General features: G+C 74.0%; 57 protein-coding genes, 1 tRNA gene and 1 pseudogene (2 of these 59 only partly in view). 21 read left to right on the plus strand and 38 right to left on the minus strand.

Going from position 1 to position 54,806, the window contains the following annotated elements:
• From TPA0908_RS23495 to TPA0908_RS23510, 4 genes are all read right to left on the minus strand, one after another.
• On the minus strand, positions 1-574 hold the 5' portion of the coding sequence (locus TPA0908_RS23495; protein WP_281941325.1) for a CDP-alcohol phosphatidyltransferase family protein. Its footprint begins 62 nt before the window's first position; the window shows 574 of its 636 coding nt (coding positions 1-574); its start codon is at positions 572-574; its stop codon lies beyond the left edge, outside the window.
• Positions 575-872: 298 nt separating this feature from the next.
• On the minus strand, positions 873-1,343 hold the full coding sequence (locus TPA0908_RS23500; protein ID WP_281941327.1) for a MarR family transcriptional regulator: 471 nt from the start codon (positions 1,341-1,343) through the stop codon (positions 873-875).
• Positions 1,344-1,391: 48 nt separating this feature from the next.
• Complete coding sequence (locus TPA0908_RS23505) at positions 1,392-2,579, minus strand: PP2C family protein-serine/threonine phosphatase (protein ID WP_281941329.1); 1,188 nt, start codon at positions 2,577-2,579, stop codon at positions 1,392-1,394.
• 87 nt (positions 2,580-2,666) lie between these two features.
• The gene (locus TPA0908_RS23510) at positions 2,667-3,413 is read right to left on the minus strand and encodes an SAM-dependent methyltransferase (protein ID WP_281941331.1); all 747 of its coding nucleotides are present in this window, start codon (positions 3,411-3,413) and stop codon (positions 2,667-2,669) included.
• A gap of 137 nt (positions 3,414-3,550) precedes the next feature.
• Here TPA0908_RS23510 and TPA0908_RS23515 point away from each other — a divergent pair, with 137 nt between their 5' ends.
• From TPA0908_RS23515 to TPA0908_RS23525, 3 genes are all read left to right on the plus strand, one after another.
• Positions 3,551-4,432 carry a universal stress protein gene (locus TPA0908_RS23515; RefSeq protein WP_281941333.1) on the plus strand — a complete coding sequence of 294 codons (882 nt, stop codon included), beginning with the start codon at positions 3,551-3,553 and terminating at the stop codon, positions 4,430-4,432.
• A gap of 102 nt (positions 4,433-4,534) precedes the next feature.
• Entirely contained in the window at positions 4,535-4,744 is a 210-nt protein-coding gene (locus TPA0908_RS23520; protein ID WP_281941336.1) for a phosphatidylethanolamine-binding protein, read from the plus strand.
• Complete coding sequence (locus tag TPA0908_RS23525; protein ID WP_281941338.1) at positions 4,741-5,214, plus strand: hypothetical protein; 474 nt, start codon at positions 4,741-4,743, stop codon at positions 5,212-5,214. Before TPA0908_RS23520 ends, TPA0908_RS23525 begins: the two co-directional genes overlap by 4 nt.
• Here TPA0908_RS23525 and TPA0908_RS23530 read toward each other — a convergent pair.
• A complete protein-coding gene (locus tag TPA0908_RS23530) occupies positions 5,211-5,417 on the minus strand; it encodes a hypothetical protein (protein ID WP_107157832.1) in 207 nt (68 codons plus the stop codon). The two genes, TPA0908_RS23525 and TPA0908_RS23530, sit on opposite strands and share 4 nt — an antisense overlap.
• A gap of 129 nt (positions 5,418-5,546) precedes the next feature.
• On the opposite strand from TPA0908_RS23530, the gene TPA0908_RS23535 reads away from it, so the two are divergent.
• Positions 5,547-6,203, plus strand: a complete 657-nt coding sequence (locus TPA0908_RS23535) for a hypothetical protein (RefSeq protein ID WP_281941341.1) — start codon at positions 5,547-5,549, stop codon at positions 6,201-6,203.
• 9 nt (positions 6,204-6,212) lie between these two features.
• Here the strand turns inward: TPA0908_RS23535 and TPA0908_RS23540 are convergent, their stop codons facing one another.
• The 9 genes from TPA0908_RS23540 to fdh form a co-directional block, all read right to left on the minus strand.
• A complete protein-coding gene (locus tag TPA0908_RS23540; RefSeq protein WP_107157906.1) occupies positions 6,213-6,398 on the minus strand; it encodes a hypothetical protein in 186 nt (61 codons plus the stop codon).
• Between the two features lie 66 nt (positions 6,399-6,464).
• Positions 6,465-6,662 (minus strand): hypothetical protein, encoded by a 198-nt coding sequence (locus TPA0908_RS23545; protein WP_107157830.1) that lies wholly within the window; start codon positions 6,660-6,662, stop codon positions 6,465-6,467.
• A 44-nt stretch (positions 6,663-6,706) separates the two neighbouring features.
• Positions 6,707-7,555, minus strand: a complete 849-nt coding sequence (locus TPA0908_RS23550) for a serine/threonine-protein kinase (protein ID WP_281941343.1) — start codon at positions 7,553-7,555, stop codon at positions 6,707-6,709.
• A gap of 30 nt (positions 7,556-7,585) precedes the next feature.
• Positions 7,586-9,349, minus strand: coding sequence for a selenocysteine-specific translation elongation factor (selB, locus tag TPA0908_RS23555; RefSeq protein ID WP_281941346.1), 1,764 nt, complete (start codon positions 9,347-9,349; stop codon positions 7,586-7,588).
• A gap of 3 nt (positions 9,350-9,352) precedes the next feature.
• The gene (selA, locus tag TPA0908_RS23560; RefSeq protein ID WP_281941349.1) at positions 9,353-10,645 is read right to left on the minus strand and encodes an L-seryl-tRNA(Sec) selenium transferase; all 1,293 of its coding nucleotides are present in this window, start codon (positions 10,643-10,645) and stop codon (positions 9,353-9,355) included.
• Positions 10,646-10,668: 23 nt separating this feature from the next.
• Positions 10,669-10,764 (minus strand) — tRNA-Sec (locus TPA0908_RS23565).
• Between the two features lie 44 nt (positions 10,765-10,808).
• A complete protein-coding gene (gene nrfD, locus TPA0908_RS23570; RefSeq protein WP_281941351.1) occupies positions 10,809-12,062 on the minus strand; it encodes an NrfD/PsrC family molybdoenzyme membrane anchor subunit in 1,254 nt (417 codons plus the stop codon).
• A complete protein-coding gene (locus TPA0908_RS23575; protein ID WP_281941353.1) occupies positions 12,059-13,105 on the minus strand; it encodes a 4Fe-4S dicluster domain-containing protein in 1,047 nt (348 codons plus the stop codon). Before TPA0908_RS23575 ends, nrfD begins: the two co-directional genes overlap by 4 nt.
• Positions 13,098-16,424 carry a formate dehydrogenase gene (fdh, locus tag TPA0908_RS23580; protein ID WP_281941355.1) on the minus strand — a complete coding sequence of 1,109 codons (3,327 nt, stop codon included), beginning with the start codon at positions 16,422-16,424 and terminating at the stop codon, positions 13,098-13,100. The genes TPA0908_RS23575 and fdh overlap by 8 nt, the downstream gene beginning before the upstream one ends.
• Positions 16,425-16,756: 332 nt before the next feature.
• Between fdh and TPA0908_RS23585 the strand changes: the two genes are divergently transcribed.
• From TPA0908_RS23585 to TPA0908_RS23595, 3 genes are all read left to right on the plus strand, one after another.
• Entirely contained in the window at positions 16,757-17,083 is a 327-nt protein-coding gene (locus TPA0908_RS23585; protein WP_281941358.1) for a hypothetical protein, read from the plus strand.
• A complete protein-coding gene (locus tag TPA0908_RS23590) occupies positions 17,080-17,730 on the plus strand; it encodes a nucleotidyl transferase AbiEii/AbiGii toxin family protein (protein ID WP_281941360.1) in 651 nt (216 codons plus the stop codon). Before TPA0908_RS23585 ends, TPA0908_RS23590 begins: the two co-directional genes overlap by 4 nt.
• A gap of 227 nt (positions 17,731-17,957) precedes the next feature.
• On the plus strand, positions 17,958-19,748 hold the full coding sequence (locus TPA0908_RS23595; protein ID WP_281941361.1) for a bifunctional metallophosphatase/5'-nucleotidase: 1,791 nt from the start codon (positions 17,958-17,960) through the stop codon (positions 19,746-19,748).
• Positions 19,749-19,805: 57 nt separating this feature from the next.
• On the opposite strand, the gene TPA0908_RS23600 is transcribed toward TPA0908_RS23595, so the two are convergent.
• A complete protein-coding gene (locus TPA0908_RS23600; RefSeq protein ID WP_281941364.1) occupies positions 19,806-20,042 on the minus strand; it encodes a hypothetical protein in 237 nt (78 codons plus the stop codon).
• A gap of 248 nt (positions 20,043-20,290) precedes the next feature.
• On the opposite strand from TPA0908_RS23600, the gene TPA0908_RS23605 reads away from it, so the two are divergent.
• Positions 20,291-20,506, plus strand: coding sequence for a GntR family transcriptional regulator (locus TPA0908_RS23605; RefSeq protein WP_281941365.1), 216 nt, complete (start codon positions 20,291-20,293; stop codon positions 20,504-20,506).
• Between the two features lie 3 nt (positions 20,507-20,509).
• On the opposite strand, the gene TPA0908_RS23610 is transcribed toward TPA0908_RS23605, so the two are convergent.
• On the minus strand, positions 20,510-20,695 hold the full coding sequence (locus TPA0908_RS23610) for a hypothetical protein (protein ID WP_281941366.1): 186 nt from the start codon (positions 20,693-20,695) through the stop codon (positions 20,510-20,512).
• 276 nt (positions 20,696-20,971) lie between these two features.
• On the opposite strand from TPA0908_RS23610, the gene TPA0908_RS23615 reads away from it, so the two are divergent.
• The gene (locus TPA0908_RS23615; protein WP_281941367.1) at positions 20,972-22,006 is read left to right on the plus strand and encodes an NAD(P)-dependent alcohol dehydrogenase; all 1,035 of its coding nucleotides are present in this window, start codon (positions 20,972-20,974) and stop codon (positions 22,004-22,006) included.
• Here the strand turns inward: TPA0908_RS23615 and TPA0908_RS23620 are convergent.
• Positions 21,993-23,129: a geranylgeranyl reductase family protein gene (locus TPA0908_RS23620; protein ID WP_281941368.1), complete on the minus strand. Its 1,137-nt coding sequence runs from the start codon at positions 23,127-23,129 to the stop codon at positions 21,993-21,995. The genes TPA0908_RS23615 and TPA0908_RS23620 overlap by 14 nt on opposite strands.
• A 137-nt stretch (positions 23,130-23,266) precedes the next feature.
• On the opposite strand from TPA0908_RS23620, the gene TPA0908_RS23625 reads away from it, so the two are divergent.
• Both TPA0908_RS23625 and TPA0908_RS23630 read left to right on the plus strand, forming a co-directional pair.
• Positions 23,267-23,503, plus strand: coding sequence for a hypothetical protein (locus TPA0908_RS23625; protein ID WP_281941369.1), 237 nt, complete (start codon positions 23,267-23,269; stop codon positions 23,501-23,503).
• 71 nt (positions 23,504-23,574) lie between these two features.
• Positions 23,575-25,032 carry an MFS transporter gene (locus TPA0908_RS23630; RefSeq protein ID WP_374709243.1) on the plus strand — a complete coding sequence of 486 codons (1,458 nt, stop codon included), beginning with the start codon at positions 23,575-23,577 and terminating at the stop codon, positions 25,030-25,032.
• A 90-nt stretch (positions 25,033-25,122) separates the two neighbouring features.
• Here the strand turns inward: TPA0908_RS23630 and TPA0908_RS23635 are convergent, their stop codons facing one another.
• The 4 genes and pseudogenes from TPA0908_RS23635 to rho form a co-directional block, all read right to left on the minus strand.
• Positions 25,123-25,677 (minus strand): hypothetical protein, encoded by a 555-nt coding sequence (locus TPA0908_RS23635; protein ID WP_281941372.1) that lies wholly within the window; start codon positions 25,675-25,677, stop codon positions 25,123-25,125.
• Positions 25,678-26,131: 454 nt separating this feature from the next.
• Entirely contained in the window at positions 26,132-26,845 is a 714-nt protein-coding gene (locus TPA0908_RS23640; RefSeq protein WP_281941374.1) for a hypothetical protein, read from the minus strand.
• 183 nt (positions 26,846-27,028) lie between these two features.
• Positions 27,029-28,114 carry a DUF3626 domain-containing protein gene (locus TPA0908_RS23645; protein WP_281941376.1) on the minus strand — a complete coding sequence of 362 codons (1,086 nt, stop codon included), beginning with the start codon at positions 28,112-28,114 and terminating at the stop codon, positions 27,029-27,031.
• Positions 28,115-28,190: 76 nt separating this feature from the next.
• Positions 28,191-29,291 (minus strand): annotated as a pseudogene (rho, locus tag TPA0908_RS23650) (transcription termination factor Rho); the annotation flags it as partial.
• 362 nt (positions 29,292-29,653) lie between these two features.
• Between rho and TPA0908_RS23655 the strand changes: the two are divergent.
• Positions 29,654-30,493 (plus strand): MEDS domain-containing protein, encoded by an 840-nt coding sequence (locus TPA0908_RS23655; RefSeq protein ID WP_281941378.1) that lies wholly within the window; start codon positions 29,654-29,656, stop codon positions 30,491-30,493.
• A gap of 96 nt (positions 30,494-30,589) precedes the next feature.
• Here the strand turns inward: TPA0908_RS23655 and TPA0908_RS23660 are convergent, their stop codons facing one another.
• From TPA0908_RS23660 to TPA0908_RS23690, 7 genes are all read right to left on the minus strand, one after another.
• Positions 30,590-31,219: an MBL fold metallo-hydrolase gene (locus TPA0908_RS23660; RefSeq protein ID WP_281941380.1), complete on the minus strand. Its 630-nt coding sequence runs from the start codon at positions 31,217-31,219 to the stop codon at positions 30,590-30,592.
• Positions 31,216-32,304, minus strand: coding sequence for an S-(hydroxymethyl)mycothiol dehydrogenase (locus tag TPA0908_RS23665; protein ID WP_281941382.1), 1,089 nt, complete (start codon positions 32,302-32,304; stop codon positions 31,216-31,218). Before TPA0908_RS23665 ends, TPA0908_RS23660 begins: the two co-directional genes overlap by 4 nt.
• Positions 32,305-32,429: 125 nt before the next feature.
• Complete coding sequence (locus tag TPA0908_RS23670) at positions 32,430-33,707, minus strand: MFS transporter (RefSeq protein ID WP_281941383.1); 1,278 nt, start codon at positions 33,705-33,707, stop codon at positions 32,430-32,432.
• Positions 33,704-34,357, minus strand: coding sequence for a GntR family transcriptional regulator (locus TPA0908_RS23675; protein ID WP_281941385.1), 654 nt, complete (start codon positions 34,355-34,357; stop codon positions 33,704-33,706). The genes TPA0908_RS23670 and TPA0908_RS23675 overlap by 4 nt, the downstream gene beginning before the upstream one ends.
• A 78-nt stretch (positions 34,358-34,435) precedes the next feature.
• Positions 34,436-35,287, minus strand: coding sequence for an alpha/beta fold hydrolase (locus TPA0908_RS23680; RefSeq protein ID WP_281941388.1), 852 nt, complete (start codon positions 35,285-35,287; stop codon positions 34,436-34,438).
• Positions 35,284-36,252 (minus strand): SDR family NAD(P)-dependent oxidoreductase, encoded by a 969-nt coding sequence (locus tag TPA0908_RS23685; protein WP_281941390.1) that lies wholly within the window; start codon positions 36,250-36,252, stop codon positions 35,284-35,286. Before TPA0908_RS23685 ends, TPA0908_RS23680 begins: the two co-directional genes overlap by 4 nt.
• Positions 36,245-37,744, minus strand: a complete 1,500-nt coding sequence (locus TPA0908_RS23690) for a flavin-containing monooxygenase (RefSeq protein ID WP_281941392.1) — start codon at positions 37,742-37,744, stop codon at positions 36,245-36,247. Before TPA0908_RS23690 ends, TPA0908_RS23685 begins: the two co-directional genes overlap by 8 nt.
• Positions 37,745-37,856: 112 nt before the next feature.
• Between TPA0908_RS23690 and TPA0908_RS23695 the strand changes: the two genes are divergently transcribed.
• Positions 37,857-38,525, plus strand: a complete 669-nt coding sequence (locus TPA0908_RS23695; RefSeq protein WP_281941394.1) for a TetR/AcrR family transcriptional regulator — start codon at positions 37,857-37,859, stop codon at positions 38,523-38,525.
• Positions 38,526-38,540: 15 nt separating this feature from the next.
• Here TPA0908_RS23695 and TPA0908_RS23700 read toward each other — a convergent pair whose 3' ends face one another.
• Positions 38,541-38,996 carry a hypothetical protein gene (locus TPA0908_RS23700; protein WP_281941396.1) on the minus strand — a complete coding sequence of 152 codons (456 nt, stop codon included), beginning with the start codon at positions 38,994-38,996 and terminating at the stop codon, positions 38,541-38,543.
• The gene (locus TPA0908_RS23705) at positions 38,996-39,472 is read right to left on the minus strand and encodes a hypothetical protein (protein WP_281941398.1); all 477 of its coding nucleotides are present in this window, start codon (positions 39,470-39,472) and stop codon (positions 38,996-38,998) included. Before TPA0908_RS23705 ends, TPA0908_RS23700 begins: the two co-directional genes overlap by 1 nt.
• 44 nt (positions 39,473-39,516) lie before the next feature.
• Between TPA0908_RS23705 and TPA0908_RS23710 the strand changes: the two genes are divergently transcribed.
• Positions 39,517-40,512, plus strand: coding sequence for a helix-turn-helix transcriptional regulator (locus TPA0908_RS23710; protein ID WP_281941399.1), 996 nt, complete (start codon positions 39,517-39,519; stop codon positions 40,510-40,512).
• Between the two features lie 87 nt (positions 40,513-40,599).
• On the opposite strand, the gene TPA0908_RS23715 is transcribed toward TPA0908_RS23710, so the two are convergent.
• From TPA0908_RS23715 to TPA0908_RS23740, 6 genes are read right to left on the minus strand one after another with little or no spacing between them, the layout of a single operon-like run.
• On the minus strand, positions 40,600-41,184 hold the full coding sequence (locus TPA0908_RS23715; protein WP_281941401.1) for an AAA family ATPase: 585 nt from the start codon (positions 41,182-41,184) through the stop codon (positions 40,600-40,602).
• A gap of 47 nt (positions 41,185-41,231) precedes the next feature.
• Complete coding sequence (locus tag TPA0908_RS23720; protein WP_281941402.1) at positions 41,232-42,242, minus strand: ABC transporter ATP-binding protein; 1,011 nt, start codon at positions 42,240-42,242, stop codon at positions 41,232-41,234.
• Entirely contained in the window at positions 42,239-43,279 is a 1,041-nt protein-coding gene (locus TPA0908_RS23725; RefSeq protein WP_281941403.1) for an ABC transporter ATP-binding protein, read from the minus strand. Before TPA0908_RS23725 ends, TPA0908_RS23720 begins: the two co-directional genes overlap by 4 nt.
• 15 nt (positions 43,280-43,294) lie before the next feature.
• Complete coding sequence (locus TPA0908_RS23730; protein WP_281941404.1) at positions 43,295-44,284, minus strand: ABC transporter permease; 990 nt, start codon at positions 44,282-44,284, stop codon at positions 43,295-43,297.
• 57 nt (positions 44,285-44,341) lie between these two features.
• Positions 44,342-46,087, minus strand: a complete 1,746-nt coding sequence (locus tag TPA0908_RS23735) for an ABC transporter substrate-binding protein (RefSeq protein ID WP_281941406.1) — start codon at positions 46,085-46,087, stop codon at positions 44,342-44,344.
• Positions 46,088-46,147: 60 nt separating this feature from the next.
• Entirely contained in the window at positions 46,148-47,167 is a 1,020-nt protein-coding gene (locus TPA0908_RS23740) for an ABC transporter permease (protein ID WP_281941408.1), read from the minus strand.
• Positions 47,168-47,578: 411 nt separating this feature from the next.
• Here TPA0908_RS23740 and TPA0908_RS23745 point away from each other — a divergent pair, with 411 nt between their 5' ends.
• From TPA0908_RS23745 to TPA0908_RS23755, 3 genes are all read left to right on the plus strand, one after another.
• Positions 47,579-48,448 carry a pentapeptide repeat-containing protein gene (locus tag TPA0908_RS23745; RefSeq protein WP_281941410.1) on the plus strand — a complete coding sequence of 290 codons (870 nt, stop codon included), beginning with the start codon at positions 47,579-47,581 and terminating at the stop codon, positions 48,446-48,448.
• A gap of 253 nt (positions 48,449-48,701) precedes the next feature.
• Positions 48,702-48,938 (plus strand): preprotein translocase YidC, encoded by a 237-nt coding sequence (locus TPA0908_RS23750; RefSeq protein ID WP_281941412.1) that lies wholly within the window; start codon positions 48,702-48,704, stop codon positions 48,936-48,938.
• A 36-nt stretch (positions 48,939-48,974) separates the two neighbouring features.
• On the plus strand, positions 48,975-49,235 hold the full coding sequence (locus TPA0908_RS23755; RefSeq protein ID WP_281941414.1) for a hypothetical protein: 261 nt from the start codon (positions 48,975-48,977) through the stop codon (positions 49,233-49,235).
• Here the strand turns inward: TPA0908_RS23755 and rnhA are convergent.
• Positions 49,154-49,720: a ribonuclease HI gene (gene rnhA / locus TPA0908_RS23760; RefSeq protein ID WP_281941416.1), complete on the minus strand. Its 567-nt coding sequence runs from the start codon at positions 49,718-49,720 to the stop codon at positions 49,154-49,156. The two genes, TPA0908_RS23755 and rnhA, sit on opposite strands and share 82 nt — an antisense overlap.
• 106 nt (positions 49,721-49,826) lie before the next feature.
• Between rnhA and TPA0908_RS23765 the strand changes: the two genes are divergently transcribed.
• Both TPA0908_RS23765 and TPA0908_RS23770 read left to right on the plus strand, forming a co-directional pair.
• Positions 49,827-50,600, plus strand: a complete 774-nt coding sequence (locus TPA0908_RS23765) for a tyrosine-protein phosphatase (protein ID WP_281941418.1) — start codon at positions 49,827-49,829, stop codon at positions 50,598-50,600.
• A 2-nt stretch (positions 50,601-50,602) separates the two neighbouring features.
• The gene (locus tag TPA0908_RS23770; protein ID WP_281941420.1) at positions 50,603-51,730 is read left to right on the plus strand and encodes a serine hydrolase domain-containing protein; all 1,128 of its coding nucleotides are present in this window, start codon (positions 50,603-50,605) and stop codon (positions 51,728-51,730) included.
• Here TPA0908_RS23770 and TPA0908_RS23775 read toward each other — a convergent pair.
• A complete protein-coding gene (locus tag TPA0908_RS23775) occupies positions 51,668-52,891 on the minus strand; it encodes a lycopene cyclase family protein (RefSeq protein WP_281941421.1) in 1,224 nt (407 codons plus the stop codon). The genes TPA0908_RS23770 and TPA0908_RS23775 overlap by 63 nt on opposite strands.
• A gap of 81 nt (positions 52,892-52,972) precedes the next feature.
• Here TPA0908_RS23775 and TPA0908_RS23780 point away from each other — a divergent pair, with 81 nt between their 5' ends.
• Entirely contained in the window at positions 52,973-54,031 is a 1,059-nt protein-coding gene (locus TPA0908_RS23780; RefSeq protein ID WP_281941423.1) for a Gfo/Idh/MocA family oxidoreductase, read from the plus strand.
• Positions 54,032-54,214: 183 nt separating this feature from the next.
• Positions 54,215-54,806: the 5' portion of an FUSC family protein gene (locus TPA0908_RS23785; protein WP_281941425.1), read on the plus strand. It continues 572 nt past the right edge of the window; only the first 592 of its 1,164 coding nucleotides appear in the window; it begins with the start codon at positions 54,215-54,217; its stop codon lies off the right edge, out of view.

Consider the following 54,806-nt stretch of genomic DNA (forward strand, 5'->3'; position numbering starts at 1 on the left):
CGTACATCGCCCCGGCGGCCCAGTAGAGGACCAGCCCCCACCAGGCCAGCCCCCAGCCGATCGCCCCGGCGACGGTGGCCGCGCCCGGCGCGGCGTCGGCCAGCAGCAGGATCGGGAACGCCGCCAGCAGCAGGAACGTCGCGGTCTTGCCCACGTAGTGCACCGGCGGCGGGCCGTAGCCGTGCCGGCGCAGCACCCCCAGTGAGCCGAGCAGCAGCAGCTCCCGGGCCAACAGCGCCGCGGTGAACTGCCAGGGGACCACCTCGCGGGCCGTGAAGGCGAGCAGCGTGGCGAGAATGTAGAGCCGGTCGGCAAGCGGGTCCAGCAGCTCACCCAACCGGCTGACCTGCTGCAGGCGCCGGGCGATCCAGCCGTCCACCCAGTCGCTGGTGCCGCCCACCGCCAGCACCACGATGGCGACCACGTCGGCGCGGACCACGAGGAAGAGATAGAGGAACAGCGGCACGCCCAGCAGCCGGACGAAGCTGATCAGGTTCGGCAACGTGAGGACGCGGTCCGCCGCGACCGTAGCCGTGTCCCCCGGGTGCTCCGCTGGAGCCGGCCGACGCGACACCCCTCACCCTCCCTCCGCAGCACGGTCCGGCGGCCGTCGAACGGCCGCCGGAGGAACGTGCGCGTTGTCGGCCGGTCAGACGCCGGCAGCCTCTGCGATCCCGGGCTGGGACCTCCCCGATGCGGCCCGCGGTCACAGCGACCCGGGCCGGCCAGTTGCGCTGCCACTATATCGGGCTTCGCGCGTTCTTCCGGCTGTCGTGCTGCGTGGCTGCTCAGCGTGGCGGCGGTGGGCAGCGTCACATCGCGTAGGGCGTCCTAGGACACTAGTGGAGCGGCTGCGGCTCGGGCACCCGAGGTCACGCCGAGCGGGCGGTGGAGTCGGAACCCGACTGCGGCGCGGTCATGGTGGCCGCCTGACCGAACGCCAGCAACGCCAGCAACAACTCGTGCTGCACCCGGTTGGGCATCCGGTCGAGCACCGCCTGCACCGCCCGGTGCCGCCGCTCCTGCAACTCGCGCAGCAGCGACTCCGCCGCGTTCGTGGGCAGCAGCCGCACCTCGCGCCGGTCCCTCGGGTCGGCCACCCGGCGCAGCAACCCGACCGCCTCCAGTCGGTCGCAGAGCCGGCTCGCCGACGACGGCACCACGTCCAGCAGCTCGGCCAGCCGGTTCACGTTGGTGTCCGGGTGGGACATGATCAGCGACAGCACCCGCAACTGGGTGGGCGAGACGCTGAGGTTGTGCCGCGAGGTGGCCGAGTCGAGCACACCGATGAGCGCCTCGGCAGCCGCCTCGACGGCCGCGGCAAGATTCGGAGGTCGCTCCACTCGCTGTCCCCTGCGATCGTCCCGCTCGTGTTCGCCCCGCCGCCCCGGTCACCGCCGCGAGGCGTCGTCCGGCCGGCTGGAACCGCGCCAGTCCAGGCAGACGACGACCGCGTCGTCGCGGAGATCCGCGTCGGCATGGTACGCGTGCAGTTCGCGCATCACCGTACCAACTGCCTCGGTGGCCGGCTGCAGCCGAGTGGACCGCATCGCCCGCGCCATCGCCCGCGCGCCGTAGGGCTCCTGCTCGTCCGGCTCCGCCGCGTACACCCCGTCACTGACCACGAAGAGCCGGTCGCCCGGCTCCAGGCCGAACTCCTGCACGTCGTACCGGGTCTCGGCGAACATGCCCAGCGGCAGCTGCTGGTCCAGCGTGACCGGGGTGACCCGGCCGCCGCGCAGCCGCAGCACGTGCGGGGAACCCGCGTCCACCGCCCGGACCACGCCCCGCCGGCCGTCCAGCTCCAGCAGCAGCGTGGCCACGTGCCGGCTCCCCCGGTGCTGGTAGAAGATCGTGTCCGAGGCCAGCTCCGCCTGCTCCACCAGGCTGCCGCCGGAGCGGCGCGCGTTACGCATCGCGTTGACGGTCACGGCGGTGAGCAGCGACGCGGACAACCCGTTGCCGGCACCGTTGAGCACCGTGACGGTGAGCCGGTCCCCGTCGACGGACCAGTCGAAGTGGTCACCCCCCACCGTGTACGCCGGCTCGAGTTGCCCGGCCAGCAGCACGTCGCCGTGCCGGACGCTGCGCCCGGGCAGCAGGTCCCACTGCATCTCGGCGGCCATGCTGAGCCGCTCCCGGCGACGCGCCCGGCGGTAGCGGTCGGTCTCCCGGTCGGCCGCGCGGATCGCCACCGCCAGGTCGCCGGCGGCGTCCCGGGCCGCCGCCACCGTCGCCGCGTCCGGAACGGCCGGCAGCTCGACCATCAGCACCCCGAGCCGTTCGCCCCACACCGACAGCGGCAGGTAGGCCCGGCACCGGCCGTCGTCGGCGGTGTCCAGGACCGGCTCCTGGCTGCTGAAGCAGCGCTGGGCCACCCCGTGGGAGCGCAGCGGGCCGCCGTCGGGGCGCTCCGGGTCCAGCACCGGCCACAGGCCGCTGGACCGGTAGTCGGCGACGAACACCTCCGCACGCGCGGCGCCGAGCGTGTGGCGCAACACCGCGTCCGCGGTCTCCGCCAACTGGTCGGGGGGCGCCGTGCGCAGGGCACGCGACACCGATCCGGACGCCTCCGGCATGCTTCATCCTCCGATGACGACTATTGCTACAGGGCAAACATCATACGGAGGAGGACCGACACCGGACGCGCCACCTCGACCGGCGGCTCAACCGGCCGGTCGCCACGCCAGCGCGCCGTGAAACGCGTCCGGCACCGGCTCCGGTTCGCCCACCGGCCGCCACCGCGCGACCGGCACCACGCCCTCGGCCGTCGGACGCCACCGGCCGAGCAGCGGCGGGAACCGCTCGGGTTCGCGCATCCGGAACGCCGGCCCCATCATGGCCAGCGCCTCCGGGTACGCGGCGAGTTCCGTGCCGTCGAAGTCGATCGCCAGCCAACTGCCCGGCGCCGCCGCCCGGTACAGCTCGTCGAGCGTCCGAGCGAGTGTGTCGTCGTCCAGGAACGCGGCCAGGCCCAGGAAGACCACCCCGACCGGTCCGCTCCCCCAGCCCGGCACGAAGCGGCGCAGCGGGGCCGGATCGAGCGTACCGATGTCGGTGGCGTCACCGTAGCCGTAGCCGGCCCGGTCGTTGCCGGCCAGCAGGCGCTGGCCGAGCCGGACCGTCTCCGGGTCGGCGTCGGTGTAGAGCACGCTCGCCCCCGGCGCCACCTCGTGCACGTTTCCGCAGGTCGGCACGCCCGCGCCGAAGACGAGGAACTCGTCCACCCCGGCGGCGGCGACGGCCCGCACGGTGCGGCCGAGAAAGGCCCGCAACGAGCGGAAGATCACCGCGCACGGCCCGTACGCCGCCTCGAACGCGGTCGCCGCGGCCACGTCCACCGGGCGGTGGTCCCGGCCACCGAGCCAGTGGTCGATCATGCGGGCGGTGCTGGGCAGGACCGGCTCGACCATCGACGGGGCTCCCTCCCGTGCGCGCTGGCGTCAGCGTACCGAGCAGCCGACTCACGCGGTATCGCCCCGGCGGGGCCACGCCGGCCGCGATACTGGCGGCGCGGGCCGGCGGGGCGGCCGGCGGCGAGGAGGTACCGGTGAACTCGGCGAACGGCGCGGCGGTGGTGGTCGGCGTGGACGGCTCCGAGTCGGCGACGCGGGCCGTGCGGCTGGCCGCCCGGGAGGCCGCTCGCCGCAACCGTCCGCTGCGCGTGGTGCACGGATTCATCTGGCCGCTGCTGCGGGTGCCGGTGTCGGCGCCCGCGCAGGCGCCACCCGGCGCCGGCCTGCGCCACCAGGCCGAACAACTGGTCGGCGACGCGGTCGCGACGGCCGAGGCGGAGTGCCCCGGGCTGCGGATCACCGGCGAGATCATCGACGGCGAGGCGGCCGCCGTGCTCCTCGGCGAGTCCCCCAGCGCCGCCCTGGTGGTGCTCGGCGACCGGGGCCTCGGCGGTTTCGCCGCGCTGGTGCTCGGCTCCGTCGCGGTGCAGGTCGCCTCGTACGCCGACTGCCCGGTGCTGGTCGCCCGTGGGACGGCCCGCGACGCCGGCCCGGTGGTGGTCGGCGTGGACGGCTCCCCGCTGTCGCGCGCCGCCGTCGAGTTCGCCGCCGGCACCGCGTCCGCACGCGGGGCCCGGCTGCACGCGGTGCTCGCCTACACCCACCCGGCCTCGACCGGGCCCGGCGACATGCAGCCCCTGGTGCACGACGAGGACCAGCTCCGCGGCGAGGAGGACCGGGTGCTGACCGAGTCGCTCGCCGGCATCGCGGAACGCTGGCCGGACGTGCCGGTGACCCGCGAGGTGACGCACGCCCGGCCGGTCGCGGCGCTGGTCGCGGCCGCCCGCGACGCCCAGCTGGTCGTGGTGGGCCGGCGGGGTCGAGGCGAGCTGACCGGGCTGCTGCTCGGCTCGGTGAGCCAGGCCCTGCTGCACCGCGCCGACTGCCCGGTGGCGGTGGTCCGCGCCCCCGAGTGAGCGCCGGGCCAGGCGGCGGACGCTGCGGTGTCCGGCCCACGGTTGGCGCCGGCCGGGGCGGGTAGACGGGGCCGACAGCGACAGCGACCGGAGGAGGCAGCGATGCCAGGACCACGGCCGGGCAGCAACGCGTACGACAAGCAGCGGGCGCGGTTGCGCGACCGCGTCGAACAGTCCGGGCGGGCCGCCGACCAGGAGGCGAACCAGGTGGCCAACCGGATCCTGCAGGACGACCGGGGTCAGCGCGGCGTCGTCCGGGGCGACCGGACCTACGGGCCCAAGGGCGAACGCGAACCGGGCGACCCGAAGTGAGAGCGGCGCCCCTGGTCGACGGCGCCATCGCGGGCGCCGTCGGCAGCGCCGTGCTCAACGTGGCCAGCTACCTCGACATGACGCTGCGGGCCCGTCCGGCCAGCACCACGCCGGAGACCACCGCCGGCCGCCTCGCCGACGTGGCGCACGTCGACCTCGGGCCCGCCGACGAGGCGGCGAACCGCCGCGCCGGCCTCGGGCCGGTGCTCGGATACGCCACCGGCATCGCCGCCGGCGCAGTGTTCGGCCTGCTCGCCGTGCGTCGCCGGGTGCCGCTGCCGGTGGCCGTGACGCTGCTCGGCGGCGGCGTGATGGCCACCTCCGACAGCGCGATGACGCTGCTCGGCGTGACCGACCCGCGCACCTGGAGACGCGTCGACTGGGCGTCCGACCTGGTGCCGCACCTGGCGTACGGGCTGGCGGCCGCAGCCACCTGGCGGAGGCTGCGGCCGTCGTCGCCGCGCGGTTAGCGGTCGCTGGCGTCCTCGGCCACCGGCTCACCGGCCGGGCCGTACGGCGACACCTGTCCCTTCGGCACCCGCCGGCCGGCGTCGGCGTTGGACGTGCCCCCGCCCCGCGAGCGGTCGCCGCCCGTGACGGCGGACTTCCGGCTGTCCTGGCTGGTCGCGCCGAGATCGTTCCGGCGCAACTCCTCCTGCTGGGGCTTGACCACAGGTCTCTCCCTTCCCGGTGGGAGCGCGCGGCCGTCGACCACGCACGTCGTCCGGGTACCCGCCGCCGACCGGCGCATTCCGATGCCGCCGACGGGTCTGGGCCGGCCCCGGGCGGGTAACCCGGTCGAATGCCGGACGATCGGAACGTGGCGCGGGCCCTGCTGGACCGGCAGTCCCGCACGTACGCGGAAGAGGCCGGGATCACGCTCGCGGACCGGCCCGGTCCGCTCTACCAGTTGCTGGTGCTCACCACACTGCTGAGCACCCGGATCCGGGCGAGCGTGGCGGTCGCCGCGGCCCGGGAGCTGTTCTCCGCCGGCTGGCGGACCCCGCAGGCGATGGAGGCGGCGAGCTGGCAGGACCGGGTCGACGCGTTGGGCCGGGGCCACTACCGGCGCTACGACGAGCGGACCGCCACCATGCTCGGCACCGGGGCCCGGCTGTGCCTGGACCGGTGGCACGGCGACCTGCGCCGGCTGCACCGGGAGGCCGGCGCGGACCGCACGGTGCTGCGCCGGTTCCTCACCGAGTTCCCCGGCATCGGCCCGACCGGGGCGGACATCTTCCTGCGGGAGGCGCAGGCGGTCTGGCCCGACGTGCGCCCGTACGCGGACCGCCGCACCCTGGCCGGGGCGCGGCGGCTGGGCCTGCCGGCGAATCCGGGCAGCCTGGTCGGGCTGGTCGGGGAGGCCGACTTCGGGCGGCTGGCGTCGGCGCTGGTGCGGGTGGCGCTCGGCGAGGAGTCGGCCGGTGAGGTGAGCCGCTCCGCCGCGGCGGCCCGCTGAGCCGGCGGGCTACTTGGCCGGGCCGGGCCGGGTCAGGTGCCAGGCCAGCAGCGAGGCGAGCAGGGCGAGCAGCACCACGCCGCCGGAGATGCCACCGCCCTCCCCGCCGCTCGCGCGGTGCCCGGTGGCGCCGAAGTAGATCACGGCCAGCCCGGCGAGGACGGTGACGAACGTCCGCATGCCTCGGTCCTTCACGCCCCGGACGGTACGGCCACCGACCGGCACGGAGGGCCGGTTCGCCCCGGTTGTCCCCCGTCCGGGTCAGTCCGTCTCCAGGTCGTCGAGGGAGACGGCGTGGGTCATCAGCCAGCGGGCCAACGCGGCCATCCCGAACAGCCACAGCGGCGCCGACTCGGTGGTGCCGTTCGTGGCGAAGATGGCGAACCGCAGGTCCGGGGCCCGGTACGCCTCGATCCGCCACCTGTGGTTCTTGTCCCGCCAGACCGCGGAAGGGTCCATGGCGTCACGGTAGGTGACCGGGCGGGCCGTCGTCGCCGGTTGGCTCACCCGCCCGGCACCACGTACCCGCCGAGCAGCATGCGCAGCGCCGCCACCGCGATCGACACCGCGATGCCGCCGACGAGCCACCAGCCCAGCCCGGCCCAGCCGGTACGGCGTGGCCGGGCCGCGGGCACGTCAGCGCGCCACCGTTCCCGGTACGCCCAGGCGAGCACGCCGAGGCCGAACGGCAGCAACCCGATCCAGAACCAGTACCAGCGCGTCCCGAGCACCGGTGGCGGGCCGGCGACCAGCGTGAGCAGCCAGCCGACACCGATCGCCAGGGCGAACAGCGCGGCCGTGTTCGCGATCGTGTCGGCGCGGGTGTCGCCGCCGTGGGTGGTGGCGTCCCGGGCCCGCGGGTCGGCGAGCGGGTCGGGGCCCGGGTCGGGCCACCCGGCGTCGGCGTCGCCGGGTGGGTCGCCGGTGGCCTGGGTGGCGTCACCGGTGGCCGGGCCGGGGTCGCCGCCGGCCGAGCCGGGATCGGCGTCGCCGGTGGCCGGGCCGGCGTCCGGGTCGTCCGCGACGAGGCCGCCGTCCGGGACCGACGCGGGCACGTACGCGTAGCGGAACTGGCCGTCGGGACGGGCCCAGACCACCGTCGAGCCGCCCTGGGCGTACCGGGGCTCGGGGCGGCGGGCCCACGGGCCGGAGTCGTCCCACCCGTCGGCGCGGGCGATCGTCAGCACCCGGCCGGCGGCGAGGTCCCGTTCCAGGTCGGCCGCGTCGACCGAGCGCGGGGCCGACCACCAGGCGAGCGCCGCCCAGACCAGCCAGCAGACCAGCACCGCCGGCGGAAACACCCGGTTCGGCCACGCCCGGTCGGCCCGCAGGGCGCGACGCACGTCCATCATGCGGCCAGCCTGCCATCGACGCGCAACCACTCAGCCCGGCGGGCGGACCACCTCGCGGGCGTCGTCGGGCAGGCGGCGGGTGAGACCGCGCCGGTCCAGCAGCTCCAGCAGCGGCACCGCCACCCGACGGGTGGTGCCCAGCGCCTGCCGGGCGGCGCTGAGCGTGAACGGCTGCGGCAGCCCGGCCAGGACCCGCGCCGCGTCGTCCGGCGCGCCGGGCAGCAGCACCACGTTCTCGGCCAGCCGCACCAGCGCCCCGGCCCGCACGGCCGCGCCGATCTCCTTCGGGCCCAGGCCGAGGCCGGCGAGGTGGTGCGCCTCGGGCGCCTGGAACGGCCGGTCGCCGTATTCGGCGCGCACCGTCGCCACCGCGCGGGCGACCGGGTCGGGCAGCGTAACGGCCGGGGCGGCGGTGACCAGGCCGGCGTGCAGCCGCAGCGGCGGGCGCAGCAGCGCGGTCACCAGCGCCCGGTCGGGCAGGCCGAGGCGGTGGCGCAGCGCGTCGAGCGGCACGCCGGCGGCGAGCGGGTGCTCGGCGGCGTACCGGGCGACCTCCTCGGTGAGCCGGCGGCCCAGGTCGCGCCAGTGGTCGGGGTCGGCCAGCCAGTCGCCGGCCACCGGCGTGGCGGCCGGCGGCACACCCATCCGGGCGAGCTGCCCGGCCCGGACCAGCCGCCGCCGGCGCAGCTCACCGACCGGGTCGGGCCGGCCGTCCAGCCCGGCCAGCACGGCGGCGCGGGCAGCCGCCGCACCCCGGCGACGCAGCGGCGGCGGATCCACGTCCAGCACCGTCACGCCGCCGGCCACGTGGTGCCGGCCCGGGTCGCGCAGCAGCGCCCGGTCACCGATCAGCAGCGGCAGCGGGCGGGCCAGGCGCAGCCGGACCGTGTCCGGGCCCAGCGGCCGGACCCGGGCGGGCACCGCGGCGGAACCGACGTGCAGCGTGAGGGTGGCCGGCAGGTCGGCGGCCGGGTCGCCGGCCAGCCGCACGTCGAGCAGGTCGGTGCGACCGAACCGGCCGGGGCGCAGCAGCGCGTCGCCGCGCCCCACCCGGTCCCGGGGCAGGCCGCGCAGATTCACCGCCACCCGCGCCACCGCGTCGACGTCCGACCGCGCGAATCCCAGCGAGTGCAGACCGCGTACCCGCACCGGCTCGCCGGTGGCGGCGAGTTCGAGTTCGTCGCCGACGCGCAGCCGACCGCCGCCGAGCGTGCCGGTGACCACCGTGCCGCTGCCGCGCACCGTGAAGGACCGGTCCACCCAGAGCCGGACCGGGGCGTCGTGGGCCGGGTCGGGCAGCCGGGCGACCAGCCGGTCCAGCGCGGCGCGCAGCTCGGGCAGGCCCGCGCCGGTGACCGCCGAGACGGCCACCGCCTCCACCTCGCCGAGCGAGGTCGCGGCGATCTCCGCCCGCGCCCGCGCCGTCGCCGGCCCCGGATCGGCCAGGTCCGCGCGGGTCACCGCCAGCAGCCCGTACGACACACCCAGCGCGTCCAGCGCGGCCAGGTGCTCGGCGGACTGCGGCATCCAGCCCTCGTCGGCGCTGACCACGATCAGCGCGGCCGGCACCGGGCCGACGCCGGCCAGCATGTTCGGCACGAACCGTTCGTGCCCGGGCACGTCGACGAACGCCAGCGTGCCGCCGGAGGGCAACGTGGTCCAGGCGAAGCCGAGGTCGATGGTCATGCCCCGGCGGCGTTCCTCCGCCCACCGGTCCGGTTCCATCCCGGTCAGCGCCCGCACCAGCGTGGACTTGCCGTGGTCGACGTGCCCGGCGGTGGCCACCACCCACACGGGTCAGCCCGCCACGCGCAGGATCGCGGCGTGCACGCGGTCGTCGTCGCCGACCGGCACGGCGCGCAGGTCCAGCAGGAGCCGGCCGTGCAGCACCCGGCCGAGGACCGCCGGGTCGCCGGTGCGCAGCGGCACGGCGTAGCGCTCGGGCAGGCTCAGCGCCCAGGAGTCCAGCTCCACCCCGGGCGCGCCGCCCCCGCCGACGACCGCGGCGACCGGCACCACCTCGGCCTTGCACCCGTCGGCGCCGAGCCGGTCACGCAGCCGTTCGGTGCGGGCACGCAGCCGGCCCGCGTCGGCGTGCAGCGCCTCCCCGGTGGGGGTGGCGGGCGCGTGCAGCGTGGCGGCGAGCGCGGCGAGGGTGAGCTTGTCCACCCGCAACGCCCGGGCGAGGGGGTGCCGGCGCAGCCGCTCCACCAGGTCCGCGGCGCCGAGCAGCAGGCCGGCCTGCGGCCCACCGAGCAGCTTGTCGCCGCTGGCGGTGACCAGGTGGGCGCCGGCGCGCAGCGTGGTCGCGGCGTCCGGCTCGTCGGGCAGCAGCGGGTCCGGCCGGAGCAGGCCGGAGCCGATGTCGGCGACCACCGGCACGCCGAGGGTGGCCAGCTCCCCCACCGGCACCGCCGAGGTGAAGCCGGTGACCACGAAGTTCGACGGGTGGACCTTGAGCACGAAGCCGGTGCGCGGGCCGATCGCGGCGGCGTAGTCGGCCCGGCTGGTGCGGTTGGTGGTGCCCACCTCGCGCAGCCGGGCCCCGGTGCTGGCCAGCAGGTCGGGCAGGCGGAACCCGTCGCCGATCTCGACCAGCTCACCGCGGCTGACCACGATCTCCCGGTCGGCGGCGAGCGCGGTGGCGGCCAGCACCAACGCGGCGGCGCCGTTGTTGACCACGTGCACGGCGGCGGCATCGGGCACGGCGGCGGCGAGCGCGTCCAGCGCCTCCCGGCCGCGCCTCGCCCGCCGGCCGGTGGCCAGGTCGAGTTCCACGTCGGTGTGCCCGGCGGCGGCGACCAGCGCGTCCACGGCGGCCGGGGCGAGCGGGGCCCGACCCAGGTTGGTGTGCAGCACCACGCCGGTGGCGTTCAGCACCGGCCGGGGCGTACGCCCGGGCAGGTCGGCCAGCGCGGCGTCGCGTACCTGATCGGGGGTGATCTCGCCGCGGCGGGCGCGGTGCTGGGCGGCGACGATCGCGGCCTTGACCCGGTCGCGGCCGACCGTGCCGGCGGCGGCCGACAGCGCCGGGTCGGCGAGCAACGCGTCGGTGCGCGGCACCCGCCGACGCGGGTCCACCTCACGCATCGCACGCTCCCCCGGGGACGGTGTGGCGGAGACGGACGGGAATCGAACCCGCCTGGCCCGGGTCCCGGACCACACCGGTTTTGAAGACCGGGAGGGGCACCAGCCGCCTGAACGCCTCCACGCAGCAGTCAACCACAGCGGCCCGCCGGCCGCCCGGCGAGCGTCAGGCCCGCCGGTCGGCGCGCTCGCGCTGCGGCACCACCGTGTACTTCGGGTCCCGCGCCGAGGCGACGCCGCCGTGGAAGATGCCGAAGCGGGTGCAGACGGCGGCGGCGAGCAACGCGCCGCCGGAGGCGGCGGAGAGCAGCCGGCTGCGGCGGCCGACCAGCGCGCCGGCCACCCCGGCGGCGGTGAGCGCGCGGCCGGCACGCAGCAGCTTCCCGGGCGTGCCGTCGGCGTAGGGCTCGCTGAGCAGGCCGAGCCGGTTCTCCACCCGGTGCGCGCCCCACAGCTCCAGCGCCGCGCCGGCGACCGCCATCCGCCGCGCCGGGCCGGCCTGCCCGGGCGGCGCGGCCAGCAGCCCGACGCCGGCGCCGCTGGCCAGCGCGCTGCCCGCGAAGATGACCGGCAGTTCCGGGTACGCCTCGTGCCACGACGGCACCGCCGTGTCGGCCAGCAGCACCCCGGTGTAGGTGGCCAGCGCCGGCGCGGTGACGGCGGCGACCAGGCCGGCCGCGTGCCCGGTCGGGGGCAGCAGCCGCCGCCCCAGTCCGAGCAGCCCGCGCTCCGGCAGGCGGGGCGCGGCCTCGGCGATCGCGGCCAGCCCGGCGGCCGGGCCGAACACGCTGAGGATCCAGGTGCCCACCGACATCGGCGAGGTCACCTTCGCCACCCGCAGCATGTGGTGGAAGCGGCTGGGCCGGCCCAGGTCGTTGATGAGGAAGTACGCGCTGGCGCTCACCGCCGCCAGCGACGTGACCCGGCCGGCGCGCCGCAGCGCCGGCCGGCCGGTGAGCTGCCCACCGGCGGCCAGCATCGAGGAGCCGGCGGCGAGCCCACCGGTGAACAGGTACGCGGCGATGTCCCACCGCCACACCGGCGGCTTGAGCACCGGCCGGCCGTAGTAGGAGGTGAACTCCACCGGGGGCACGGTGAGCTGCTCGCCGCCTCGGCCGCCCTTGCCGCCGCGTCGGCGACGGGCGGTGGGCGCGGTGTCGCGGGGCGGGTGCGGGGTCAGCCCCGCGTCGTGGGCGCCGGCATCGGTGCGGCCGACGCCGGGTCCGGTGCCGGTGGCCCGGCTGCCGCTCTCGGCACGGCCCACCACGCGGGCGGTGGGCGAGCCGGTCGACGGCGCGCCGCCGGGCTCCCCGGTGGCGGGCCCACCGTCGCCGGTCCGTTCCGCGACGGCGGCCCGGTCGGCGGCCAGGCGGTCGCGGAAGCGGCGGAACAGGGCACCCACCGGGCGGTCCGGGTTCACGACGATCCTCCGACGAACGCGGCGACGGTGGCCGCCGCCATGGCCAACGCGGCCAGGCCGGCACGCTTCCACATCTTCGGCAGGTCCCGGGTGGTGACCACCGGGTCCGGCGGCAGCCCGTACACCTCGGGCTCGTCGAGCAGCAGGAAGAACGCGCCGTCGCCGCCCACCCCGTCGGTCGGGTCGTGGCCGTAGAGCCGGGCCTCCGGCACGCCGCGCTCGTGCAGCGTGGCGACCCGCTGGGCGGCCCGGTCCCGCAGCTCGTCGAGCGGGCCGTACTGGATGGACTCGGTGGGGCACGCCTGCGCGCAGGCCGGCGTCATGCCGGCGCCCAGCCGGTCGTAGCAGAGCGTGCACTTCCAGGCCCGGCCGTCGTCCCTGCGCTGGTCGATCACGCCGTACGGGCAGGCCGAGATGCAGTACCCGCAGCCGTTGCAGATGTCCTCCTGCACCACGACGGTGCCGAACTCGGTGCGGAACAGCGAACCGGTCGGGCAGACGTCGAGGCAGGCCGCGTGCGTGCAGTGCTTGCAGACGTCGGACATCATCAGCCAGCGGAAGTCGGTGCGGCTCTCCGCGCCGGTGTCCCGCCCGGGCGGCTGGGCGCCTGGCATGCCGAGGAACTCCGGGCCGGCCGCCATCCGCGCCGCCGCCTCCGGACGCCCCGCGGGGCCGCCCGGGTTGGTGCCGGTGTCGGGGACCGTGCCCGCGCCCACCGACGCCGACGCCGGGCTGCTGGCCACCGGGCCGGTCGGGTCGCCGCCGAACGGCGGCGTCCGGTGCCCCGCCGGGCGGGGCTGCTCGATGAACGCCACGTGCCGCCAGGAGTTCGCGGTCAACGCGCCGGTGTTGTCGTAGGACATGCCGAGCAGGTCGAAGCCCGCGTCCGGGACGCCGTTCCACTCCTTGCAGGCGACCTCGCACGCCTTGCAGCCGATGCAGACGCTGGTGTCGGTGAAGAACCCCATCCGGGGCGGGGCGGCGACCCAGCCCGCGTCCGGGGCCGGGTCGAGCGGGCCGTACAGGCTGTTGGGGTCAGGCATTCCCGTCTCCGTCCCGCGCCGCGGCCTCGGGGGTCTGTTCGTCGGTGCTGCCGGCCGCGTTCTCACCGCCCAGCACGTCGGTGGTGACGATCGGCACCTTACGGTCCGCGGTCATCCCGGCCCGCCGCTGGTAGTCGCCGACCAGGTCGAGCAGCGCCGGTCCGGTGGGACGCCGCCCGGGCCGGACGTCGCACGTGCCGACCTTGCTCTCCTGGATGAGCACGTTCGGGTCCAGCGTGATGCCGAACAGGTCGTTCGCCGAGTCGCCGGTGACCAGCCCCTCGCTGCCGAAGTGGTAGGGCAGCCACACCTGGTGGATGATCCGGCCGTCCACCCGCAGCGGGGTGAGCCGGTCGGTGACCAGCACCCGCGCCTCGATCACCGCCCGCCCGCTGACCAGGTGCGCCCACCCGAGATGCGCCAGCCCGACCTCGGCGGCCAGTTCCGGGGACACCTCGACGAACATCTCCGGTTGCAGCTCGGCCAGGCGCGACACGGTACGGCTCATCCCGCCGGCCGTGTGGTGCTCGGTGAGCCGGCTGACCGTGAACACGTACGGGAAGACCTCGCTGTGCGGCTCCGGCGGGCTCGGGTTGATCCGGTTCACCGGGTGCTCGTAGATCTTCCGGGTCGGGTTGGCCTGCTGCCCGTAGAGCGGGTTGCGCATCGGCGACTCGGCCGGCTCGTAGTGCGTCGGCAGTGGGCCGTCGAGCACGCCGCTCGGCGCGTACAGCCAGGCCTTGCCGTCGCCCTGCATGACGAACGGGTCGTCACCGGCGAGCGCCGCCGGGCCGGAGGCGTCGTCCGGCGGCCGGTAGGTGGGCGGCTTCGTCTTCTCGAAGTCCGGCACGTCGTAGCCGGTCCACTCGCCGGCGTCCGGATCCCACCAGACGTACTTCTTGCGCTCGCTCCACGGCCGCCCGTCCGGGTCGGCGGAGGCGCGGTTGTAGAGCGTGCGCCGGTTCGCCGGCCACGCCCAGCCCCACTCGGCGGCCACCCAGTCCTGCTCGTGCCGGGACCTGCGGCGGGCCGCCTGGTTCACCCCGTCGGCGTAGACGCCGGTGTAGATCCAGCAGCCGACGGCGGTGGAGCCGTCGTCCTTCGCCTCGGCGAACGCGTTCAGCGGGCGGCCGGTCGCGACGTCGTAGCCGTTGATCTCCCTGAGCACCGCCTCGGCGCTCGGCTCGGCGTGCGCGCCGCGCGTCGGGTAGTCCCAGACCAGGTCCAGCAGCGCCCGGTCGCGGGGCTTGGTGGAGGTGGCCAGCTTCTCCCGCAGCACCCGACCCAGGTGATAGAAGAACCACAGCTCGGAGCGGGCGTCGCCCGGCGGGTCGACGGCCTTCTCCCGCCACTGCAACAGCCGCTGGGTCTGGGTGAACGTGCCCTCCTTCTCCACGTGCGAGGCGGCCGGCAGGAAGAACACCTCGGTGCGGCACTCCTGGGGCACGATCTCCCCGGTGGCGATCTCCGGGCTGTTCTTCCAGAACGTGGCGCTCTCGATCAGGAACAGGTCGCGGACCACCAGCCAGTCCAGGTTGGCCATGCCGAGGCGCTGGGCCCGGCCGTGCGCCGAGCCGACCGCCGGGTTCTGACCGAGCAGGAAGTAGCCCTTGATCCTGCCGTCGATCATGTTCAGGACCTGCTGGTACGTCCCGTGGTCACCGGTCATCCGGGGCAGGTAGCCGTAGCCGAAGTCGTTGTCCGGCGTCGCCGCGTCCCCCCAGTACGCCTTGAGCAGGCTCGCCGCGAACGCACGCGAGTTGCCCCAGAAGCCCTTCTGGCCCGGGTGGCGGATGCTGTCGACCCACTCGTCGAACGTCGGGTGGGTGGCGTGGTGCGGCATCGGCAGGTAGCCGGGCAGCAGGTTGAACAGCGTCGGGATGTCGGTGGAGCCCTGGATGCTGGCGTGCCCGCGCAGCGCCAGGATGCCGCCACCCGGCCGGCCCATGTTGCCCAGCAGCGTCTGGATGATCGCACCGGTGCGGATGTACTGCACGCCGACGCTGTGCTGCGTCCAGCCCACCGAGTAGACAAGCGCGCCGGTGCGCTCCCGACCCGAGTTCTCCGTCCAGGCGCGGGCCAGCTCCAGGAACTTCTCCTCCGGTATGCCACAGACCCGGGCCACCATCTCCGGGGTGTAGCGGGCGAAGTGCCGCTTGAGGATCTGGTAGACGCAGCGCGGGTGCTGGAGCGTCTCGTCCCGGCTGGCCCGCGCCGGCACCGGCTCACCGTGCGACTCGTGCTCCATGCCGGAGGCCGAGTCGCGTTCCTTGCCGGTGCCCCGGACCTTGGTGTGCTCCTCCTGGCCCTCGTACTGCCAGCTGGCGTGGTCGTAGGAACCGGTCTCCGGGTTGTAGCCGGAGAACAGACCGTCCAGGTCCTCGGTGTCGGCGAACTGCTCGCTGACGATGTTGGCCGCGTTGGTGTAGGCCAGCACGTACTCCCGGAAGTCCAGCTCGTTGTCCAGGATGTAGCGCACCACGCCGCCGAGCAGCGCGATGTCGGTGCCCGCCCGGATCGGCAGGTAGGTGTCGGCGAGCGCGCTGGTGCGGGTGAACCGCGGGTCCACGTGGAAGACCTTCGCGCCGCGCTTCTTCGCCTCCATCACCCACTGGAAGCCCACCGGGTGGGCCTCGGCCATGTTCGAGCCCTGGATGACGATGACGTCAGCGTTGGCGAGGTCCTGCTGGAAGTCCGTCGCGCCGCCGCGACCGAAGCTGGTCCCCAGACCGGGGACGGTGGCGGAGTGTCAAATACGCGCCTGGTTCTCGATCTGGAGCGCCCCCATCGCCGTGAACAGCTTCTTGATGAGGTAGTTCTCCTCGTTGTCCAGCGTCGCGCCGCCCAGGCTGGAGATGCCGAGCGTCCGGTTCAGCGGGCGTCCCTCGTCGTCGACGTCCTCCCAGGTCTCCTCGCGGGCGGCGAGGATCCGGTCGGCGATCATGTCGAGTGCGACGTCGAGGTCCAGATCCTCCCAGTCGGTCGCGTACGGCCGGCGGTAGCGGACCTTGGTCTGGCGCAGCGGGCTGGTCACCAGGCTCTTGCTGGCGGAACCTTTCGGGCAGAGCCGGCCACGGGAGATCGGGCTGTCCGGGTCGCCCTCGATCTGGGTGACCCGGCCCTCGGAGTGGAAGACGCGCTGCCCGCAGCCGACCGCGCAGTAGGGGCACACCGAGCGGGCCACGCCGTCGGCGGTCTCGGTGCGGGCGGTCAGCCCGGCGGAGCGCGCCGACCGGGCGGCGGCGCCGCGCCCCAGCGGGTCGGTGCCGGTGAGTTGCCGGTAGACCGGCCACCCCTGGATGAACGTCTTCAGACCCACCCGGGCACCCCTCCCCGTTCGAAGATCGGCTGACCCTTTGCACACTAGGCCAGCCGTCCGGCGCCCGCGAGTCGAGCGGGAAACAGCGCCGCCCCGGCCGGGTGGGCCGGGGCGGCGCTGGGCGTCGGTGTGCAGGTCGCCTCTCGGCGAGTGGCGCGACGCGGCTCCAGCCGAACGGTATTCCGCGAAGGCAATTTAGGTGAGGCCCGGGGACACTGGTCACACCGACGCTCTGCACAACGGTACCGGGGCGGCCGTTCTTCCGCCGGTCGTCGTGACGCCGGTCACCGACCTTGGCACTCGACACGCCGGTCAGGGGTTACCCTCATGGCATGTCGGCCACCGCCAGCGCGTACCTCGCCCGGCCCGGGCGTCCCGCCGTGGTCCCGCGCACGCTCGACGAGCTGGCCGGCCCCACCGGGGGCATCGTCGAGCTGCCGGTGCGCCTGATGTGGAACAGCGAACGCGCCTTCGACCTCGCCGACCCCGACGAGCTGCTCTGGATGTACGAGAACGTGCTGCGCGAGACCACCCGGGTGACGGACCTGCGGGAGCTGATCCACGCTCCGACGCTGCGCCGGGTGTGGCCGCTGCTCAACCTGCCGCGCGGCGTACGCCTGGCCTGGGAGGGCCGGCACCGGAGCCTGCGTACCGCGTGACGCATCCGCACGACTTCTACCGGGAGGTGGCCCGGGTGGCGCTCGCCGCCGCCGGCCCGCACCGGTTCGTACTCGGCGGCGGGGTGGCCTGGGCCGCGCACGGCCTGGTCACCCGCCCGACCGAAGACGTGGACCTGTTCGCCGATGTGGAGGGCGCCGCCGCCGCGGCGGCGGCCGACGTGCGCGCCGCCCTGGAACGGGCCGGCTACCGGGTGGACGAGGCGGACCCGGGCGGCCTGGGCGAGGTCTTCGACGGCTTCGACCGGGACCTGCGGGACTTCGTGGTGAGCCGCGGCGGCCGGCAGATCCGGCTCAGCCTGGCCCGGCTGGACCGGCACCGCAGCCCGGTGGTGATGGACTTCGGTCCGGTGATGGACGTGCGGGACCTGCTGGCCAACAAGACCGCCGCGCTGGTCAACCGCCGGGAGGTACGCGACTACATCGACGTCGCCGCCGCGCTGGACCGCTACCCGGTGGCCGAGCTGCTGGAGCTGGCCCGCCAGGTGGATCCGGCGCTGGAGGACGTGGACGTCCGGGCGGCCGGCCGCTACCTCGACGGGCTGGCCGACCGCCGGTTCAGCCGCTACGGCCTGGACGCGGCCCGGATCGCCGAGGTGCGCCGCCGGATGTCCGTCTGGCCCCGCTGACTCGGCGGGACCGGACGACGCACCGACGGGTCACTTCGTCGGCCTGCCGCCGGTGACGCCGAGGATCTCCCCGCGCGGCCGATGCCGGAGTCACCGCCTGTTTGCCGGTGCGGGGGTGGACTGCTGCCGCTCGGCGACATCTGGGGGTGTTGTGGCGTGCGTGACAGCCGGTGGTTATGGTGCGCAGCGGCGCCCACGAGGCGCGTACCCCCATGGAAAGGCACCTCATGACCTCCTCCTCCGGCGCCTCGCGCCGCCAGGTGCTGGCCGTCGCCGCCGCCGCGGCGACCGCTCCGCTGCTCGCCGGCGCGCCCGCCGAGGCGAAGCCGAAGCAGCCGAAGACCTGGGACCTGACCGTCCTCGGCACCTCGGACACCCACGGCAACGTCTACAACTGGGACTACTACAAGGACGCCGAGTTCGACGACAGCAAGCACAACGACGTCGGCGTCGCGAAGCTGGCCACCCTGGTCAACCAGATCCGGGCGGAGCGCACGGGCAAGGCGACGCTGGTCCTGGACGCCGGCGACACCATCCAGGGCACGCCGCTGGCCACCTACTACGCCAAGCAGGAGCCGATCACCAGCACCGGTGAGACGCACCCGATGGCCAACGCGATGAACGTGCTGCGGTACGACGCCGTCACGCTCGGCAACCACGAGTTCAACTACGGCCTGCCGCTGCTGGCCACCTGGATCAAGCAGCTCGGCTTCCCGGCGCTCGCCGCGAACGCGATCAACTCCAAGACCGGCAAGCCGGCCTTCCTGCCGTACGTGATCAAGGAGGTCCGGCTCGGCGGGCACGGCGCGCCGAAGCTGCGCGTCGGCATCCTCGGCCTGACCAACCCGGGCGTGGCCATCTGGGACAAGGCCAACGTCGAGGGCCGGCTGGTCTTCGCCGACATGGTCGCCACCGCGGCGAAGTGGGTGCCGGTGATGCGCCGGCGCGGCGCCGACGTGGTCATCATCTCCGCCCACGGCGGGGACAGCGGCACCTCCAGCTACGGCCCCGAGCTGCCGAACGAGAACCCGACCGCGCTGATCGCCGAGCAGGTGCCCGGCATCGACGCGATCCTGTTCGGTCACGCCCACAACGAGGTGCCGGAGAAGTTCGTCACCAACCTGAAGACCGGCAAGGCGGTGCTCACCTCCGAGCCGTCGAAGTGGGGCCAGCGCCTCACCCGGATGGACTTCACGTTGACCCGGGAGAAGGGCTGCTGGAAGGTCGTCGACTCGTCGGCCACCACGCTGAACACCAACACCGTGGTCGAGGACCCGGCGGTGCTCGCGGCGGTACGCGGCCAGCACGCCAAGACGGTCGAGTACGTCAACCGGGTGGTCGCGCAGTCGAGCGTGGAGCTGTCCGCCGCCGAGTCGCGTTACAAGGACACCCCGATCCTGGACTTCATCAACCACGTCCAGACCGAGGTGGTCACCGAGGCGCTGGCCGGCGGCGCGTACGCGGGGCTGCCGGTGCTGTCGATCGCCGCGCCGTTCAGCCGCACCGCGGTCTTCCCGCAGGGCGACGTGCGGATCCGCGACGTGGCCGGCCTCTACGTCTACGACAACACGCTCGAGGCGGTCGTGCTGACCGGCGCCGAGGTGAAGGCGTACCTGGAGTACTCGGCGAAGTACTTCCTCACCGTGCCGGTGGGCGCCGCGGTCGACCCGGCGACCATCAACGACACGAACGTGCCGGACTACAACTACGACGTGTTCTCCGGCGTCGACTACGACATCGACATCTCGAAGCCGGTCGGCCAGCGGATCACCCGCCTGGTGCTGGCCGGCACCGACACGCCTGTCGCGACGGACGCGCAGTTCGTGGTGGCGGTGAACAACTACCGGCGCAGCGGCGGCGGCAACTTCCCCGGCATCGTGAAGACGCAGGTCTACAACGCGCAGCAGGAGATCCGCCAGCTGCTGATCGACTGGGCGCAGGCCAAGGGCACCATCGACCCGGCCGACTTCTTCGTGCCGAACTGGAAGCTGGTCCGCGAGGGCGTGCCGGTCTTCTGATCCTCGGGCGAGGGCCCCGGCGTCGTACCGGGGCCCTCGCCCTCCCGGTCGCTGCCGTCAGACGGCTTCCGTGGGAATCCCTACCTCACAGTCGAAGACCTGCGCCCAGAAGTTGACGAGAGTCCGCACCGAGCCGGAGTGGACCATGGTTCTTGCGTCTGGCCGAACAATCCACGCCGAACCGTCCGAGAAGACAAACGCCCAGCCGGCAATTCCCTCACCACTCTTGAGAACCAGGATCGTCGGAGTTTCTGCCACCCGGATGACAGGGAGTTCTTCCAGTTCGGGGGTCATCGATGGCGCCCCTCCCCCACCTCGCGCGGATAGACGTTGGATTGATCGACGTAGTGGGTGTCGGGTCGTCCGAGGCCGAAGGCCGGCTCGTCGCGCCCTCTGCGAATGAGGTCTACGAGGCCTACCAGGTGTGTTCTCATGATCCCCTTTCCGTACCGGAGGCACTCAGCTTACTCAACCTATAAAGCCTGTAAAGACAATCAGGGGTAGCCGTACATGATCTGAAACGCTGCTGGTTGGCTTCATCCATGCCCTACGAGCAACCACTATGGATGCAGATCAGGGATGACCTACGTGCCAAGATCAAGGCGGGTATCTACCCCACCGGCGCGAAGCTGCCGTCGGTGCGGCTCTTGGCCGAGCAGTACGACACCTCGCACATGACGGTTCGTCGGGCTGTCGACTCGATGATCCAGTCCGACGAGCTGATCGGCCGGGTCGGTCGGGGCATCTTCGTGGCCTGAGAGTCAGCCGCCGGCGCGCAGGTGCCACTCTGACTCGCCGCCGGCCGGATCCGGGCGGTACGGGCGACTGTCGGTCTCGGTCGACTCCGCGCGTTCCTCGGGGCTTGTCCGAGGTGGCAGCTCGCCGAAGCGGACATGCCGCAGGAAGGCGTACTCCTCGTCGGTGAACGACGCGACCGGTTCGCTCATGCCCGCATTGTGCGCCACGCGCGCCAAGACAGCCATAGCGTTCCACTCGCGGGCTGGGTGGAGCACGGGTGGAACGGTATGGGTGTCAAACCGGGCCGGAGACACCCGTGGTGTTCCACCCATGGGCCGGATGACCCGCCACTGGAACGGTATGGGTGTCTTCGCGCCCCGGAGACAGCCACCGTGCTCCACTCGTGGCCCGACCGGACGCGGTATCAACCGCGACGGCAGGGGTATGCCGCCTCGACTGCCGCTGGCGACGAGGTGGAGGGCGACATGCGCGCGGTACGGATGACCGCTCCGGGGGTGCTGGAGCTGACCGAGGTGCCCACCCCGGAGCCCGGCCCCGGTGAGGTGCTGCTGCGCGTCGGCGCGGTCGGCGCCTGCCACTCCGACCTGCACATCCTCGACGCCGAGGCGGGGATGTTCCCCACCCCGATGACGCTGGGCCACGAGATCGCCGGCACGGTGGAGGCCGCCGGTCCCGGCGTGGACGGCTGGTCGCCCGGGGACCGGGCGGCGGTCTACGGGATCATCGGCTGCGGCCGGTGCCGGGCCTGCCTGCGCGGCGAGGAGAACCGCTGCCGGGTCACCCCGGTCGGTGGCATCGGGCTCAGCCGCGACGGCGGGCTGGCCGAGCACGTCGTGGTGCCGGCGTCCCGGCTGCTGCACGTGGGCGAGATGGACCTGACCCAGGCCGCGCCGCTGACCGACGCCGGGCTGACCCCGTACCACGCGGTGGAGCTGGCCCGGCCCCGGCTGCGCCCCGGCACCACCTGCGTGGTGATCGGCATCGGCGGGCTGGGGCACATGGCGCTCCAGATCCTGGTCGCCACCACCGCGGTGCGGATCGTCGCGGTGGACACCAACGTCGCCGCACTGGACCTCGCCGACCGGCTCGGCGCCCACCACGTGGTGCGGGCCGGCGCGGACGCGGTGGAGAAGATCCGCGAACTGGTCGGTCCGCCGCCGGACGGCGCGGACGTGGTGCTCGACTTCGTCGGCGCGCAGCCCACCCTGGACACCGCCCGGCAGGTCGTCGCCACCGGCGGTCAACTGCTGCTGGTCGGCCTGGCCGGGGGCACGTTGCCGGTCCGGCCGGTCGCCGACGCGCCGCCCCCGGTGCCGCTGGAGACCGGTGTGGTGGTGCCGTTCTGGGGCACCCGCGCCGAACTCCAGGAGGTCATCGCGCTGGCCCGGGACGGCCGGCTGCACGCCGACGTGCGGACGTTCCCGCTGGACGAGGCGCCCGAGGCGTACGAGGCGCTGCGCCGGGGGGACATCCACGGGCGGGCGGTCATCGTCCCCTGACCGGGGGCAGGCGGTCGATCAGCGCCAGCCCGGCCCGTACCGGCCGCCGGTCGAGCGCCTCGGCGAAGCCGATCCGCCCCTGACAGAACCGGACGAACATCCGCCAGCCGAGCGGGCTGGCCAGCATCGCGTGGAACACGTCCGGTCGCCGTTCGAACGCGTCCAGCAGCCGGTGCCCGGCCCGCATCTCCGGCGTCAGCAGCCGCGCCACCTCCCGGGGGTACGCGTCCAGGTCACCGCCGGCGACCGCCGCGCCGGCCAGCCGGCCGGACCGCAACGCGTAGCTGATGCCCTCCCGGCTCCACGGCTCCAGCAGGCCGGCCGCGTCGCCGACGACGAGCACCCGGCCGTGGCGCAGCGGGGAGTCCTCGGCGCGGCAGCGGGTCAGGTGACCGGAGTCGTGCTCGGGCGCGATCCCGGACAACCCCAGCCGGGCCACGAAGTCGCGCAGGTAGGCGCGGGTCCGCTCGCCGTCGCCGCGGGCGGAGATGACGCCCACGGTGAGCCGGTCACCCTTCGGGAAGACCCAGGCGTACGAGCCGGGGACCCGGCCCCAGTCGAGCAGCACCCGGCCCCGCCAGCGGTCCCGCTCGACGGCGGACACCGGCAGCTCCAGCTCCAGCCCCAGATCGACCTGGCGGAAGCGCACCCCGACGTGTCGGGCGGTCACCCCGGAGGAGCCGTCCGCGCCGACCACCGCACGGGCGCGCACCACGTCGCCGTCGGCCAGCCGCAGGCGTACCTCGTCGGGATCCTGTTCCACGGCGCGGACCGCGACGCCCTCGCGGACCTCGGCGCCGGCGGACACCGCGGCGGCGCGCAGCCGGTCGTCGAACTCCTCGCGGCGGATCATCGTGATCACCGGCGCGCCGTGACGGCGGGTGAACGCGCGTCGCCCGTCCCGGGTGAACGTGACCCGGTCGACCCGGTCCTGCGCGGGTACCTCGATCACGTCGCCGGCCTCGGTTAGCGAGGTGCCGATCAGGCCGCCGCCGCACGTCTTGTACCGGGGGTGGGTCGCCCGCTCGACCACCAACGTCCGCACGCCGGCCCGGGCCGCGGCACGCGCGGCGGAGAGGCCGGCGGGCCCGCCACCGACCACGACGAGATCCCAGATGATCACTGGTGCAGCCTAGGGCACCGGCGGGCCGGGTGGCCCGACACGACCCTCGATCGGGTGGGCATCATCGCCGGTCGGCCGGGTAAGCGCCGGTCGCCGACCGTCCGGCGGCCGGGCGGTCCACGCCGAGGAGGGAAGCGATGCCTCAGGTCCAGTTGTCCGCGGTCGAGGAGCGGGTCTACCAGGCGGTCACCGCGCTGGAGGTGCGGGGGCACGTCCCCTACCCGGACCTGATCGCCGAGGAGGCCCAGATGCCCGAGGAGGAACTGCGCGAGCCGCTGCACACGCTCACCGAGCGGGGACTGCTGCACCGCGAGGACTCGCCGATGACGGGCCTGGACTTCGGGCCCCGCTGGTGCGCGCGCCAGACGGCCTGACCGCCTCGTTTGCCCCACCGGGGTCCGGGTAGCGATCGGGGATGCGTGATCGACGGTCTGTGGGGGGCACGATGAGTGGGGACCGGCCGTCGACGCCGGCGGCGGACACCGGGTACGACGAGCGGCGTCGCTGGCGGGCACTGAGCGTCGGCCTGGTCGCGGCGTTCATGACGCTGCTGGACGTCAGCATCGTCAACGTCGCCGTCCCGTCGATCGACCGGGCGCTGCACGCCACCCCGAGCGACCTTCAGTGGGTGCTGTCCGGGTACGCGTTGACGTTCGGCCTGGTGCTGGTGCCGGCCGGGCGGTTCGGCGACGCGCGTGGCCGGCGGACCGCGTTCGTGGTCGGGGTGGGACTGTTCACGCTGACCAGCGCGCTCGCCGGGCTGGCCACGTCGGCGACCTGGCTGATCGTCGCCCGGCTCGTCCAGGGCGCCGCCGCCGGCATCGTCAACCCACAGGTCAGCGGCATGATCCAGCAGCTCTTCCGGGGCGCCGACCGGGGGCGCGCGTTCGGGCTGCTCGGCGCCACCATCGGCATCTCCACCGCGGTCGGGCCGCTGCTGGGCGGGCTGCTCATCCAGCTCGGCGGCGCCGAGCACGGCTGGCGGTGGGTGTTCTTCGTCAACATCCCGGTCGGCATCGTCGCGATGGTGCTCGGCTGGCGGCTGATCCCCGCCCGGCCCGCCGGGCAGCCCGACCGGCACCGGCTCGACCCGGTCGGCGTGCTGCTGCTCGGCGCCGGGGTCACCGTGATCCTGCTGCCGCTGGTGCAGCGGGAGCAGTGGCAGGGTTCGACCAAGTGGTTGCTCATCCCGCTCGGCCTGCTGCTGCTCGCCGGCTTCGCGTTCTGGGAACGCCGGTACGCCCGGCACACCACACCCCTGTTCGACCTGCGGCTGTTCGGGCTGCGCTCGTACACGCTGGGTTCGCTGATCGGGCTGATCTACTTCGCCGGCTTCACCGCGATCTTCTTCATCTTCACGCTGTACCTCCAGATCGGGTTGGGTTACAGCGCGCTTGTCGCCGGCCTGGCGATCACCCCGTTCGCGCTCGGCTCGGCGGTCGCCTCCGCGCTGGGCGGGCGGGTGGTGACCCGGTACGGCCGGCCGCTGGTCGCGATCGGGCTGCTCGCCGTGGTGGTCGGGCTGGTCGCCACCGACCTGGTGCTGACCGGCGGGCCGCACCAGCACGTGCCGCTGCGTACCGCGCTGCCGCTGCTCGTCGCCGGGCTGGGCAGCGGCCTGGTGATCGCGCCCAACCAGACGCTCACGCTGTCGGAGGTGCCGGTGCCGATGGCGGGCAGCGGCGCCGGCATGCTCCAGACCGGACAGCGGATCGGCTCGGCCGCCGGCATCGCGGCGGTGGGCGCGCTGTTCTTCTCCACGCTGGCCGACAACCGGGGCGACTGGTCGGTGGCGTTCCGGCACTCGCTGCTGCTCGCCGCCGGCATCATCGTGCTGGCGCTGATCGCCGCCGTGGTCGACATCGTCGCCGGCCGCCGGGTGAAAGGCCGGGCCCCCCGTTAACGCCTCCGGTAGAGCAAGGCGCCCCGCTTGACACCCACCGCGCACGCGAAGGCCGGCACCCCGGTCCGGGGTGCCGGCCTTCGCGCCGTCTTACTTGGTCCAGTGCTTGCCGACGAGGTCGGTGGCCTGCTTCTCCCACTGCGCGTACGCGTCCGGGTAGGCCGACACCTGCACCGTCTGCGCGGCCTTGGTCAGCGGCATGTCCTGCCAGCCGTCGACCTGCTTCAGACCCTTCAGGAAGGCCAGGGTCGAGTACTCCGGGTCGGTGATCTGCTCCGGGGTGCCCCAACCCGAGGAGGGGCGCTGCTGGAACAGACCCAGCGAGTCGTGGTCGTTGCGGTCGCCGAGGTGGCCCAGGTTCTCCAGCTTCGACTCCTGCAACGCGGTCGCGATCGAGATGACCGCGGCCCGCTCGGGCAGCCCGGCCTTCTTCGTCGCCGCGATGATCGCCTTGACGTTGGCGGTCTGCTCGTCGTTCAGGTTGATCGTCGACTGCTCACCCTGCACGCTCGCCACCGCAACCGGCTTGCCGGCGGTGGCCGCGTGCGCGGACTCGACATGACCGGCGATCGGACCGGCGAACACACCACCGGTGAAAGCCAGACCAGCAATACCCAGCACGCTCTTACGCAGCATCGTGTTCATGGCGGGGGCTCCATTCGGGGGTCAACGCACCGGGGGGTGCGGGCACCGTCAGGCGCACAACAAAGTTCTCGGGGGATCCGGCTGCTCGCGGGGCGGGGGCCTCGACGCGGCGCCGGAAGTATGTGCAACGACCGGGGACCCACCGTCATTCCCGGGCGGGGATCGGCGGGTGCTTGCCTTCCTCGGCCGTGCACCGGGATACAACGCCGCGACCCCCCGACCCATTCCACCGCCAGCGTGCCGCCCACCACCACCCAACCGGACAAACCACCCACCAGGTCCGTTCGGGAGCGCACCACCCGGCGCCTCGGAGCGCCCGGGACACCCGTGGCGTTCCACCCAACGTCGCGAAGGGAACACCTCGGGCGTCCGAGCACTGTGCGGGCGTCGACCGGCTGTCGGACAGACGGACCGGCCGGCCCCGAATCGGGGCCGGCCGGTCACGGGCGACGTCTCACCAGAGCTGCTGGACGATGTCCGCCGCCTGCTCCTCCCACTGCGCGTACGCGTACGGGTAGGCGGACACCTGGACGGTCTGCGCCGCGCTGGTCAGCGGCAGGTTCTGCCAGCCGCCGACGTTCTTCAGCGCGCCGAAGAACGCCTTGCTGGCGTACTCCGGGTCGGTGATCTGCTCGGACGTGCCCCAACCGGACGACGGACGCTGCTGGAACAGACCCTCCGAGTCGTGGTCGTTGTACGCGCCGAGGTGGCCCAGGTTGTACAGCTTGGACTCCTGCAGGGACGTGGCGACGCCGATCACGGCGCCCCGCTCCCCCACGCCGGTCTCCTTGGCCGCCCGGACGATGGCCTTGGCGTTGTCGAGCTGCGCGTCGTCGAGCGGGATGCGCGACTGCGCGCCCTCGACGCCGTGCGGCACGAGCTTCTCCCGGGCGGGCCGGTCGGCCTTGGTGGGCACCTTGTCGCTGCCCGTGGTCAGGCCGGAGGTGGCGGTCTTCTTGCCGGTGGCCAGGTCGATGGCGGCCTTGGCGCCGGCGTGGGGTCCGCTGGTCACCGGCGCGGCGACGGCGGTGGGCGCGAAGGCCAGTCCGCCCAGGGCGGCCACGCCCGCGACGGCGAGTGCGGCGCGACGGTTCTGGGCGACGACGGTGGTCCTCGCGACGGCGGTCTTCGCGATGGCGGGGAGCCATCGAGTGAGGTGCTGCTGCACGATGGTTGCCCTTTCGATCGTTACGACGCGCTCCGGGGTGAGCGCCCCTCGGGGGTGCCGGCACCGGTCGGGTGCCGGCGTACCGGGGCACAACCAGGCCGGCCTGTCGGTCATTCCGGAGATGTCGGGTGGGCGCGGAGGCTGCGGTCCAGGTCACTCCGCGAGCGCGGGGAAACGGGACGATCAGGCCGGGCCGCCGAAACGGACCAGGACGTGCCAGAGCTGCTTGAGGTGCTGCCAGGTCAGCTCCGCCGGTCCACGGTCGGCCCAGCGGTGCGGCTCGCGTACCAGCGACGCGGCGGCCCGGCCGATCAGGGCGGCGTGCAGCGGCTCCCCCGGCCGGCCGAACTCGGCGTGCACGCGGACGGCCAGCGGCGGGATGTCCGGGCCGCGGAAGTCGGCGTCGACGCCGTCGACGGCTAGCTGGAAGCCGCAGTGCCAGCGCAGCGGGAAACCGTGCCGGTGGGCGAGACCGGCGAGGCGGCGGCCGGTTCCGGTGTCCCGGAACGACGGGTCGGCCACGAGAGCCTCGACGTCACGGGCGAGGCTCAGCTCGCCGTGCACCTGGGCCTCGATGTAGTCGTCGAGCGCGCGACCGGCCCGCTCGGAGGCCCGCTCCCGGCGGGACAGCAGCGTCCGCAGCAGCGTGCCGGTGTCCATCCCGGACACGCCGAGGCTGACGCCGGTGCCGGCGGTGGCGACCAGCAGCGCGGCGAGGACCGGTTCGAAGACGGTGGCGGTGCCGACCTCGGTCGGCCCGAGATGACTGTCCCCGAAGGTGAACGTGGTCCGGGCCACCACCTCCGGGCGCAGCCGCAGGTGGCAGGAGCCGAACCGGGGGCAGGCGCCGTCGGGATGGTCGAGCAGGTTGAGGCCGCCGTACTTCGGACGCTCCGCGGCGGGCACGCCCGGACGCTGGTACGCGCCGCCGAACATCGCCTCCTCCCAGCGGTCCCGGTCACCACCGGGGAACGCGGTGAGCCCGCCGTTGCCGATGCCGGTCTCGAACTGGCTGCGGTACACGCCCTCGTCGTCGAGCGCCTCGACCACCGTCCGGCCGTCGTGCAGCAGCCGGTCGGGGTGGAAGTTGACGGTCAGCCGGCCGTACCCGGTCACCACCGCGCCGACCTCGTCGCCGCGGAGGTCGGCTCCGGAGCCGGCGAGGTGTTCCGCGATCACGGCGAGCGCGGCCGGGCGGTCCCGCAGCGCGACGCCGCGCACGTGTCGCAGGGCGGCGGACTGCGCGGCGGTCAGCGTCGGTCCGGGCATGCCGGCGAGTATCGCCGGGCCGGGCCCGCCGGGCCAGAGGAATTCCGCGAGGTACGACTACCGACCTGAGGTACGGCTACCGACCGGTCGCGCCGAGGCGGGCGAGCAGGTGCGCGTTGCCGCCGGTGGCGCCGAGCTGGCGCAGCAGGTGCTCCAGGGCGGCCTGCCGGTCCAGCGTGGACAACGCGGACCGCAACGCGCGCAGGCGTTGCCGTTCGAGGTCGGACAGCAGCGCCTCCTCCCGCCGGGTGCCGGAGGCGCGCACGTCGACCGCCGGGAACGTACGCCGGTCGGCGAGCCCCCGGTCCAGTTTCAGCTCCGCGTTGCCGGTGCTCTTGAACTCCTCGAAGATGAGCGTGTCGGCGGCCGAGCCGTTCTCCACCAGCGCGGAGGCCAGGATGGTCAGCGAGCCGCCCTCCTCGACCGCGCGAGCCGCCGCGAGCAGTTGTTTGGGCGGGGTGAGCGCGGCCACGTCGATGCCGCCGGAGAGCGTACGCCCGGCGGAGCGCACGGTGAGGTTGTAGGCGCGGCCGAGCCGGGTCAGCGAGTCGAGCAGCACGACCACGTCCTGCCCCAGCTCGACCAGGCGCTTCGCCCGTTCGATCGCCAGTTCCGCCACGGCGGTGTGGTCCCGCGGCGGGCGGTCGAACGTGGCGGCGACGACCTCGCCCTTGATCGACCGGGACATGTCGGTGACCTCTTCGGGTCGCTCGTCCACCAGCACCACCATCAGGTGACAGTCGGGATGGTTGGTGGTGATCGCGTTCGCGATGGCCTGCAACACCATCGTCTTGCCGGCTTTCGGCGGTGCCACGACCAACGCCCGCTGGCCCTTGCCGATCGGCATGACCAGGTCGATGACCCGGGTGGTCAACACGTGCGGCTCGGTCTCCAGCCGTAGCCGCTCACGCGGGTGCACCGGGGTGAGCTGGTGGAAGTCGCGGCGCCGCCGGGCCGGCCCGGCGTCGAGGCCGTTGACGGTGTCCAACCGGTCCAGCGGGACCGGCCGGCCCGGGTGGGACTCGCCGGTGACCGTGCCGGTGACCAGGTCGCCGCGGCGCAGACCGTACCGGCGGACCTGGCCGGCGCTGAGCGTGACGTCGGCGGTGGACGGCAGGTATCCGTCCACCCGGAGCGTGTGGTGCCCGCCGACGGTGTCGAGGACACCGCTGACGGGACGGTGCGCGGGAATCATGGGTGGCCTTTCGTCGGGAGTGGTGTCGGCGGACGCGGACACCGGGGAACGGCGCGGGTCGGGACCGGCCCGGCGCGGGCCGGGGGCGGTGTCACCGCGACGGAGGAGCCGGCCGGTCGGACAGCCGAGCGGTGGAGAAGCCGCTCGGACAGCCGAGCGGCGGAGAGGGCGGTCGGTGACCGGCCACAGAGGAGATGGCGGACGACGGGCGGCGTCTGGCGCCGGCATCCGGGTCCACGAGCAGGCTAACCCGACCCGCCGCGGCGGGCAACCAGATCACCGGTGCCGCCGGGCCGGACGCTTCGTTAGAGTGAGGGCCCCGCCGCACCGGGAAGGCCCGCACCGTGACTGCTACGACCGTGGTCGACCAGGTCGATCTGGGCGATCACGTCTGCTGGATCCACGACGACGACAGCGACGCGCTGGAGGCCGTCGGTCGCTTCGCCGCAGCCGGTCTCCGCCGCGGCCACAAGGTGGTCTGTTTCACCGAGACGTCGACTCCCCAGGCGGTCCGCCTGCGGGTCGACGCCGTCGGGGTCCCCACCGAGGCCGCCGTGGCGGCCGGGCAGCTGCGGATCCTGCCCGCCCTGGACGCGTTCCCGGGCGCCGGGCGACCCACCCCGGCCGCCCTGGCCGACACGGTCCGCCGCGAGGTCGACCGGGCCCGGCACGAGGGCTACCCGGGGGTACGCCTCAGCGGCGACATGGCGTGGGTGCTGCGGTCCGGCGTCAGCCTGGACGAGCTACGACGCTACGAGCAGGCGCTGGCCCCGCTCTTTCCCGACGGCCGGGTCGCCGGCCTGTGTCTGTACGACCGCCGACGCTTCCCCGCCGAGCAGCTCCGCCTGCTCACCGCCGCCCACCCGGGCACCGCCGGGCCGCTCACGCCGCGCACCTGGTCGCCGCTGCTGCGTGCCTACCGGACCGGGGATCCGCCCGGGTTACGGCTGGTAGGGCAGGTGGACCGCAGCAACCGTGACGCGTTCGTGGCGCTGCTGGGCGAGCTGACCGCCCTGGCCGGCCCGGCCCCGGTGCTGGATCTGACGGAGCTGAGCTTCGCCGACGCCGGCGCGGCCACCGAGCTGGCGCGGGCCGGCCGGGCCAGCCGCACCGGCATCCGGCTGGTGGGATGCCGGCCGGCGCTGGACCGGCTGCTGCGCGTGTTGGACGGCGTGCCGGCCTGAGCGCCGCCACCGGCGCACCGCCCGCCTGGACGAGCGCCGCCGGTGGCCAGGAGCCGGTGGCCACCGCCGGTCGTCGAGGCCGGGCAGGCGGGGTGCTCAGTGACCGCGCGCGATCCACTCGTCCAGGTGCGGCGCCTCCGCGCCGACGGTGGTGTCGTCGCCGTGCCCGGTGTGCACCACCGTCTCCGGCGGCAGCGTGAGCAGGCGGGTGCGGATCGACTCGACGATGAGCCCGAAGTCGCTGTACGACCGGCCGGTCGCGCCCGGCCCGCCGGCGAAGAGCGTGTCGCCGGTGAAGACCACGCCCAGTTCCGGGGCGTACAGGCTGCACGCTCCCGGGCTGTGCCCGGGCGTGTGCAGGACCCGCAGCGTGGCGCCGCCGACGGTGACGGTCTGCCCGTCGGTGAGGTCGCCGTCCGGCGGTGTGTCCGGGTGGACCTGGTCCCACAGCACCCGGTCGGCGGGGTGCAGCAGCACCGGGGCCCCGGTGACGCGGGCCAGCTCGGGGGCGACCCGGACGTGGTCGTCGTGGGCGTGGGTGGCCAGCACCGCGAGCACCCGCCGGTCGCCGACCACCTTGCGGATGGCGGCCACGTCGTGCGGCGCGTCGACCACCACGCACTCGTGGTCGTCGCCGATCACCCAGACGTTGTTGTCGACGTCGAACGTCTGCCCGTCCAGCGAGAACGTCCCGGACGTGACGGTGTGGTCCACGTGCGCGGTCACGGGAAGACCACCACCGAGCGGAGCACGTCGCCGTGGTGCATCCGGGCGAACGCGTCCTCGACCCGGTCGAGAGCGATCTCCTCGGTGACGAACGCGTCGAGGTCGAGCCGGCCCTGACGGTAGAGCTCGGTGAGCATCGGGAAGTCGCGGCTGGGCAGGCAGTCGCCGTACCAGCTCGACTTGAGCGCGCCGCCGCGACCGAACACGTCGAGCAGCGGCAGCTCCAGCGTCATCTCCGGGGTCGGCACGCCGACCAGCACGACGGTGCCGGCGAGGTCGCGTGCGTAGAACGCCTGCTTCCAGGTCTCCGGCCGGCCGACCGCGTCGATCACCACGTCGGCGCCGAACCCGCCGGTGACCGCGCGGATCGCCTCGACCGGGTCGTCCTCGGAGGCGTTGACGGTGTGGGTGGCGCCGAACTTCCGCGCCCAGTCGAGCTTGCGGGAGTCGGTGTCGACCGCGACGATCGTCGTCGCGCCGGCCAGCGCCGCGCCGGCCACCGCCGCGTCGCCGACACCGCCGCAGCCGATCACCGCGACGGAGTCGCCCCGGGTCACGTTGCCGGTGTTCATGGCCGCCCCGAGACCGGCCATGACGCCGCAGCCGAGCAGGCCGACGGCGGCGGGCCGCGCGGACGGGTCGACCTTGGTGCACTGGCCGGCGTGCACGAGCGTCTTCTCGGCGAACGCGCCGATGCCCAGCGCGGGCGTCAGCTCGGTGCCGTCGGTGAGCGTCATCTTCTGCGCCGCGTTGTGGGTGGCGAAGCAGTACCAGGGACGGCCGCGCCGGCAGGCCCGGCACTGCCCGCACACGGCCCGCCAGTTGAGCACCACGAAGTCGCCGGGGGCCACGTCGGTGACGCCGTCGCCCACCTGCTCGACGACGCCGGCGGCCTCGTGACCGAGCAGGAACGGGTAGTCGTCGTTGATGCCGCCCTCGCGGTAGTGCAGGTCGGTGTGGCAGACGCCGCAGGACTGGACGCGGACCACCGCCTCACCCGGCCCCGGGTCGGGCACCACGATGGTGGTGACCTCCACCGGCGCGCCCTTGCGCCGCGACACGACTCCCCGGACTTCCTGACTCACGGCAGTTCTCCTTCGTTCTCGGTCCCCCACCGAACCTACCGCCGATCATGACCGCCGGCGCGACGCCCGCCGGTTGACGTGTGTCCGCTGGGCGGATTGTCCGGCGGCGGGGGTCGCCGGCCCGCTCAGGCCGGCACCGCCACCGGCATCCGTTCGTCGGCCAACCGGCGGCGGGCGGCGTTGCGGTAGCGCAGCACCTGCACCGCCCCGAGCGCCCAGAGCAGGTACTGCACCGCGAACGCCCACCGGAACGCGGACAGCGGCGGGGCGTCCCGGCCGGTCGGGGTGGCCAGGTCGAGCACCACGCCGATGGCCAGGATCAGCAGGATGGAGGCGACGAACCCGCCGACGTTGACGATGCCGGTGGCGCTGCCGATGCGGTGCACCGGGTTGAACGTCCGGGCGTAGTCGAAGCCGATCACCGAGCCGGGGCCGTTGACCGCGAGCACCACGACCAGCGCGACCAGCAGCGCGTGCGGGGCGCGGCCGGGCCAGAGCAGCACCACCGCCCAGACCGCGGCGGTGGCGGCGGTGATGCCGAAGACCAGCACCGAGCGGTGGAACGGGTGCCGGGCGCACAGGTGCGCGACCACCGGGCCGCAGACCAGCGTCACCACGGTCATCAGGGTGAGCAGCCCGGCCGCGGCGGTCGGCGTGAAACCCTGCCCCTGCACCAGGAACGGGTAGCCCCAGAGCAGCGCGAACACCGAACCGGAGAACTGGGCGACGAAGTGCGTCCACAGGCCGAGCCGGGTGCCGGGCTGCGCCCACGCGTCGGCGAGCTGCCGGCGTACCGCCGCCGGGCCGGGCGCCGGCGCGGCGACGTGCGCGGCGTGCGGGGTGTCCCGGACCACGACGAGGACCAGCAGCAGCACGGTGCCGCCGAGCGCCGCCGCGGTCAGGAACGCCGGGGCCCAGCCCGCGTGGTGCAGCAGCGCCACCAGGGGTACGGCGCCGAGCACCGCGCCGAGCTGGCCGATGGTGCCGGTGAGCTGCACCAGCAGCGGGTTGCGCCGGCCCGGGAACCAGAACGCCACGATCCGCAGCACGCTGATGAACGTCATCGCGTCCCCGAGACCGACAAGCACCCGGGCGGCGACGGCGAGGCGGACGTCGGTGGCGACCGCGAACACGAGCTGTCCGGCGACCATGAGCGTGCCGCCGGCCAGCAGCAGTCGGCGTGACCCGTAGCGGTCCAGCAGCACCCCGACCGGGATCTGCATGGCCGCGTAGACGGCGAGCTGCGCCACCGAGAAGGTGGCCAGCGCGGCGGCGTTGATGCCGAAGCGGTCCGCCGCGTCGACCCCGGTGACGCCGAGCGAGCTGCGGTGGAACACGGCGGCCACGTACGCGGTCACGGCCACCGCGTAGATCAGCGCGGCGGGCCGGCGGGCGACGGTCACCGGAGCCTCCCGAGCATGGTGGCGGCGGAGTCGATGTGCCCGGCCACCGCGTCGCGCCACACCGCCGGGTCGTCGCCGTCGAGCGCGGCGAGCTGGGCGGCGTGCTCGGCGAGTGCGACCTCGGCCCAGCCGGGCGAGAGCCGGAAGCCGGCCTCGCCCATCCGCAGTTGCCGGTCACGCAGCCGGTGGTAGAGCTCGGCCAGGATCTCGTTGCCGGCGGCCTCCACGACCGCCGCGTGGAAGGCCCGGTCGGCGGCCATCAGGGCGGTGAGGTCCCCGGCGGCGTGCGCCCGGCGCATCTCGTCGAGCCGGTCGGCCAGCTCGCCACGGAGCGCGGCACGCCGCGGCCACACCCGCTCGGCGGCGTGCAGCTCCACCAGGCGGCGGGCCTCGATCACGTCGGCGGTCTCCCGGGCGGACACCGGCCGGATCAGCGCGCCGCGTTTCGGGTAGAGCTTGACCAGGCCCTCCGACTCCAGCCGCAGCAGCGCCTCCCGGACCGGGGTACGCGACACCCCGGTCGCCTCCGCGATCTCCCCCTCGCTCACCAGTTGGCCGCCCGGGTAGATCTGCTCCAGCACGGCGCGCTTGAGGTGGCGGTAGGCCCGCTCGGCCGCGGACAGGCCGGTCCCGGTGCTGGGATACGTCATGTATCTATGATGGGCCGGGCCGCTCGGGAGTCTCCGCCGGTGTGCCGGACGGTGGCCTGGACCACGCCGGGCGGAGCGTCACCCGCCGGGCGACGCCCAGAAGTCGCGCAGCAGCGCCGCCACCTCGACGGTCCGCTCGATCTGCGGCATGTGCCCGGTGTCGCGGAACAGGTGGCTGCGCGCCCCGGGCAGCCGGGCCCGGGCGTACGCCAGGTGCGCGGCCGGCAGGATCAGGTCGCGCTCGCCCCAGACCAGCAGCGTGGGCAGGTCGAGCGCGGCCACCGCGTCGAGCAGCTCGGCGCGCCAGCGGGGGCGTACCCCGCGCCATGTCCCCAGGTCGCGAACCAGCTCCCGCATCACCCGGGCCGCGTGCGGCTGCCGGGCCACCGCGAGCGCGGTGGCGATCCGTTCCTCGGTGACGTGGGCCGGGTCGACGAAGATGGCGCGCTCGGTGCGGCGGGCGATCGCCGGGTGCGGGCGCAGCAGCAGCCGTGCCAGCGGGGGCACCGCCAGCAGCCGCAGCGCCACGGTCACCTCCCGGCCGAAGCCGGCGCTGTTGAGCAGTGCCAGGCCGGCCGCCCGGTGCGGCGCGTCGGCGGCCAGGCGCATGGCCACCGCCCCGCCGAGTGAGTTGCCGACCAGTTGGGCCGGGCCGGTGACCCCGGCGGCGTCGAGGAACCCGGCGACCGCGCTGGCCAGGGCCGGCAGCGTGTGCGGTCCGGGCAGCGGCGCGGAGCCGCCGTGGCCGGGCAGGTCCACGGCGAGCACACGGTGGTCGCGGGCCAGCGCGGCGTGCAGCGCGGTGAAGTCGTCGAGGGTACGGCCGATGCCGTGCAACAGCACCACCGGCGGCCCGTCGCCGGTGGTGCGGCAGCGCATCCGCAGACCGGCCACGGTGTGCTCGTCGGCCGGCGGCAGCCCGACCGTCACGCCAGGCGTCCCGGCTCCCGCCCGACCGCGCCGTCGGAGACCGACCCGGCCGCGTCGGCGGCACCGGTTGGCACGGGCGCGTCATGCGCACCGACCGGCGGGGCGGTCGGCGCCGGTCGGGGTGCGGGCACCCGGGCGGGTCGCGGGCGCATGGCCAGGGCCAGCACCTTGCCGAAGCCGGCGGGGGCGACGCGGGCGAGCAGGTCGGGCAGCTTGGCCGACCAGCCGATCAGCACCCGGCCGCGCCGCCGCTGCGCACCACGCAGGATGACCTCGGCGGCGACCGCCGGGTCGATGGTCAGCAGCTTCTCGAACTGCCGCCGGCCGACCTCGTACTCCTCCCGGGAGACGCCGCTGCCCACCCGCGCGCTGGCGGCGATGCGGGTCCGGATGCCGCCCGGGTGCACCGAGGTGACGCCGATCCGGTCGTCGACCAGCTCGTGCCGCAGCGCCTCGGTGAACCCACGCACGGCGAACTTGCTGGCCGCGTACGCGGTCTGCCCCGGCGGGGCGATGAGACCGAAGAGGCTGGACACGTTGACCAGGTGGGAGCCCGGCTCCGCCTTGAGCGAGGGCAGCAGCGCGTGGGTCAGCCGCACCACGGCCCGAAAGTTGATCTCGATGACCCAGAGGAACTCGTCCAGTGTGACCTGGTCGAACCGGCCGCCCAAGGCGACGCCGGCGTTGTTGATCAGCAGCCGGATCCGGGGATGCGCGTGGTGGATCTCGGCGGCGACCCGGTCGGTGGCCTCGGCGTCGGCGAGGTCGACCACGTAGGTGTGGATCTCCCGGTCCAGGTGCCGGGCCCGGATCGACGCGACCACCGCGGCCAGCCGGTCGGCGTCCCGGTCGAGCAGGACCAGGTCCGCGCCGCGCCGGGCCAGGCCGTCGGCCAGCGCCGCGCCGATGCCGCTGGCCGCGCCGGTGACGACCGCGGTGCCACCGGGAAAGTCGAGATCACGCATCGGTACCTCCGGAGGCGGCCACGGCCGCGGTGGCCGGCGCGCCGGCACGGGCGAACCGGACGCCGTCGGTCAGCGGCCCGTGCCGCATCAGGCGTACGTCGCGAGGATAGTTCTGGTGCAGCCGCCACGGCGCGCGCGGGCCCTGCTTCGGCAACTGGTCGACCGCGCGCAGCACGTACCCGGACTTCAGGTCGATGATCGGCACGAGATCGTCGGTGTCCGGGGCGAGCGGGGTGACGATCTGCTGGCCGGTGTCGTCGAGGTGGCGCAGCAGCCGACAGACGTACGTGGCGACCAGGTCGGCCTTCAGCGTCCAGGACGCGTTGGTGTAGCCGATCGTCATGGCGAAGTTCGGCACGCCGGAGAGCATCATGCCCTTGTAGGCGATGGTGGCGGCGAGATCGACGTCGGCGCCGTCGACGGTCAGCGTCATGCCGCCGAGCGCCAGCAGGTTGAGGCCGGTGGCGGTGACCACGACGTCGGCCGGCAACTCGTCGCCGGAGGCGAGCCGCAGGCCGCGCTCGGTGAACGTGTCGATGGTGTCGGTGACCACCGACGCCCGGCCCTCGGCCAGCGCGGTGAACAGGTCGCCGTCCGGCACCACGCACAGCCGCTGGTCCCAGGGGTCGTAGCGGGGCGAGAAGTGCCTGTCGACGTCGTACCCGACCGGCAGTCGACCCTTCGCGGCGCGGCGCAGGAACCGCTTCACCAGGCCGGGCGCCCGGCGGCTGAGCTGGAAGTTCGCCACTCCCAGCGTGACGTTCTTCCAGCGCGCCACCGCGTACGCGGTGCGCGGGGGCAGCCAGCGCCGCGCGGCCTCGGCGAACCTGTCGCGCGACGGCAGCGCGACGACGTACGTCGGGGAGCGCTGGAGCATGGTGACGTGGGCGGCCCGCTCGGCCATGGCCGGGACCAGGGTCACCGCGGTGGCGCCGCTGCCGATCACCACCACCCGCTTGCCGGTGAAGTCGAGCCGCTGCGGCCAGTGCTGCGGGTGCACCAGCGTGCCGGCGTACCGCTCGACGCCCGGCAGCCGGGGCGTGTAGCCCTCGTCGTAGCGGTAGTAGCCGGAGTTGGTGAACAGGAAGCCGCAGGTGACCGTGACGTCCTCGCCGGTGTCGTCGCGGCGGGCGTGCACGGTCCAGCGGGCGGTGGCGCTGTCCCACTCGGCGCGGGTGACCCGGTGGTGGAAGCGGATGTGCCGTTCCACGTCGTGCTCGCGGGCGGTCTGCCGGACGTACCGGCGGATCGACTCACCGTCGGCGATCGCCTTCGGGTCGGTCCACGGCTTGAACGAGTAGCCGAGCGTGTACATGTCCGAGTCGGAGCGGACGCCCGGGTAGCGGAACAGGTCCCAGGTGCCGCCGATGGCGCCCCGGGCCTCCAGCACCGCGTAGGTCTTGCCGGGGCACTCGCGTCCCAGGTGGACGGCGGCGCCGATGCCGGACAGGCCGGCGCCGACGATGAGAACGTCGACGTGGTCGGAGGCCATGGCTTCTCCCGTTCTCCCGCGGTGACCGGACCCTATCCACCGCCCCGGACCCCGGTCAACACCCTGTCGAGTGCGATCGACAGGGTGTTGAGCGGGTGTAGCATCGGCCGACATGACCACCGCCCGGACGCCGACCGGCGCCACGCCGAACCGTGGGCGGCGGGCCGGCCGCTCCACCGGCGACGACCGGGAGGTGGCGATCCTGGCCACCGCCGAGCGGCTGCTGCGGGAGCGCGCGTTCGGCGACATCTCCATCGACGACCTGGCGCGGGGCGCCGGCATCTCCCGGCCCACGTTCTACTTCTACTTCCCGTCCAAGGACGCGGTGCTGCTCACCCTGCTCGACCGGGTCACCGAGGAGGCCGACGCCGCCGCCGGCGACGTGCTGGACCGGCTCGCCGAGGATCCGCGCGCCCGGTGGCGGGAGCTGATCGCCCGGTTCCACGCCACCTTCGGCGGTCACCGCGATGTGGTGCTCGCCTGCGCCCAGGTGCGCGGCACCAACGCCGAGGTCCGGCGGCTCTGGGCCGAGGTGCTGGAACGCTGGGTCCGCGCGGTGCAGACCGCGATCGAGATGGAACGCGTGCGCGGCGCGGCCCCGGGCGGGCTGCCCGCCCGGGACCTGTCCATCGCGTTGAACTCGATGAACGAGCGGGTCTGGTACGCGACGTTCGCCGGCGACGGCCCGGCGGTGGCCGAGCGGGACGTGGTCGACGTGCTGCTCGACGTCTGGCTGACCGCGATCTACCGCACCACCACGCCCCCGGTCGGGCCGCCCTGAGCCGTGGTGTGCGCACTAGCGCCGCCGGGCGAACTCCATGATCCAGTTGGTTTCCCAGGTGCGTTCGCCGTCGGTGGAGAAGGCCTGCTCCCAGCGGCAGGAGGCAGGGGTGATCGCCGACCAGAGGAACCGGCAGCGCACCGGCCGTCCCTCGTCGGAGTCGTCGGCGTGGAACGTGCCGACGCCGTCGGTGAACCGGCCCACCACCGGCGGCAGCTCCAGCACCCCGCGGCGGCTGTTCATCCAGTAGATCGACCAGAGGCCGGTCGCCGGGTCGAGGAGTCGCACGGTGGAGCCGGAGAAGCCCCGGCTCGGGCAGCGCATCTCGTCGAAACTGCCGGCGCCGTCGAAGAACGACCGTGCCTCGCTGACGCCGGCGAACTCGTCCCAGTCGTCGCTGCCCACGTGGCGCTCGCGCAGCCGCCGGTTGGTCACGTCCCAGGCGCCGACGAGGAAGTCGAAGTCGCCCATCAGCGCCCCACCGGGCCCTCGGCGCGGGTGTCGGCCAGGTAGCCGGCCAGGTCGGGTTCGTCCGGCGCGAGCAGGTGCCGGACCCAGGCGGCGCGCTCGTGCTCCAGCACGCCCAGCTCCCAGACGCAGCCGACGCCGGGCCGCGTCAGGTCGACGAAGTGTGCCGGGTCGTCGTCCGGACAGGCCAGCGCCGGTTGCCCGGCGATCGCGATGTGGCACTCGACGACGTTGTCGAAGAACCAGCTGTACGCCAGCAGGTACGCACCGGTGTCCGTGCCCCGGTGCAGCACCGTCCAGCTCACCGGCGGCGTGGCGCCGTCCGGGTCGGGCAGCAGCGCCGGCAGGTACGCGTACGCGGCGGTGACCACCTCCGGTTCGAGACGGCGTTCGGGCTGGTCGATGTGGTAGCGCTTGACGTGCCGGCCGGCGACCTCGACGGTCCCCGGCACGGTCAGCTCCTTGTCGTGGAAGGCCATGCGCGGACGGTAGGGCCACTTCCCTGACAGCTAGTGTCAGCGGAATGCGGGCCAGTCGACTCCTGTCCATCCTGTTGCTGCTCCAGGCGCACGGCCGGCTCACCGCCGCCGACCTGGCCACCCGGCTCGACGTGTCGGCGCGCACCGTCTACCGGGACGTCGAGGCGCTGCACGCGGCCGGCATCCCGCTGTACGGCGCGGCCGGACACGCCGGCGGCTACCGGCTCGTCGACGGCTGGCGGACCCGGCTGACCGGGCTCACCGCCGAGGAGGCCGACCGGCTGCTCTTCGCCGGGCTTCCCGGGCCGGCCGCCGAGCTGGGCTACCAGTCGGTCGCGGCGGCCGTGCAGCTCAAACTGCGGGCCGCGCTTCCCGCCCCGCTGGCCGACCGGGCCGCCCGGCTGGAGCGACGGTTCCACCTGGACACCCCGGGCTGGTACTCCGACGGGGACCCGTCGCCGCACCTGGCCGCCGTGGCCGAGGCGGTGTGGCGGGAACACCGGATCCGGGTCCGCTACCGGAGCTGGCGCGAGGAGGTGACCCGGGTGCTGGAGCCGTACGGCCTGGTGCTCAAGGGTGGCCGCTGGTATGTGGTCGCGGCCCGCCCGGATCGTGCCGGGCCGGCCACCTACCGGATCAACCAGATCCTCGACCTCGCCCCGCTGCACGAGCCGTTCGAGCGGCCGGAGTTCGACCTGCCGGAATGGTGGCGGGCGCACGTGGTCGCGTTCCGGGCCGGGCTGCACCGGGACGAGGCCCACATCCGGCTCTCCCCGCGCGGGCGGGAGCGGTTGCGCGAGATCGGCAGCGACGTGGTGGTCGTCGCCGCCGAGGCGAGCGCCGGCCCGCCCGACGCGGCGGGCTGGGTGCGGGCCGTGATCCCCATCGAGTCGCTCACCCACGCGCACGGTGACCTGCTGCGGCTCGGCGCCGACGTGGAGGTTCTCTCCCCCGCCGACCTGCGCGCCCGCCTGGCCGGGACCGCCGCCGCGCTGGCCGCTCTCTACTCCTCGGCCGCCCCCGCTCCGGCCGCCCGTTGACCAAGGAGTTCGCGTCCGGGGTCGAGGCCGACCGTGACCCGAACTCCTTGGTCAACCTTGGTCCCGAAGGCGGACGCGGCCCGCCGTCTAGGGTCGGGGGCGGGTAGACCCGGCTCGCGGCGCGTCGCGTAACGCCTCGGCCAACAGGTCGTAGGTCTCCTGGATCGCCTCCGCCGCGCTCGGCACCACAAGCGTCCCCGGGCGCAGGCGGACCACGTCCATCAGGCGGTCGTACATGGACCCGAGCATCACGGGCCCGCCACCCCGCTCGATGAGACGTTGGTGGTGCAGGATCCACGGGTCGGCACTGCCCCGGACCCGGCGGCCGAACCGTTCGATCGCCGCCTCCCGGTCGTCGAGCAGGACGACCTCGCGAAACGTCGCGCCGTGCCGACGCGCGAGCGCCTCGACCCCGGTGATCTCGTCCACCGTGGCGAGGTACTGCGGGAGGAGGACGTCGTGTCCGCCCGCGAGGTGGGTCTCCGCCATCGCCCGCACCAGCGCCCACCCCATCGGCCACGTGTCGATCGCGTCATCCTGCCACCCGCCGACCAGACGTTGGACGGTGTCGACGTCGAGGTGCAGGACACCGGGATTCCGGTCGGCGTAGAGCGCCGACAGGGTGGACTTGCCGATCCCGGGCGGGCCGTTCAGATGGACGAGCCGTGCCACCCCGCGTCACCCCCGTCCCGGCTGCCTCTGCGCGTCATCGTCGCATGTCAGGTGCCCACGTCGGTCGAGACGGTGATCGGGCCGCTCTCCGGGTGGTGGCAGGCGGTGAGTTGGGTGCCGCCGTCGCGGGTGGTCAGTGCGGGTGTCTCGGTGGCGCAGCGGTCGGTGGCTTTCCAGCAGCGGGTGCGGAAGCGGCAGCCCGATGGCGGGTTGAGGGGGGTGGGGACGTCGCCGGTGAGGCGGATGCGGCCGGCGGGGCCGAGGGTGGTGACGTCCGGGATGGCCGACAGCAGCGCCCGGGTGTAGGGGTGCTGCGGCCGGGTGTAGATGGCGTCCCGGTCACCGATCTCGACGATTCTGCCGAGGTACATGACCGCGACGCGGTGGCAGAAGTGACGGATCACGGCGAGGTCGTGGGCGATGAACACGAACGCCAGGTCCAGGTCGCGTTGCAGGCCGCGCAGCAGGTTGATGACCTGCGCCTGGATGGAGACGTCGAGGGCGGAGACCGGCTCGTCGGCGACGATCAGCTTCGGTTCCAGCGCGAGGGCGCGGGCGATACCGACGCGTTGACGTTGCCCGCCGGAGAACTCGTGCGGATACCTGTTGTAGTGCTCCGGGTTGAGCCCGACCAGCTCCAGCAACTCCTGCACCCGCCGCTTGACCCCGCCGGGCGGAGTGATCCCGTTGACCTGCAACGGCATCGCCACGATCCGCCCGACGGTGTGCCGCGGGTTCAACGACGCGTACGGGTCCTGGAAGATGATCTGCAAATCCTGCCGCAGGTCACGCAGATCCCGACGACCGACGTGGGTGATGTCCCGACCGGCGAACGTGATCGACCCGCTGGTGGGCTCCAACAACCGCACCAACATCCGCCCCGTCGTGGTCTTCCCACACCCCGACTCCCCCACCAGACCGAGCGCCTCACCCGGCCGCACGTCGAAGTCCAGCCCGTCGACCGCCCGCACCGCCCCCCTGCCGCGCAGCCCGTCCCGCACCGGGAAATGCTTCGTCAGCCCGCGCACCGACAGCAGCGGCTCGGTCTCGGTGCTCATCGGGCCACCCCCACCCGGGCGATCTCGTCGCGGTAGATCCGCTCCCGGTCCCCCGCCGACAGATGACAGGCGACCAGGTGCCCCGACTCACCGGCGTTCCGCAACCCCGGCGCATCGAGGCGGGAACGGTCGTCGGCCCACCGGCATCGCGGATGGAACGCGCACCCCGACGGCAGATTGATCAACGACGGCGGATTGCCGGGAATCGGCACCAGGTCCGCGTCACCGTGCAACGACGGCACGGACGACAACAGACCCCAGGTGTACGGATGCTGCGGCGAGCGCAACACCCGCGCCACACTTCCGTGCTCCACCGCCCGCCCCCCGTACATCACCAGGACGTCGTCAGCCACCTGCGACACCACACCCAGATCGTGGGTGATCAACACGATCGCCGAGCGGAACTCCTCCTGCAGATCAGCGAGGAGATCCAGGATCTGCGCCTGCACCGTCACGTCCAGCGCCGTCGTCGGCTCGTCCGCGATCAGCAGATCCGGGTCGTTGACCAGCGCCATCGCGATCATCGCCCGCTGCCGCATCCCACCGGAGAACTCGTGCGGGTACTGCTCGAACCGCTTTGCCGGCTGCGGGATGCCGACCCGGTCCAGCATGTCGACGGCCCGGCTGCGGGCCTCCCGCTTCCCCGCCCTCGGGTGATGCACCCGGTACGCCTCCGCGATCTGCCGCCCCACCGAGTAGTACGGATGCAGCGCCGACAACGGATCCTGGAACACCATCGCCATGTCCCGGCCCCGCAGCCGCCGCACCTCTTCCTCCGGCAGGCCGACAAGCTGACGCCCGCCCACCGAGATCTCCCCGGAGATGACCGTCCGCCTCGCGTTGTGCAGACCCAGGATCGCCAGCGAGGTCACGCTCTTGCCGGAACCGGACTCCCCCACGATCCCGAGCGTGCGACCCCGCTCGACGGCGAACGACACCCCGTCCACGGCCTTGACCACGCCGTCCTCGGTGTCGAACCGCACCCGCAGATCCGTGACGCGCAGGTACGGGTCCCGCGGCATCCGATGCTCGACCATGTCGACTCCTCCCGCTCAGCTCAACCGGACGCGCGGATCGATCACCGCGTACAGCACGTCGACGACGATGTTGGCGACCACGATGAACACGGCCGCCAGCAGCACGGTCGCCATCACCACCGGCAGGTTGAGGAACTGCACCGCCTCCACGGTGGCCTTGCCGAGTCCCTGGAGGCCGAAGATGGTCTCGGTGATGAAGGTGCCGCCGAGGCTGGTGCCGATGTCCAACCCGGCGATGGTGACGATCGGGGTGATCGCCGCGCGTAACGCGTGCCGGGTGTGCACCTGCCGCGCCGACAGTCCCTTCGCCCGGGCGGTACGGACGAAGTCCTCCGACAGCGTCTCCAGCATCTGCGCGCGGGACAGGCGCGCGTAGAGCGCCGAGTTGAGGAAACCCAACGTCATCCAGGGCAGGACCAGTCCGACCGCCCAGCGGACCGGGTTCTCGGTCAGCGGGGTGTAGCTGGGGAACGGCAGCAGCCCGGTGGAGTAGACGAGCAGGTAGAGCAGGATCAGGCCGAAGAAGTAGACCTGCATGGACGCCCCGGCGAGGGTGAGGCCGATGGCGGCCCGGTCGAACGCGGTACCGCGGCGCAGCGCCGACACCATGCCCAGCGAGATGCCGAGGGCCAGCCAGAGCACGGCGCCGCCGAGGACGATGCTGAACGTCACCGGGGCACGCTGGACGACGATCTCGGTGACCGGCTGGTTGTTGCGGAACGAGAAGCCCAGGCAGGGCGCCGGGCAGTCCTGCCGGAAGTCGCCCTCGCCGTAGCTGCGGCCGGCGAAGACGCCGTGGACGAAGTCGGCGTACTGGCGGGGCAGCGGCCGGTCGATGCCGAGCCGCTGTTCGACCTGGGCGATGTCCGCGGCGGTGCAGTTCTTGCCGCACATCACCTTCGCCGGGCTGCTCGGCACCGCGAAGAACAGTCCGAACGTGACCAGGCTGACGACGACCAGGGTCAGGACGGCGACGAGCAGTCGCCGGAGAACGAAACGGAGCACGGAAACACCTCCCCCGGGTGGGGCGGGGGCGACCGGCGTGGCCGCCCCCGCCGACGGTCACTGCTTCACGTGGATCCCGTTGAGCGAGATGATGCCGAACGCGTCGCTGAGGAAGGCGTTGCCGACCTTGGAGCCGTGCAGTTCGTAGGTGGCGTCGTAGTAGCAGGGCACGACCGGGGCGTACTCCTGCATGATGGTGCGGTCGAGGGCCATCCAGCCGGCGTCCTGCTCGGCGGCGGGCCGGCTGCGGACCCGGTCGATCTCCGCGCCGATCGACGGCTCGTTCAGGTACGACAGGTTCTGGTTGCCCTCGGCCACGATCTCCCGGCCGTCGTAGACCGGCGGGATGATCGTCGAGCCGGACGGGAAGTCCGAGCCCCAGCCGCTGAGGTAGATGTCGTACGGGTTGTTCCGGCGGCCGATCTCGTCGTAGTAGCTGCTGTTGTCGATCGGCTTCATCACGATGTCGAAGCCCATGTCGGTGAGGTTCTTGCGCAGCGCCTCGGCCTGCTGGGTGCGCAGCTCCAGGTTGGAGTGGGCGAGCACCAGCTTGGGACGCTTGCCGGCCAACAGCTCGGTGACCTTCGCCCGGTCGCCGGTGACCGGCGCGTTGAACAGGTCGTACTTCTGGAAGCCGGCGGTGGTCGGTGACATCAGGGTGGTGGCCGGGGAGCCGGCGGCCTGCCCGCCGAGCACCTTGAGCAGCGCGTCCTTGTCCACGGCGTAGTTGAGCGCCCGCCGGACGGCCAGGTCGGTGACCCGCTGCGTGTTGATGCTGAGCACCCAGGTGTACTGGGTGGGGCCCTTGACCACCCGGTCGGCGACGCCGGAGCCGGTGGTGCGGGGCAACACGGACGGTGGCACGTCGGCCCAGCTCAGCGCCGTCTGGTCGGCGGGTCCGTCGGCGACCAGGCGTTCGGAGATCTGGGCCTGCTCCAGCCCGAACGTCACCCGGATCGCGTCCGGGTACGCGTTGCGGATCGGGTCGGTCGCCGCGTCCCAGTGGGGGTTGCGTTCCAGTTCGAGCGCCACGTCCCGCTGGTAGGACTTCACCCGGTACGGGCCGGACGAGAACGGCCGCAGGTCGTAGTTGGCCCGGGTGTCCTTGGCGGCCGGCACCGGCGCGCTGGTGGGCAGCGCGGCGGCGTACGGCAGGTCGCAGTGCGGCTGCGGGAACGTGAACCGGATCGTCCTGTCGTCGGGGGTCTCGACGCCGTCGGGCATCGGCCGGCCCCCGTCGTACGGTCCCTGGTAGCTCGCGTTGTAGGTGCCGCCCGGGTAGAGCCACTGCTGGATGTAGTGCGGGCCCTCGTTGAGCGCCGGCGCGAACGACCGGGCGATGCCGTGGGCGACGTCCTTGCTGGTCACCGCCGAGCCGTCCTCGTACTTCACGCCGTCGCGGAGGGTGAACTCCCAGACCTTGCAGTCGTCGTCGACGTCCTTGCCGGGGTTGGTCGCCAGGTCGCCGACGAGCAGCAGCTTGCCGCTGCCGTCCTCCTTGTAGCCGTTGAGCGCCCGGTAGAGCTGCCCGCCGGTCACCTGTTGCGTGTTGACGTAGTTGCGGGCCGGGTCGAGGTGTTCGAAGTCGGCCGGCTGCATGACGGTCAGCGTGCCGCCCCGGGCGGCGCCGTCGACGGGTTTCGCCGGGCCCTGGTTGTCGGCGGCCTGGTAGGAGATCGAGCCGCTCTGGGTCTTCGTCTGCTGGTCCTCGCCGTCACCGCCGTCGGTGGTGGGGCTGCAACCGGCGGCGACCAGCGCCGCCGCGGCGAGGACACCGGTCAGTGTCCGGGTTCGGGTACGCACGGAGTGCTCCCTTCCTGCCCGGCGGCCCCCGCCGGCCGGGCATGTGGTGGCCGGGTGGGACTACCGGGTGGAGCGGGGATCCAGCGAGTCGCGCAGCGCGTCACCGAGCAGGTTGAACGCCAGGACCAGCAGGAAGATCGTCAACCCGGGGAACAGGGTGTACCAGGGGTCGCTCGCGACGTAGCCGATGCTGTTGAAGATCATGCGGCCCAGGTCGGGCGTGGGTTCGGTGACGCCGATGTTGACGAAGGCCAGCGCCGCCTCGATGGCGATGAACTGGGGCACCATCAGCGAGACGGTGACCAGGATCGGCGCCCAGATGTTCGGCAGGAGCTGCCGCAGCAGGATGTGCCCGGTGCCGGCGCCGGCGGCGCGGGCCGCCTCGACGAACTCCCGCTCCCGCAGCGAGATCACCTGCCCGCGGACCAGCCGCGCGGTGTACGTCCAGCTGAACAGCCCGAAGGTGGCGACGATCAGGGCCACCCGGAACGCCGGCGACGGGGACTCCCGGTCGGAGTAGAAGCGGTCCTGGAGGATCGGGATCACCGCGAGCGCGAAGATGAGGAACGGGAACGCCAGCGTGAGGTCGACCAGCCAGTTGACGACGCTGTCCAGCCAGCCCCGGGCCCAGCCGGCCAGCACCCCGACCGCGACCCCGATGACCGAGGCCAGCAGCGCCGAGGCGAACGCGATGAACAGCGACGTACGCAGGCCGTACACCAGCTGGAGTGCGATGTCGCGACCACTGCCGGGTTCCAACCCGAGCCAATGGTCGGTGTTGATCCCGCCGGCATAGCCGATCGGCATTCCGAAATCGTTGAGCCGGTCGACGAACTTGTCCGTGGGGTCGATTCCGGTGAGGTGGCCCAGCAGCGGCGCGCCGAGCGCGACCACGGCGGCGACGGCCAGCGTCACGGCGCTGGCCCGGGCCGTGCGGTCCCGCTTCAGCCGCAGCCAGGCGAGCTGGTTGGGCGACCGGCCGACGATCTCCGGGCGGCCGGCGGCGGTTCCGGCCACCGGTTCCGGAGCGGCCGGGTCGACGGGTGTGGCCACCGACGGCGGATGGGAAAGGTCGCTCATGAGGATCCTCCCGGGGAACGAAAATGTCCCTGCCATCTGACGGTAATGCGAGTTGGAACGGTGAAAAGAATCGTTACGGTAACGGCCGTTCCGGTTGTCGGACATCGACAACGATCTGGCCTACGGAATGCATCGGCGCAATAACGGCGCTATCCGGTTGTCAACCGTTCAGCCATTCGTGCCGCTGATTCTGCAATACGTTGCCACGGATCACGGCCACGGTTGTCACCCGTTCAGCCATTCCGCGCCCCGGCCGGCGCCGGTCATGCGGTTGACCGCGTTCTCCGCCCGATTCGTCGCCGCCACCCCCGTGATCACCGGCGGAGACGCCCGGGTGGGGTGCGGGACGGGGGCGGGGTGGGCGGACAATGGGGCCGGGCGGGGCTGGGCGTGCGGAACGGGGACAGCGTGGTGACGACCGAAGGGGTCGGGGCGGGCGTGGGTCGGGAACTGCGGGCGGACTGCGCGCGCTGCGCCGGGGTCTGCTGCGTCGCGCCGGCGTTCGCCGCCTCGGCCGACTTCGCCGTCGACAAACCGGCCGGGCAGCCCTGCCCGAACCTGCGCGCCGACTCCCGCTGCGGCATCCACTCCGAGCTGCGGGAACGCGGCTTCCCCGGGTGCACCGTGTTCGACTGTTTCGGCGCCGGCCAGCACCTCACCCAGGGCACGTTCGCCGGCCGCGACTGGCGGGCCGATCCGGTCACCGCACGGCGGATGTTCGACACGTTCGCCGTGTTGCGGCCGTTGCACGAGCTGCTGTGGTACCTGACCGAGGCGGTGCGGATCACCCCACCCGGTCCACTGCGCGACGACCTGGTCGCCACGCTCGACGAGACGGGCCGGCTCACCGACGGCACGCCCGACGACCTGCTCGCCGTCGACGTCGACGCCCACCGGGGCCGGGTCAACCGGCTGCTGTCGAGCGCCGGCGAGCGGGCCCGGGCCGGCCGCGCCGGCCCCGACCGGCGGGGTGCGGCGCTGATCGGCGTCGACCTGCGCCGCGCCGCGCTGGCCGGGGCGAACCTGCGCGGCGCCACGCTGATCGGCGCGGACCTGCGCGGCGTACGGCTCGGCGCCGCCGACCTGACCGGCGCCGACCTGCGCGGGGCGGATCTGCGCGGCACCGACCTGAGCGGGTGCCTGTTCGTGCACCAGTCCCAACTCGACGCCGCCCGCGGCGACCAGCGCACGCTCCTGCCCGCCGGCCTGCACCGCCCCACCCACTGGTCCCCCACCCCGCTCCCCACTCCCACCCGCCCGTCCCGCCGCCGCCCCCGGTGATCAAGGAGATCGCCGAACCTCCCCACGCGCTCCCGCGCGACCAGCCACCCCGCAGCGCACGCCGGCGTGTTGACCAAGGAGTTCGCGTCGGGAAGCCCGCCACGTCGAGACGCAATCTTCTTGATCGACGACCACCGGCCGGGGGTGGGGTGGGGGGTGGGGTGGGGTGGGGTGGGGTGGGGTGGGGTGGGGTTTTGGTGGGGGTGGGGCGGGTAGGCGGCGGCACGGGTCGACGCGATCGGGAGGCGCAACGATGGGATATCGGGCACGCGACGGTGAGGAACCCGTCGACCCGGCGCACGCCGAGGACGCCGCCGGTCAGGCCCGCCTGGTGCAGGTCGCGGCGGACACGGACGTGCCGGCCCCCGCCCCGGACACGCCGGCGCCGGACGAGGTGACCGAGGACGACGGGTCCGGGATGGCCGGCGGAGCGTCCGGCAGCAGCTCGGGCGGCTCGTCGATGCCGACCCACCCCGACGCGGCCCGCTGAACGTTTGCCGTCACCGCGGGCGGGCAGGAGTGCGACATGACCAGTGAAGAGTCCTTCGGCCGCGCCGCCGGCGACGAACCCGACGGCGCCACCGCCCACGAGGCGTCCCTACGCCCGCCGGGCGAGTCCCTGCACACCACGAACGACACCGGCGACGACTTCGCCGACCTGCCCGCCGAGGACCGCCGCTCGGCGCAGGACACGAGCCGCGCCGGCTACGACGTCGACGCGGTCTCCGGCACCGGCGACCCGGCCGACGAGCCGGAGGAGATCGAGGAGGGCCGGCCGCTGCGCTGAGCCGCGCGCGGGGCGGCCGGTGCGCCGGCCGCCCGCGCCTCGGTCATCCCCCGGTTGGCCAGCGCGTCGGCGCGTTCGTTCTCCGGGTGCCCGTTGTGGCCCTTCACCCACAGCCAGGTGACGTCGTGGCGCGCGCAGGCGGCCTCCAGCCGCTGCCACAGGTCGGCGTTCTTCACCGGCTGTTTCGCGGCGGTGCGCCAACCGTTGCGCTTCCACGCGTCCAGCCAGCCGGTGATGCCGTTGCGCACATAGGTGCTGTCGGTGTGCAGCCGCACCGTGACCGGCCGGGTCAGGCTCTCCAACGCCCGGATCGCGGCGGTCAGCTCCATCCGGTTGTTGGTCGTCGCCGTGGCCTCGCCGCCGCACAACTCCCGCTCGTGCCCGCCCCAGCGCAGCACCGCGCCCCAGCCGCCCGGCCCGGGGTTGCCGCTGCACGCGCCGTCGGTCCAGATCTCCACGACCCGGCCGCTCTCCGCCTCCACCATGCCCGGCAACCTACCCGGTACGCCGCCCGACCCGACCGCCCGGCCCGCGTGCCGGGGGCCCCGGCGGGACCACCCGCGGCGCGTCGCCCGACTAGCGTGCGGAGCCATGACCGCACCCCTGGAGTTCAGCACCCTGTGCAACTTCCGAGACCTCGGCGGCTGGCGGACCGACGACCGTCGCACCGTGGCCCGCGGCCGGCTCTACCGCTCCGACTCCCTGGCCAAACTCGCCGGCGACGACCTGGCCCGGTTCGCGGCGCTCGGCGTCCGCACCGTGATCGACCTGCGCTACCCGTGGGAGATCGCCGACCGCGGCCGGGCACCGGAGAGCCCCGGCGTCACCTGGCACAACCTGAGCATCGAGCACCGCACCTACGTCCAGGCCGACATCGACCCCGACGTGGACCCGTGGCGCTACCTGGCCGACCGGTACGCCGAGGTGGCCGAGGACGGCGTGGTCGAGCTGCGCCGGGCGGTGGAGGTGATCGCCCACGACGCGCACCCGCTGGTGTTCCACTGCGCGTCCGGCAAGGACCGCACCGGGCTGCTGGCCGCGCTGGTGCTCGCCCTGCTCGGCGTGGACACCGACCAGATCGCGGCGGACTTCGCGCGCACCGAACACGCCACCGGGCGGCTGGTCGCCGAGTGGCGCGACCGCAACGGCGGCGCGACGCCACGCTGGCCCGCGTACGGGCGGGCGCCCGAGGCGCTCATCCGGCTGGTGTTGGCCGAACTGACCGCGGCGCACGGCTCGATCCACGGCTACGTCACCGGACGGCTCGGGGTGGGCGAGGAGACCATCGCCGCGCTGCGCGCCCGGCTGCTCACCGACGACGAAAAACCGCACGACGGCGACGCGGCGCTCTGGCAGGCTCGCTGATCGTGGACAGTCGCTGGGACGACCTGCGGGCCGAGGTGCGCACCGCGCTCGACGACCTCGTGACCTCCGGGCGGGAGGCCGGCGTGCAGGTGGCCGCGTACCTCGACGGCACACCGATCGTCGAGGAGCAGGCCGGGCTCGCCGACACCGCCACCGGCCGGCCGATGACCGCCGACACGCCGGTGCACGCGGTCTCCACCGGCAAGGGCCTCACCGCCACCGTGGTGCACGTGCTGGCCGAGCAGGGCCGGCTCGACGAGGACCTGCCCCTGGCCCGGGTGTGGCCGGAGTTCGCCCGGCACGGCAAGGACGGCATCACGCTGCGGCACGTGCTCACCCACACCGCCGGCCTGCCCGCGTTGCCCGCCGACGTCACCCCCGCCGACTTCACCGACTGGTCCCGGATGTGCGACCTGCTCGCCGACGCGACACCCCTGTGGGCCCCCGGGGAGCGGCTGGCGTACCACGCGTGGACGTGGGGCTGGCTGCTCGGCGAGGTGGTCCGCCGGGTCACCGGCAGACCGGTCTCCCAGGTGCTCGCCGAGGAGGTGGCCGGGCCGCTCGGCGTGACCCGGGAACTGTTCCTCGGCGTACCCGACGCGGAGCTGCCCAGGCTGGCCCGGCTGGAGGACGCCGGCCTGTCCGCGCTGATGACCTGGGCCGGCGCGCACCTGCCACACTTCGACGCGGTGGCACCGCCCGCGGTCCGCCCGGACACCACGACCGGCGGCGACCCCGACGTGCTGCGCGCCGACGTGCCCTCGGTCGGCACCATGAGCGCCCGCGCGGTCGCCCGGATGTACGCGGCGCTGCTCGGCCCCGTCGACGGCGTCCGGCTGATCTCCGCCGCGCGGCTGCGCGCGGTGTCCGCGCCGGCCGTCCGCGCCCAGGAGTGGGTGTTCGGGCAGGAGAGCACGTTCGGGCTCGGCTACGCGGTCGACGACGACGGCTCGTTCGGCACCGCCGGCAGCGGCGGCAGCCTCGCGTTCGCGTACCCGGAACTGGGATTGACCGTGGCGGCGGTCCGCAACCGGCTCGGCGCCGGCGACGGCGACCCGATGGAGCGGCTACGGGCGCTGGTGCGCGACCGGGTCGCCGAGACCCTGAGCGGGGCGCAGACGGGCGCGTAGCCGCCCGGCGGCGTCGCCGAGCACCGCGCCGGTCATCGGCAGCAGCGGGCTGGACCGCATCACCGCCAGATCCTCGGCCGGCGTGGTCGCGCCGTCGAGGAACCGCAGCACCCGCTCCGGCGGGTTGCGGTCGAACAGCCGGTCGAAGAACTCCACCCCGGCCACGTGCCCCCGGTCCAGCGCGCGCAACGCCACCGCGTCCATCCACCGGTGCCGCCCCGGGTACGCCGGCAGAGGCACCGGCGGCCGGCCCGCCGCCACCGCCCGGGCCACCTGGTCGGCCTGGCGCAGCATCGCGGAGAACGTGAACCCGGTGGACGGGCGCGTCGCCCCGCCGGCGGTGCCCAACCGCACCACCCGGCGGCTCGGCCGGACCACGAACGGGCCGTCCGTCATCGGGATCACCCCGTTCTCCACCTCCCGCACCCGCAACGCGCCCAGATCCAGCCCGAGCAGCCCGGCGTAGCCGCGCAGCGCCGCGTCGTAGCCGGCGTCGTCGAGCACCGCCGGCCCGAACTCGGTGTACTCGACAAGCGCGAACCGGTCGTCGACCGGCAACACGTACCCGAACGACACCCCGCGGGCCGGCTGCGGGGTGCGGAAGTCCATCAGCACCGCCCGACCCGGATCGAACGTCGGCCGCTCCGCCGCCAACCACCAGCCCCGGAAGTGCTGCAACCAGCTCGTCCGCCCCGGCCGCGACGGCGGGCGCGGCCGGGAGTCCAGCACCCAACCGGCGCGCACCAACGCCCGCCCCGACGGGTCGCACACGGTGACCCGCTCCCCGTCGTCGCGCAGCTCCCCCGCCGGCGCGGCGATCCGGACCGCGTCCAGCCGCCGCTCCGCCTCGGCAGCCCGGTCGTAGACCGGGGCGGAGCGGACCATGGCGTACCGCAGCGGTGCCAGCGGCAGGACGCGGCGGCCCGCCGCAGTGACCACCTCCACCCGCGACCAGCTCGCGCTCAACAGCGGGTCCAGGTCACCGCCCGGCGTGCCCCAGAACGCCCAGGTGCGGTCCTGGCCCCGCTTGCGGACCGGGTCCACCACCGCGACCCGGACGCCGGTCACCCCGTGCCGATCCAGGGCGGCCAGGACCAGCGACGCGGCGCCGCCGCCACCGACCAGCGCGAGGTCGACGTCGACCGGGGAGGATGCGGGCATCCGCCCACGCTGTCACACCGGCGGGCAGCGCCGTCGGGGACCCCGCCGCCCGGCACCGCCGCGCCGCGTAGATTCGGCGGCATGACGCTGCGGGTGGGACTGCTCGGGTACGGCACGGCCGGGCGGGTGTTCCACGCCCCGCTCATCGCCGCCACTCCCGGCCTGCGGCTGGACGCGGTGGTGACCCGTGACCCGCAGCGCCGGGCGCAGGCCCAGGCCGACCACCCGGACGCCCGGGTCGTCGCCGACGCGGACCACCTGTGGCGGGCCGCCGACCAGCTCGACCTGGTGGTGGTGGCCGCGCCGAACCGGCAGCACGTGCCGCTGGCCCGGGCCGCGGTGGCCGCCGGGCTACCGGTCGTGGTGGACAAGCCGCTCGCCCCGACCGGTGCACAGGGCCGGGCGCTGCTGGCCGACGCCGAAACCGCCGGCGTGCCGCTCACCGTGTTTCAGAACCGACGCTGGGACGGCGACTACCGCACCGTGTGCCGACTGGTCGAGGCCGGCGAACTGGGCCGGGTCACCCGGTTCGAGTCACGGTTCGAACGATGGCGGCCGACGATCAAACCGGGCTGGCGGGAGAGCGGCGCGCCCGGCGACGCCGGCGGCGCGCTGTTCGACCTCGGCGCCCACCTCATCGACCAGGCGGTCCGACTGTTCGGGCCGGTGGAACACGTCTACGCCGAGGTGGACCGGCGGCGGCCCGGCGCCGAGGTGGACGACGACGCGTTCGTCGCGCTCACCCACACCGGCGGCGTGCGCTCACACCTCTGGACGGGCGCGGTCACCGCGCAGCCCGGCCCCCGCTTCCGGGTCCTCGGCGACCGGGCCGCCTACACGAGCTGGGGCCTGGACCCGCAGGAGGCGGCGCTGCGCGCCGGCCGGCGCCCCGACGAACCCGGCTGGGGCGAGGTCGACCCGCAACGGTACGGGCGGCTCGGCGCCGACGACGACCTGCGGGCCGTACCCACCGAACCGGGCCGCTACCCGGACTTCTACGCCCAGGTGGCGACCGCGCTGCGCGACGGCACACCGATGCCCGTCGACCCGGCCGACGCGGTCGCCGTGGTCGAACTGATCGAGCTGGCGCACGAGGCCGCCGCGCAGAACCTCACGCTGCCGGTCCCCCCGCTGCACTGACCACCACCACCCACCCGCCGGCTCGGTAAGGCCGGGCCCCTTGTCAACGCCTCCGGTAGAGACGGGGCCCCACCTCACACGTGGGCGTGCTCTCGTTAGGACGCGGGCCGGTCGGGGTACCTGCGGGCGACGACCGGGCCGACCCGGTGAACCCGACCGGTGCGACCAAGGTGAGGTACGGACATGCGGAACTGGGTGCGGGCCGCCGCCGGGCGGGTACGCCGGGACTGGGTGTCGGTGGTCGAGGCGACCGTGGCCGCCACCGTCGCCTGGGTCCTCGCCTCCCGGGTGATCGGCCACCCCGATCCGTTCTTCGCCCCGTCCGCCGCGCTGGTGGTGCTCGGCGAGACCCGGGGCAAGCGACTGCGGCAGACCGTCGAGATCCTGCTCGGGGTGGCCGCCGGCATCCTGGTGGCCGACGTCGTCGTGCAGGCCCTCGGCCCGACCACCACCACCGTGTTCCTGGTCCTGGGCTGCACCCTCGGGCTGATGGTGGTGCTCGGCGCGAGCACCACGCTGACCGTGCAGGCCGCCGTCTCGGCGTTGTACCTGGTCGTGGTGGCCGCACCGAAGGGCAGCCTGATGCCGTTCCGGTTCGTCGACGCGCTGATCGGCGGCGCGGTGGCGATCGCGGCCAGCCAGTTGATCGTCGCCCGGGACCCGCTCGCGCCGCTGGTGGCCGAGGCCCGGCAGACCTTCGCCGACCTGGCCGACCTGCTCGACCGGATCAACGACGCGCTGCGCCGGTGCGACGAGGACGCCGCCCGGGCGACCC

The sequence above is a fragment of the Micromonospora sp. AKA38 genome (genome assembly GCF_027925725.1).
In the GTDB taxonomy this organism is placed as follows: Bacteria; Actinomycetota; Actinomycetes; order Mycobacteriales; family Micromonosporaceae; genus Micromonospora.

Excerpts from the sequence above, each read along its gene's own strand:
- TPA0908_RS23690 (WP_281941392.1), bottom strand. The coding sequence starts at position 37,744 with ATGGCCTCCGACCACGTCGACGTTCTCATCGTCGGCGCCGGCCTGTCC.
- rnhA (WP_281941416.1), bottom strand. The coding sequence starts at position 49,720 with ATGGTGGAGGCGGAGAGCGGCCGGGTCGTGGAGATCTGGACCGACGGC.
- TPA0908_RS23610 (WP_281941366.1), bottom strand. The coding sequence starts at position 20,695 with ATGAGCGAACCGGTCGCGTCGTTCACCGACGAGGAGTACGCCTTCCTG.
- TPA0908_RS23695 (WP_281941394.1), top strand. The coding sequence starts at position 37,857 with ATGACCACCGCCCGGACGCCGACCGGCGCCACGCCGAACCGTGGGCGG.
- TPA0908_RS23615 (WP_281941367.1), top strand. The coding sequence starts at position 20,972 with ATGCGCGCGGTACGGATGACCGCTCCGGGGGTGCTGGAGCTGACCGAG.
- TPA0908_RS23750 (WP_281941412.1), top strand. The coding sequence starts at position 48,702 with ATGGGATATCGGGCACGCGACGGTGAGGAACCCGTCGACCCGGCGCAC.
- TPA0908_RS23675 (WP_281941385.1), bottom strand. The coding sequence starts at position 34,357 with ATGACGTATCCCAGCACCGGGACCGGCCTGTCCGCGGCCGAGCGGGCC.
- selA (WP_281941349.1), bottom strand. The coding sequence starts at position 10,645 with ATGCGTGAGGTGGACCCGCGTCGGCGGGTGCCGCGCACCGACGCGTTG.
- TPA0908_RS23720 (WP_281941402.1), bottom strand. The coding sequence starts at position 42,242 with ATGAGCACCGAGACCGAGCCGCTGCTGTCGGTGCGCGGGCTGACGAAG.
- TPA0908_RS23700 (WP_281941396.1), bottom strand. The coding sequence starts at position 38,996 with ATGGGCGACTTCGACTTCCTCGTCGGCGCCTGGGACGTGACCAACCGG.
- TPA0908_RS23595 (WP_281941361.1), top strand. The coding sequence starts at position 17,958 with ATGACCTCCTCCTCCGGCGCCTCGCGCCGCCAGGTGCTGGCCGTCGCC.
- TPA0908_RS23725 (WP_281941403.1), bottom strand. The coding sequence starts at position 43,279 with ATGGTCGAGCATCGGATGCCGCGGGACCCGTACCTGCGCGTCACGGAT.
- TPA0908_RS23520 (WP_281941336.1), top strand. The coding sequence starts at position 4,535 with ATGCCAGGACCACGGCCGGGCAGCAACGCGTACGACAAGCAGCGGGCG.
- TPA0908_RS23755 (WP_281941414.1), top strand. The coding sequence starts at position 48,975 with ATGACCAGTGAAGAGTCCTTCGGCCGCGCCGCCGGCGACGAACCCGAC.
- TPA0908_RS23645 (WP_281941376.1), bottom strand. The coding sequence starts at position 28,114 with ATGCCCGGACCGACGCTGACCGCCGCGCAGTCCGCCGCCCTGCGACAC.
- TPA0908_RS23630 (WP_374709243.1), top strand. The coding sequence starts at position 23,575 with ATGAGTGGGGACCGGCCGTCGACGCCGGCGGCGGACACCGGGTACGAC.
- TPA0908_RS23505 (WP_281941329.1), bottom strand. The coding sequence starts at position 2,579 with ATGCCGGAGGCGTCCGGATCGGTGTCGCGTGCCCTGCGCACGGCGCCC.
- TPA0908_RS23585 (WP_281941358.1), top strand. The coding sequence starts at position 16,757 with ATGTCGGCCACCGCCAGCGCGTACCTCGCCCGGCCCGGGCGTCCCGCC.
- TPA0908_RS23575 (WP_281941353.1), bottom strand. The coding sequence starts at position 13,105 with ATGCCTGACCCCAACAGCCTGTACGGCCCGCTCGACCCGGCCCCGGAC.
- TPA0908_RS23600 (WP_281941364.1), bottom strand. The coding sequence starts at position 20,042 with ATGACCCCCGAACTGGAAGAACTCCCTGTCATCCGGGTGGCAGAAACT.
- TPA0908_RS23635 (WP_281941372.1), bottom strand. The coding sequence starts at position 25,677 with ATGAACACGATGCTGCGTAAGAGCGTGCTGGGTATTGCTGGTCTGGCT.
- TPA0908_RS23510 (WP_281941331.1), bottom strand. The coding sequence starts at position 3,413 with ATGGTCGAGCCGGTCCTGCCCAGCACCGCCCGCATGATCGACCACTGG.
- TPA0908_RS23765 (WP_281941418.1), top strand. The coding sequence starts at position 49,827 with ATGACCGCACCCCTGGAGTTCAGCACCCTGTGCAACTTCCGAGACCTC.
- TPA0908_RS23605 (WP_281941365.1), top strand. The coding sequence starts at position 20,291 with ATGCCCTACGAGCAACCACTATGGATGCAGATCAGGGATGACCTACGT.
- TPA0908_RS23710 (WP_281941399.1), top strand. The coding sequence starts at position 39,517 with ATGCGGGCCAGTCGACTCCTGTCCATCCTGTTGCTGCTCCAGGCGCAC.
- TPA0908_RS23550 (WP_281941343.1), bottom strand. The coding sequence starts at position 7,555 with ATGATGGACGTGCGTCGCGCCCTGCGGGCCGACCGGGCGTGGCCGAAC.
- TPA0908_RS23625 (WP_281941369.1), top strand. The coding sequence starts at position 23,267 with ATGCCTCAGGTCCAGTTGTCCGCGGTCGAGGAGCGGGTCTACCAGGCG.
- TPA0908_RS23740 (WP_281941408.1), bottom strand. The coding sequence starts at position 47,167 with ATGAGCGACCTTTCCCATCCGCCGTCGGTGGCCACACCCGTCGACCCG.
- TPA0908_RS23685 (WP_281941390.1), bottom strand. The coding sequence starts at position 36,252 with ATGCGTGATCTCGACTTTCCCGGTGGCACCGCGGTCGTCACCGGCGCG.
- TPA0908_RS23775 (WP_281941421.1), bottom strand. The coding sequence starts at position 52,891 with ATGCCCGCATCCTCCCCGGTCGACGTCGACCTCGCGCTGGTCGGTGGC.
- TPA0908_RS23545 (WP_107157830.1), bottom strand. The coding sequence starts at position 6,662 with ATGGACCCTTCCGCGGTCTGGCGGGACAAGAACCACAGGTGGCGGATC.
- TPA0908_RS23780 (WP_281941423.1), top strand. The coding sequence starts at position 52,973 with ATGACGCTGCGGGTGGGACTGCTCGGGTACGGCACGGCCGGGCGGGTG.
- TPA0908_RS23535 (WP_281941341.1), top strand. The coding sequence starts at position 5,547 with ATGCCGGACGATCGGAACGTGGCGCGGGCCCTGCTGGACCGGCAGTCC.
- TPA0908_RS23705 (WP_281941398.1), bottom strand. The coding sequence starts at position 39,472 with ATGGCCTTCCACGACAAGGAGCTGACCGTGCCGGGGACCGTCGAGGTC.